Genomic DNA, 43,959 nt, shown 5'->3' with positions numbered 1-43,959 from the left:
AAAAAACCCCCCCCCCCGCCACCCCCGGGCCCCTGCTTTTTCATTTGCTCTGATTTAACCGGCTATTCCATCAACTGAAAATCGTACCCGCTTAAGTCTTCTTCGGCCTCAAGTTCCACACCTGTGTAAGTTGTATCGGAACCGGAGTATCCTTCAGCCTCAGCGGATAAATCATACGTCCCTTCCGGTAGTGTCAACATATAGGCGCCGGTTGAATCGGTGACGGTAGCGGTGGTATCTTCACCTTCGACTGCATAGACTGACGCATTTTGGATTGCGGCGTCTGCCGAATCAACCACTGCACCGGAAATTGTCCCCGAGACATCCCGCTTAAACGCCTTGAACGTCGGTCGGAGCATGTAACCTACACCCGGGGCCATATGGACCGATTTCGCGGCGTTGAAGTCAAGATAGATTTCCACAACCTCATTCGCCTCGATGGTGAAATCTAAATTCAGCTTTACGCCGGTTTGCATACTGCTCGGAATAGTGAGTGCATGCATCTCGTTACCGATTTCAATGGTATTATCGCCGGATAACATTAACCGCATCTGGGTATAGTGACCGGTTTCCAGCGCCGTATCGACCAGCGTAGCTCTGACGCCGTTGACCAGGTCAAGAAAGTTGATCGTAGTATCGGGATGCGCCACGGTGATCCACCCCTCAGCTGAGTCTCCGTCCGCCTTATGGACTGCAACTGATTCAATGTCTAAATAGATACCTTCAGCATCCATATCCAACGGGGCGTCATAGGCTTGTACCCGCATCTGACCGGTCGTTCCCTTATTGCTATCCGTTGGCGAATCGCTACATGAAATTAAAAAGACCGCACTTAATACCATGATCGATATTGTTTTTAGAATTTTCATCGTTTCCTCCCTTTTTTGCTTCTTCTCATCATCGTCTGAGTTTCTTCCTCAACAAATTCTGCGATCATTGTACGGGCCGTATATTGGAATGTCCGTGAGTAGTCTCACACGGCGTGATACGCATCAAGTTGTTGTGTTTTATGTATTTATGCCGCGTGTATTTTTTGTAGTGATCGGAAAGATTTGGGGTAATGTCGGCTCAGGAGATCTTCAAAATTGTATCCCAGCGATTTACACAGACGCTGCATTCCGTCATATGAACCTCTTCGGTGCAGAAATACCACCTGCTTTGTTCTGTAATGGTAGACACGAACACGATCTCCTTCAATGGTAATTGAGAAATAGCCGATAGAATATCCACCGGAGTCTAATAAATGTTCCCAAATTGCTTTTGTTTTATTGTGCGATGTTATGTTCTTCATGGTTCATCCCTCCTAACCTCTGACAGATGAAAAAATGGAAAAATTTTACTGAGTTGAACGGTATTCCCGGGGCACCGTACCCCACGGGTCTCGAATATCTCCTGCATCATCCGGGAGAATCACGTCGCATGCTCCAGGATTATACCGGAACCGCGATTCATACACCACATCCTGCTGCCCAGTGTCCATAATCATCCTCACATCTTCGATAAACGAAATTTCCTGCCCGTCTTTTGAAAGGAGCATCACCGGGATGCCCTGTATCTGGTGAAAGTGCCGGACTGCCGATTTGATATCGTGGCGGGGATACCGCTTGAATATTGGTAATTCGCCAAGATTTTTCCCCTGGAATACAGTGCGCTCAGGATACCCTAACATCCGTTTGAAGTCTGTGTTTACGGTCAGGATTACTCCGTTTTCATCAGTCCGATAGGTTCCTGTTTTCATGGTTTATATTCCCCGGTTTTAATTTAAGAACCGATAGGATTCCATATCTTCGGTGACGAACTGCGTCCTGGTCGTATAATGATCTATCCGGATCCAGTGTTTGCCCGTCCAGACTTTTTGGTGGCTATCCCACATCACAAACATCAGCCACAATCTTCGGTATTGCGCCTTCAATGAGGCGTTTTGGGTCGTCATCTTTGAATAGAACTCCCGAAACCGATCAAACATGGCATCCGGATTTTTTCTGGTGTAATCCTGGAGCTGATCCACACGGGGCAGCCAGACGTAATACTGTCTGGTAAGCTGCCTGTTACAGATAGCGCCGTAGAAAATCTTTCCGAACCTGTCTGTCTTTTGTGCTGTGAAATTGTTGTCGTTTGTCCGGATCAGCGTGCCCTGGAACTCGTCACTTTCAATAGTCGAGACCGGATCACCAACCTCCGGAAACCAGTGCCCTTGTATTTCGTCTGCATCTTTACTCATTCGAATAAAATCTCGTGTTGGTTCCATTGTTTCCTCCCTTGTCCATACCGTATCCGGCAGAAGCCGGCAATTATTCAAAATAATTTTCTATACCGTTGTATCAGCAATAATAAATATGTCTGCCATCAAGTTGGCATCTGTGCCCACTCCCAGCGAGGTCCTGCTTAATACCCTGGATTCAATGGCGGTATAATAATCCTGATATGCTTCAATGATCGCCTCCGTTGAAATCGACAGAGCCAGTGATTCTGAAAGAGCGGCGCGTAAACCGTTCTCCCCCTCGATTTCCCCCTGAATATCTGCCATCATCGCTTCATCCACATCCAGGGTAAGCCGCAGCAGATCGATGACCGAGCTGTGATACGTGTTGAACGCCGACCGGATCTCTGCCAATGATGTTGCTGCGTCTATGGACGCATTCAGTTCCGTCTCCATAGCAGCCAGATCTGCCTCTACTGAATCCGACGTTTCCAATGTCGCAAATCGCGCTTCAACAGCCCGAGTCATAACCTCAGCCCTAAATTCCGCCAGAGCCTGGAGGTAGTCGAAGCGTAGGTTCGTGTTCATGCTGCCGGTACTCTGTATCATCGCGGAAAACGCCATAGCACGGCTACGGGCATAGTTACTGATGTCGATCCCGGCGTCACTATAAGCCCGGAGATAATTCCGGACAAATGTCCGGTGGCTTCCGGATGCAGAAGCTTCGGTTCCTGATTCGTACAATTTCTGGTCTAACTCTGCCTGCGCTTCGGATTTTGCCTGAGTAATCGCTCCAATTAATGCATCCGATTCCGAGGCAAAAAAGAGTTCGTGCTCTACCTTGAGTTCGGACTCTATGGCAGACGCCAGCTGGCTGACGGCCATTGCATCACCGTAAGCATGGGCAGCCACATCTGCATCAATCCGGTTCTGGATATCTGCGTAGGTCATCGCTTCTAGCTGATCGTACATTTTCATACGAAGGTATACATCCGTCTCCACGGTGGTTTCGCGGGTCAGCGGGGCTACATATGTTGTATGTTTATGTTCCACCGTTCCACTGACCACGGCGCGCCATTCCGCTGATCCTCTGGTCGCGACCACAACCAGATGTGGCTCATTTTCGATTTTCGTACGCAGGGTAAAATGACCATTTACGTCGGTATGGACCGTTTCACTGGAAACTGTTTCCAGCGATCCATCAGCGGTCACGCGAGCCAATATCACTGCCGTATCTTTGTCACCCGTTGCGGATTTGTTCAGCGTAGGGTCGGCCTCATCTGCAGCGACACGACCTTGAATTATTGAATAGTCCCCCTGGGAGACATTACTCGGATTGTTACACCCGGCTAATAATCCGACAACGACCATTCCCAGAATTCCAAACATCGCCAACTTTGTATATCTGTTTATTCCCTTCATCGTGATTCCCTCCGTTTGGGTTGACTGCGTTCTGCTATTAACAGAATCAACATTCATTCCAGAAAAACGGACAGGGTTTATATCAACATAAGTAGAATTATTACAGATACTTATAACAATTATAAATAAATAGCGTGTTTGGGCAGGTATTAAATGAAGTGTGTCAGTTGCTACACTGCAGCCGGTAACCCCTGAAGCTATCGCCGTTCCGGTACGTGTCACACATGACACATCTGTGTGAAGGCAGATACACAATTGCCGCATTTAAATCGATTGATTTATTTGTCGGGGTTTGAGTTGTGACTTGCGTCACCGGTTTATGAGAAAACGAGGAAATACAGAGCAGGAAGGGCTTCAGTTCCTCCGACTTTTACGAAAGAATATCCAGCAGTTGCACCTGAACAATTACGGTTTCTTCTGCATACGGGTGGTTCATGTCCAGCAGTACGTGATCGTCTTTCAAACCGACAATTCGATGGGGAGACATTTTGCCATCAGGCGCCCGGAACCAAACGACTCTGTCCTTCTCTATAGTGGTTCCTTCGGGCAATGCTTCTTTTGAAAACGGGATCACCAGGTTTTCACTCCGTGATCCGAATATCTTATCTCCGGACAACCGAATCTGCGCCTTATCACCAACCTGCATCCTCCGGATCACCTTATCAAACTCCCGCAGGTAATGTTCTTCGCCAACCGTAAACTGGAGTTTACGGTCTTTGGTCAACACATAATCCATCTGGGTTGGTGGGTGGACCGAATAGCTTATCATGACCTGATCACCCTCGGAAACTTCCGGTAATTTCGGGCTATCCGTTTGGACAGGATGTGCGTAGCTCCATTCGCTCTTCAATATATTATTCATGGGTTGGTCACTGCACTGGAGTAAAAAAACTGTTCCAAACAGCAATACACCTGTTATTATTAATCGTATTGCCAGCTGCTTCATTCTATGTCTCTCTTGCATAGGTTAAAATGGTTTTGATAAGTATACGGAGGCATTGCTGGTCGGCACCTGATGTGGTAACCGACCAGCAATGAGTCAACAGTTCGCAGACGTTACCTCCGGATCGAAGGTTCGTTCAGGTCGCTCTCCGGATTTTGGGCCTCCGGAAAGCTCCTCAGTTCATAATGCAACATATTATGCCCGTTCAAAGTATATCCTGTCTGCCCTCCGTGATTAATCCTGATACTTTGGGCCCGCGCCAGAGCATTTAAAAATCTATTTTGATCCATCGGGATCAGTGCCGGCGACAATTTTGTGTACCTTTCCGTCGGTAATCCTGACAGAATATAGGCCTGCTCGGTTGATTGATCGGTCGCCTCCGACTGGGTAACCCTCGTACTCAAGAGCGGTGGTGCATCAGACCGACCATCAATGGCTTCAGTTGTTGAACCCGAATGTGCCAGTATCAGCAATCCCAATCCCAGTGAGTACATCAACACAGATACGAGCACTTTTTTCATAGATTACCTCTGATTTGCAGTGACAAGAGTCATTGTTTCCGGAATAGTTGTAATATCTATTGTGTCATCGTTCAGGTTTCGAATAGGGGAGGTTTCCTGCGGCTCTCCTGAATACTGGTCTGCCAGTTGCCGGATTTCATCCATATCTTGCTGCATATTGCTATGCTGCACATTGCTAGTCACATCCGATTTGGCGGCTGGTTCCGTGGCCCGGGCTTCTCTGGAATTATCAGGTATTCCGGCAAGTGTCAAATCCCGGACCGTTTCGGGGATCACTGGCGCAACCTCCGCTTCGGTTCGGATATTTTCTAACACTTGCGCAAAGGTCACTGCCGACTGTCCCCCATATTTTCGCTTCAGGTATATATCTGTCGCAATTGTCGTTTGTTTAGTTATCGGACCAGTGGTATGGATTGTACCGGGTTCGAGTGTTACCGGGATTACCGTTTTCCAATCGCGGCCGTTCTTTTCCCCCCACACCACGAGTCCGGAAATCCCGGTTGAATTTGTTTTCACGCGAAAAGTGCCATCCCGGGCAGTCAAAATGCGATCGGCTTCCCCGCGATGGATATTTCCCTGGGCATCATACCGGAGCAAAACGATTTCCACTTCGGCAACGCCGGAGTGAGAAACGCCTCCTTCGCTAGTACTGATAATTTGTCCCTGGATCACGGCTGGCATAAAATCTGACGGGACCGGAACTCCTGAACACCCAGCTAATAGCCCCACACAGAGAATACTGCTCACCATCAGATATTGACTCAGCCGTGCATTGCCCATTTAAATTCTCGTTTCGATCGCTTTTGTATTGACTGTATCGTTACCTACACTTATTCTTTCAATAACTGTACCAGCAATTCTTGGAAGGACGTAAATTGTTTATTATTAACGCTTTAACTGTTTTCAGTGGGGTTGCAATTATAGACAACAATACTTTACAATGTGTAATCCCGTACACACCAGAAACGCGGAACCCTGTAAACCGGGTAACTGGCTGGCTGTGTTTTTCATCACACGAAGATGTGTCCAAAAGTATACATTATACCCTATGAACGTCCCTTGGATAAATAAACGGATCATCCCGGTTCTGCTTATTCTGCTGGTTGGATTGAGCGGATGTACGTTTTGGCAGCCAGCGGGAGAACGCTCGCCGGCTGAAGACTATCGCACTCGACTCCAGATGGAAAAACGGAAAGCCCTCAGCCAAGCCACCGACAGCCTCTTAGCCCTCTCCCCCCAAGAGTCGCCGGCGCTATATACTGAGCAACGGCAACAATTCCGACAGGCACTCATCGAATACTTACAGGTCGCGGACTCAACCGAACGGGAGATGGTCTTACTGAACCATGATGGGAGCATCGTTGTGCTCCCGGTGGATACCAGAGAATTTGCCAGCGCCGGGGATTCGCTCCGTACGCCGCAAACGCCCTTACAGGTCTGGAAAACTGTGGGGCCGGGGGTACGGGGCAAGGTCCTCGATCTTGTATGGTTGGGAGACCGAATCCGGGATTCAGGTATGTTGGTGACTCTTTTTGCCGATTCCGTGGACATATATCGGATAGATGCCGATATCAAACGCTTGTATCACCACGAGTTTCCCAGCGAAACATTTCACAGTCTGCGTTCTGCCGGGGCTGCCACGTGGGTTTTGTCTAAAGATTCCGCAATCACCGATATTAGTGTTATTACCTCAACGCTCGAATCGGCAAATATTATATCTATTCAATCCTCGGACATCAGAATCCGCCCGGCGGAAAATGCAGGGCAAGCCCCCTGGTCAGTGGCCTCGTGGCATTCGGTTTCCGGGCAGGATCTTTTTGCAAATGATCATTTTACACCAGGTGAATTCAGAAGTCTCCGCCGGTTTCCGTCTGTAAATCGCACGGTCCTCCTCGATGCTGCCGGATACCTGCATCTGCTGGACTCAAACGGACAAACCCATCTCTGGAAAAGTGAGCGGGCGTGGGGTATACGTATTTATCGGTTGGGTAATCGTCAACTCGGCGTGCTGACTGAAGATGCCCGTTCGTTTGTAATGTTCAACGTCGAGGAGCGGGCGCTGAGCCTTCGGGGACAATCGCCGGAGTTTCCTGCACCGGTTACCGCCCTGACCGGAGCCCGGCTCTGGGATACGAAGGGCTTTATTGTGAGTCTGGCGTCTCAGAACCGGGTATCCCAAAGGGGGCAGTTTCAGTTCATTCCGGCGGACAAGATTCGCTGGAGTGCATCGGTGAACTACAAGGCGCCAGTACTGCCGGACTATTCCTCTCGGATAGCGCTGGTCACACCCGAAGAAATTACCGAGGAGCCGGCCGGCCGGATCTCGGCGAACCTTGCCCGGAACATTTCGGAGACGTTATTTACCATCGGAGATGACCGGCGAGTGCGGCCTTTAGTGGCGAGAGATTCGGAACATCTGGGTGGCTGGACTGCCTGGGATATCCATCTCCGGCGGGACGTTCGGTTCTCTGAGGGAACGCCACTCACAGCGGGCGACATCAAACGAAGTTGGGAAAGACGGTGGCAAGAGTGCCGAACCGGCAAGTGTTCAGACCAATGGCTGTGGCAGATGATTGCCGGCGTACCGGAATTCCTGAGCGGGGAAACCGATACCATCTCCGGGATAGAAGTTGTCGACCAACATACACTGCGTATCCGACTCAGTGAACCCCAACCGTACTTTATCGAACATTTGACTCATCATACGTTCCGAATCAATAAAACGGTAGAGTCCGGCATTCCAGTCGGGACAGGCCCGTTTCGTATCACCGACTTTCCGGAGCAGGCAGCAGAGGCGACCGGACAAAACCTTCCCATGGAAACCGACGGATGGAATCTTTTTTCAGTCCTTCGGGCTCAGGAACCTGGTGCACGAGAAACAACTCCGGTCACACTGGCACGAAATCCTTATTATTATAGAGGGTACCCATATATAGAACAATTGCAAATCTATCCCCGCTCACTGGAAGTCAGCGATTCTCTTCTTCAGGAGCGTAATATCCTCAGTCAGGTACAGCACCAGCAGGACGTAATATACTATCAGAAATTACCGCAGGTTTCGGTACGTCCATTCCCGGTCAATCCCGTATATTTTCTGGCAATGAACCCGGATTCACCGCTTTTGGGCTCTGCTGGTGTTCGCCGGATTATTTCCGGAGCACTGGATAAAAGCGTAACCGCCAATATCATTGACGAGGCAGAATGTACTGTAACTTCCCGCTTTTTTGGCAATCGGCAGATTGAACCGTCATCAGCTGAACTCTCCGATTCCGCTGCGATCAGCGAACCGGTTTCTATCGCCTATCGCTCAGGCGATCCGGTCGGCAGGCAAATAGCTGAACGCCTCGCAGCGAGGCTTTCCCAGCAGAATATTCCCCGGGAAATCCCCCAGGGAGTTCCCGGAGATCAGTTTGAAGAAATGCGTTCGCGCGGAGACTACGGTATTTTGGTAGATACTTATTCCCCGGCATTCGGAACCCCGATTTATAATCTAGTTGACCTCTTGAATCGGGGATATGCTATCAACCAGGACATGAAAAATGCGCTCCACGCCAGGCTGAGTTCCGCGCCACAAAATTATCCCTCTGCTATTGAGGAGCACCTGATCAATGAGGGCATTCTGGTGCCCGTCTTTCGGGTTACAAAATACAGCGTACTTCCCACTGAACTGCGCGGCATTCAATTGCTCGGAACTCAGGAATACGGTTTTTCGAAGGCCTGGATGCCGATACGATGAATTGGTTGCAGCAGATCATAGAAAAAATCCGCAAGATACAAATTCCGCTCTCGGCAAAGTTCGCCGGGACATTTGCAGTCCTGTTCTTTATTACCATTTTGGTGGTGGTTCTGGCTGTGCGGATGACCGTCGTGCGGCAGTTCACCACACAATACCGGGAACAGGTCAACGCATCCCTTCAATCAGTGCAACAGGAATTACAAACCCGGCATACCGGCATCAGTGAACAGTTGCACCAATTTGCACAAAAGCTCCAGGGTGACTATGAATTCCGGCTGCAGGCCGCTATTCTGAAAAATATCCATCAGCAATTTATCGTGGATTACGCCAAAAATTACATGTCTGCAATGGGTCTCCAGGCGCTGGCCATTACTGATGCCGGCGGTACGGTATTGAGTTCCGGACACTATCGGAACGCGTTCGGAGGGCAGTCGAACTGGCTTATCAATGGTATCCGTATGTCACCGGATTCATTGGTGCTTGCTGAATTGTCCCGTCCGACCGGAGATTTTATCAGCCTGGTGGCACTGGATTCGGTGACTATGAGCGGGCAACGATTTTACCTGATTGGCGGCGTTGAAATCAGCAACAAATTCCTTCAGGAGCTCCAGCCGGCTCCCAATACGTCACTGGTCTTGAGCCAGGGGGATTCAATCGCTATAGCGAGTAATGATAGCGTAGGCCACGTCCAAATTGAACCGACTGATCTATTGGAATCCCAGGAAACTGTGCAATATGTCTCGCACCGGCAGTACACAGTTGGGGGTTTTCGGCTCCCGCTTTTTACCAAAGATGGCTACTCTCCGGTAACAATGCAAATGCACTATCCGACCACGGAATTGAATCGGTTATTGGTCGGACTAAATCGCCGAATGTACCTCATCGCCGGGATAGGCATATTGTTAGCTATTGCTACAGTAATCTGGCGGACAAAACAGGTGACCCAGCCGCTGGAACGGCTGGCCTCCACCGCATCCGATTTATCGCTGGAAACGCTGAACGTCAATTTTACCGAGCGCACCAACGACGAGATCGGCATCCTGAATGATGCCCTGCAAAATATGGTGCAACGCCTGCGGCAAAACCGGATTAAACTTGCCTCGGCGGAACAAAAAGCTGCCCTGGCCGACATTGCCCGTCAGGTGAATCACGATATTAAAAACGGCTTCATCCCAATCCGCAACGTCATGAATCACTGGGCGGAAGTTGAGGAGCAGGAACCCGAAGATCTCTCCCGGGTGTTCCGTGACCGAAAGAATACGGTCTTCGAAAGCCTGGATTATCTGGAGGACCTGACCCGCAATTACGCCAAACTCCGGCCTGATATTGACCGGAAACCGGTGTCGGTCAATACTCTTCTCCGGAATCTGGCCGGAAGTTATCAGCATATCTCTGGACAGTCTGTGGATATCGATATGCAGCTAACCGAAGAGGAGCCGAGAGTCATGGCCGACGAAGTGCAGCTCCGCCGGGCGTTTGAGAATATCCTGAAAAATGCCGTCGAAGCGTTTGAAGAATCCGGTCGAATCCGGATTACCTCAGCGGTGGAAGGCACCAAAGTCCGACTCACCTGGGAGGATAACGGCGTGGGTATCCCGGAAGAAATTCAGGATCAGCTGTTTCGGACGGCAGTCACAACCAAAGAGGATGGTTCCGGGCTGGGCCTGGCGAACGTCAAACGCATAATCGGGGACTTTGACGGAAATGTCAAAATCCGGAGTGATGAGGGCGAAGGCACGACCGTCACCGTTACGCTCCCGCTCCAAACATGATTTTTCTGATGTACATTCTACCAAACTCAACGATTTACAGGAGAAATAATATATGAGTACGTTGCTTGTCGTGGACGATATGAAAACTATCCGGGAGCAGTATGCCTATGACCTGGAGCGCAAAACCGAACACGAAGTGTTAACTGCGGAAAATGGTAAGGATGCGCTCGGGAAGCTGGACGACGAAGCCATCGATTTGGTGATCCTGGATCTGGAGATGCCGGTGATGGATGGTCTGGAGATGCTGGAAACCATGGAGAAAAATGGACCCAGTGATGTGCCGGTGATTGTATATACTGCCCAGGGAAATTTTCAGCGGTGCGTCCGTGCAGTAAATCTTGGCGCGTATAACTTCTTTGATAAAAATGAAGTAAATCTGGATCAGTTGATCCAGGTGATCGAAAACGCCCTGGAAAAGCGCCGGTTGATGGTGGAAAATAAGCAGCTGAAGAACGCTTCGGGGCAAGATTCCTATCTCATCGGGATTAGCGACAAAACCAAGGAGTTGCGGGAAACTATTAACAAAATTGCCCGGGTTCCGAGCAATGTGGTAGTCTCGGGGGAAAGCGGTACCGGCAAAGAATTAGTTGCCAAAGAGCTCCATGACAAAAGTGACAGAGCAAAAAAGCCGTTTGTGGCGCTGAATTGCGCAGCCCTTCCAGAGAACCTGGTGGAGAGCGAGCTGTTCGGTTTTGAAAAAGGGGCCTTTTCCGGCGCAGAAAAGACCACCAAAGGAAAATTCGAGGTCGCGAATGGCGGAACACTATTTTTGGACGAGATCGGCGACATGCCCTTAAATATCCAGGCCAAGCTGCTCCGGGTCCTGCAGGAAAATCAGGTGTCACGACTGGGAAGCGAGGGCAGAGAGATTGATGTGGATGTCCGGGTGATCGCCGCCACCAATCAGGATCTTGAAGAGCAGATCGAGAACGATCAATTCCGGGAGGACTTGTATTACAGAATTTGTACCCATGTAATTCAGGTACCACCTCTCCGGGAGCGACTGGATGACGTAAAGCCGCTTACGCTCCATTTTGTTGAACGGACGTGCGACAAATTCGGCATTCCGGAAAAAACCGTGAATCCCGGGACATTTGAACAGTTGCGGCAGTATGACTGGTCCCGGAACAACGTCCGCGAATTGGAAAATATCGTTGAACGAATGATCATCCAGTGCAACCGGAACGAAATTTTACCTGAACATATTCCCGGCGACATCCGAAAGAAAGAAGCCGTGCCCAGCTATGAGAGCGGGAAGAGTTTTCAGGATCTGAAATATCAGGCCGAGCGCCAAATCATCATCAGCGCCCTGGAAGAGCACGATTGGCATATCACGAATACCGCCAAGTCCCTGGATATCGCTAACCACTCTAATTTATTAAAAATTATGCGCCGCCTGGACATCGAGCGTCCGGAATAGCCTGTTTCAGTGTATGACTTCTCCGGGGGTACTCCGCTCTCGGAGTAATTTATTGTCATCGAAAGTATCCCCCCTGCAATCTCGAATTTTCCTCAACCGGTATTGGCGAATTACAACGTCGAAAATGCGGTCATTTCTGTAGATTAATGTCCCTCACGTCTGTATAATTCATATTAATAGTCCCTTGGCTTGAGTTTACACCTTGTGTCCTACAGTACACACTGTGAGTAATAGTGGACACAGCTTTCAGCAATATCTGACATTTTCTGCTTAAATATATTTTAGCGTAAATATTTGTTATTAAACGGTTTTCCGTGTTTTCAACCACCCGTTATAGAACTTTGGATCGATTGTTGAAAGTATATATAGCAGCATGAAAAGAAATCACCAGGAGGCAGCCATGGAAACCAGATCAAAATTTGAGGTACTTTCGATCATTCTTCTGGGAATTCTCATGGCATTGTTACAGGCACAAATTCTCAAAGGAAATGAACTGAATTCCGAATCGGCTACACATACCAAAACTGTCCGGACCACTGATGCATCAGTCACCGACCTATACACAAAGGGCGTCCACTTTTTAAAAAATGACAATCCGGACAGTGCCGCCAAATATTTTGAAATTACATTAAGCAAAAACCCTGAAATGATTCCGGCTTTCGTCAACCTGGGCCGAGCGTACATTGAAACCGAACAGTATGACAAAGCGAACGAAGTCCTGACCCACGCGATGACTCTTGATTCTATGCATAGTGACTTGTGGAAGGTATACGGGCGGTTGCTCTATAACACGGAAAATACCGACGACGCTATCCGGGCCTATCAACAATCAATTGAATTGTCTGATTATAATCCGTATGCCAGGAATAATCTGGCCCTTATCTATATCAACGAAGGCCGCTATCAAGAGGCCGTGGAACTGCTGAAAGCAGCTATCCGACAGAAGGAAAATGTAGCATATTTCCACAATAATCTGGGGATTGCCCTTGAAAACATGACGAGCTATCAGCAGGCTGAAACGGCTTATCAAAAAGCATTAGAAGTCCAGGCAAATTATACAAAGGCAGAAACAAACGTCCAGAGAATTCAAGAACACATACAGAATGTCTCCAGCGTCTACCAGGAATAGATGTTGTGCTGGGACATTACAATGGACCCCTGGTCAAACACGCCCCGGCCAGGGGTTTCAATTTCTTTTGAGAAAATGGAGGACTAATGCAATTGACTTCCTTTTTAAAATGTTTGGTTCTTCTTAACCAAAGTATGATGGCCGGGATAAATCGGACCATTCTTTTTCCGCAATATCGGCCGCAATTTTTACTCCATCAGAAAATAAACTACGAGGACAATAATGAACTATCCTAAGTCCGTCGGATTCCGTGATTGTGCCGTCGATTTTGAACAGCAACAGTCACTGAAGTTAGAGCAAAAAGGAACTAAACCGGTACTGATCCTGAAATCATCCGGCCATATTTATTATGGTAACTCGATGTTTTCATCTCTGCTCGGCTACAACACGCAAACGATTTATACCGAGCATGTTTTTGAAATCCTTTACCCTGATGATATTCAAACATTTGTGGATGGATTTTTACGACTGCTGAAAAATCCGGCCGTGACAAAGACGAACACGGCGCTGCGAATTTATTCTTCCGAAGGACTTGTCTGGACGAAAGTCGTTATGAAGATTCTAAAGTCTCAATCGGAAGAGATCGGGATTAAAATCACTATCCTGGATCAATCACCAGTACCGATACGTTAACAGACGGTTCCCCTACCAACCATAAGCCGGGAGCGGCGCTGTACCTACAGGTCGCTCCCGGCTTTGGCATTTTCCAGTCTTCACTTATCTGACATCCCGCCGAAGATTGTTTCGTAGAATTCCCGAAAATATAGTCGCCGGGATACGTATTGGTGATCAGAATACCGCTAAAATCCTCTCCCAGACAAGATCGGTCAACGACGAATCGCACCCAAAATCACAATCCGAAAAAAAACTTCAATAAGTAAACTTTTTTACATAGCTCACCCAAATAATCTCAACCTATCATCCCAATTTCATGCTACCGAATAAAGATGACATACTTACTCATATATTTAAGTGAATATCCATTTATATTTGTATATATGGTCATTTTTACACTATATAGGCAGAAAATTTTGGTAAATACACGAAATTAGTTTTATTTAGTACTTTTTGTTCATATTTTAAAAATTGAATTTTATACAGTATCAATTCATTATTACACACAAAAGGGGTAACACATGAGTCTCAGTCAGGTTGCACGGTCTATTGGAGCGTCCCCGACTCTCTCGCTGAATGAGAAGGCGGCGGTCCTCCGGGATAAAGGGGATCCGGTTATTCATCTGGGTGGCGGACAACCAACAAACAAGTCGCCCATGGATGCTATCATGGCTGCGGCATCCCATCTAAACACCGGTGAAGTGCGATATGCTCCGGTGGACGGAACACCGGCACTCAAGCAGGCCATTATCCGGTACACTGAGGAGCACTACGGTAGGCACGTCAGTCCGGATAATGTCATCGCATCCAGTGGCGCCAAGCAGGCGATTATGGTGGCCATGCAAACGATTCTAGATCCACAGGATGAGATTGTTTATCCCGCACCATATTGGGTGAGCTATCCGGAAATGGCTAAACTCTGCGGGGCCCGTGGGGTAGCAGCCGCGCCGGAGGACGGTTCCTTTTATCCGACCATCAAAGATATCGAGGAGAAGGTGGGGTCAAACACCAAAGCAGTGCTCATCAACAGTCCGAACAATCCCTCCGGTGCCATGTACTCCGAAGAATTCATTGCGGACATTGTAAATTTCTGTGAAAAGAACGATCTGTACCTAATCATGGATGACATCTACCATCGGTTGGTATTCGATGACAAACAGTTCGTAAACTGTTACGAATATGCCTCGGATCTCACGGAGAACTCTAAACTTATCCTGATTAACGGTGTATCGAAACAGTATGCCATGACCGGTTTTCGCATTGGCTGGGCTATTGCCAACAAGAGGATTGTGGAAACCATGGCCAACATCCAGGGGAATCAGACATCCGGGCCATCTATCGTGCTGCAGAAAGCGGCTATTGGCGCACTAAACGGAATTCAGTCCGGCGTGGAAAACCTGCGACAGGATCTTGAAAATAATCGAAATATAATGCTGGATCGATTGAACGCTTTTAATGGAGTGAAGGTCACCAAGCCGGACGGTACCTTTTATTGCTTCGCCGATTTCAGCGCCTACGAGAAGGATTCGTTTAAACTCTCGAACTTCCTGATTGACAAAGTCCTCGTATTGGCTGTTCCCGGTGCGGCTTTTGGAGTTGACGGCCACCTGCGGTTAAGCTTTTGTGGCACTGTCAAAAGCATCACGGACGGCCTGGGTCGTATCAAGTGGGCTCTCGATCCTGAAGCCCCCAACGAACTGTATATCGGAGATAGAAAACTTGTGAGGGACTGGACATGAAAAACTTTTTAAATATACAAACGCCAGCGGCCAAAGAAGCGAAGGCGCTGGCATCGGACTACAAACTGAGTCAGCAGGGTTTTATGAACCTGGGTAATGTGTACTGGAATCTTCCGGAAGCGGCATTGTACGAAGAGTCAATTTTTCGCGGGGAATCCAATCTTGCGAAGGGCGGTCCGCTGCTGGTCAAAACGCCTCCCCATACCGCCCGCGCTGCAGGGGATAAGTATGTAGTGCGTGAGGAATCAACCGAAGACAAAATTTGGTGGGGCGAGAACAACCGGCCTATTACACCGGAGAAGTTCGCGGGTGTTTTCTCCCGGGTACAGGCGTACGTCCAGAATCAGGATCTGTTCGTACAGGACTGCTTCGCAGGCGCCGATCCCGATTACCGGATGCCGGTTCGTGTTATCACCGAACGAGCATGGCACAGCCTGTTCGCACGGAATATGTTCAACCTCACGGAAAACCAGGACGTGCTAAAAAAATTCATGCCGGAGTTCACCGTTATTTCCCTTCCGGAGTTCGAACTTGATCCCCGAATTGACGGGACGCGCACCAGTACCGGCATCATCATCAACTTCGCCGAACGGATGGTCATCATCGCCAACAGTTTGTACGGGGGCGAAATCAAGAAGTCTATCTTCACGGCGCTGAACTTCCTGCTAACTTTCAAAGATGTCCTCCCGATGCACTGTTCCATTAACGTGGGGGATGATAACGATCCGGCAATCTTTTTTGGACTGAGCGGTACCGGGAAGACCACCCTTTCTGCCGATCCGGAGCGACACTTAATCGGCGATGACGAACACGGCTGGAGCGCCAATGGGGTGTTCAATTTCGAGGGTGGCTGTTATGCCAAGGTGATACGTCTTTCTGCCGAGAATGAACCGGAAATCCACTCCACAACCCGACGGTACGGCACCATCCTGGAAAATGTGATTTTCGATCCTGTGAGCCGGCACATCGACCTGGATGACGATATGATTACGGAGAACACCCGGGCATCCTATCCGCTGGATTACATCCCCAACGCGGTGCCGGAAAAGATGGTAAACGCCCATCCGGATAACGTCATTTTCCTCACCTGTGATGCCTCCGGAGTGCTTCCGCCGATCGCCAGACTGGATCCCGAACAGGCTCAATACCACTTTATCAGCGGCTATACATCAAAAATCGCCGGGACTGAAATCGGATTGGGAACCGAGCCTCAGATCACCTTCAGCGCCTGCTTCGGCGCGCCGTTTATGGTGCGGCATCCGTTCAAATACTCCGAGATGCTGAAGCAGCGCATGCTGAAACACGGCGCCACCTGCTGGCTGGTGAACACCGGCTGGGTCGGTGGGCAATTCGGCATCGGGAAACGAATTAGTATCAAGTATACCCGTGGTCTGCTGAATGCAGCTCTGCGCGGCGATCTCAATGAGGTTGATTTCCGGAAGGACAAGGTTTTCGGCTTCGAGATACCACAAACCTGTCCCGGTATCCCGGGAGATGTTCTCGATCCGTCTACCTCCTGGGGCGATGAAGAGGAATACTGGAAGAAATACGACGCCCTGGCCGCCCGGTTCATCGAGAACTTTAAACTGTTCGAAAAAGGCGTTTCCAAGGAAGTAAAAGCAGCAGGACCGAAAAGACTCTAACGGCAGTGTTGATGTGTTCAGGTGTTCGAGTGTTCAAGTAAGCGTTTCCAAGAACTAAAACCGGTACCAAAACTCTCCAAATATGAATAGCCCCGGGCTTTAGCCCGGGGTTCAGGAATCTGAAATAAACTGAATCCCTCCAGGCTTTTACTCCTGAATACTAGCCCAAAAATAACGGTCGGCGATCCCTCCATAGCGGGGATCACCGGCCGTTTTGTGTATCTTAACTGTCGTTAACAACTACTTCAACAGTACCATCCGTTTCATATCCGAAAAATCACCAGCGTCGATATAGTAGAAATAGACGCCGGCGCTTGCTTGCTCGCCGTGAATGTTTGTTCCGTCCCACTGGACAGAATACGTGCCAGCAGTCTGTCGGCGCTCAACCAAAGTTGTCACCCGGTGTCCCTGAATATCGTATACCGTAATGGTGACCTGGCTGGTTTTCGGCAAAGCATACTGGATAGTGGTCGACGGATTAAACGGGTTCGGATAATTCTGGTTGAGCGTAAACTGCTTCGGTAATCCGGGTTCATCCATGGTTCCTACCGTTTGTCGATACACCGTAAAATCCCACGGATAATTACCATTGATCGATCCGAGACTAAACAAGTCTTCTGAATCGACGGAGATCACCGTCCAATCATATCTTCCAGTATCAACATTCGTCTGAACTGTTGTATCACTTCCGATGTGCATCATATTTAATCCGGATTGTTGTATTTCACTGAATGTGAGCGTATCCAGTCCGTCCAGGTTCCCGGGATCGTCATACACCAGATAATACTCCAGGGAATCCCAGAAGTCCGGATCTTCATTCTGCTGCCAGCGGAACGTCACGGTAGCTGTACCGGTACTCGTATCCACCGCAATACTATCCCCCTGGGGAGGCGAAACCAAACTGAAATTCTCCGGTGCACGATTCTCAAATGCCGCGAGGTCAATCTGGAGCACCGCGCCGTTGGCTGTCCAGACAGGTGCGTCGGGTCCCTGAGTCATCGCCTGCATTCCGTTCACGGAAAATCGGAGGGTATCGCCAGGTTCTGCCCCCTCATCGACACCTGGAGTGGCACTATCGTCCCGGTAGATTGACATCGTTCCATAGGAACCGGAACTGTCCACCACCCACGTACCGCAGTGGACATCATCCGGATCAAAGACGTCGACAACGTCACCTGGCTGGAGCGGACTGTCATTAAACCGGGAATTTTCGCTATACGCGGCCACCCATTCGTTCGTGGCAGTTACATCGGTTTGAATATTTGCCGAAACCGGCACAGGCAGGGTACTGGTCCATGGGTCGTTACTTTGCAGTAATAGTTTATCGGTTATCTGCCCTTTTCCCAGCGATGACGTGAAAAGTACAGTCACATTGGCGGAGGAATTGGCTCCGATTGTTTGAGGCATACCGGTAACGAACATCGTCTGCTGGCGTCCTAACAATCCGCCGTCTCCGTCCCACTGGTAACCACTGATGGTTAACGGTTCCTGTCCCATATTTTCAACCTGGAGCGTCATGGAAGAGGAGTCTTCCAGAGCGACTGTTCCATGGTTGATGCTGGCCGGGCTGACTCCGATTTCCGGAGTTTGTACCTGGAATTCCAGCTGGATTACGTCACCGTTGCCACTCCATATCCCGTATTCATCCACGGGATAACCATCAATGGTGAAAGTGATGGTATCTCCCGGAGAGGCACCTTCATCGACATTCGACGTGTAGCTATCATCCCGGTATACCGGCATCAAACCATAGGAGCCGGCGGTGTCGACCGTGTCGACACCGCATAAGACTCCATCGGAATCAAATGCCTTAATTACCCTGCCCTGGGCAATGGGATCACCATTGATTGTGCTCCCGTTCCCGTAAAAGTTGACCCACTCATTGGTAGGTGAAACCTGTGAATGGAGCAAAACAGGCAGGAGCATGAGTATCCAGATGAATAGCCATTTTCTTGTCACTATTCGTGTTACCATTTTGAGTGTCCTTCCCTGGCTTAAAACCAAATGCTTTAAATCAATTGTCAACGAGAATCGCATTATATTTCCCATTGAGTCAATTATTTCAGAAACAGCATTTTCCGGGTCTTCTGAAAATCCCCGGCTCGTATCTGATAGAAGTACACTCCACTTGAGAGTTTTTGACCCCTGTCATTGGTTCCGTTCCACTTCACGGAGTAGTATCCTGCTTTTTGATTGCCGTTCTTTAGCGTGGCAACTTTTTGCCCAAGCAGGTCATAGACAGCGATGGTCACATTACTCTCTTCCGGCAGCTGGTAATCAATCTGGGTTTCGGGATTGAACGGATTCGGGTAGTTCTGGGTGATATCGTACTTATCGGGCAGTGACCGCAATTCTTTCCCGGTAGAAGTTACGACCTGATTGTAATCCATGATATCACCGAACTCGCTCCATTCAACCGTCACAGGCGACTTATAGTCACCGAACCTGATAGTTACCGCTTCACCTGGTTCTGCTCCTTCGTCAACCTTGGTTGCGGGATCATCCTTATAGATTGGCATAATGCCAAACGTTCCCTTTCGTTTTACGGTTGTTTCGCCACAGATTACGCCATCCTTATCAATGGCATGGACCTGTGTACCAACGGCAATCGGTTGCCCGTCAACGGTCATATCCTTGGCGTAGAGCCCCATCCAGCTGTTCGTCGGTGTTACCTGGCTCTTTTCCGAAACCGAGACCGACTGATCCGCCAGCAACTGCGGTCCTGTTGCTGCTTGATTCTGTGGATAGACCAGGGTATCGGCGGTATCCAGTTTCACCCAGTATCCGGATTGTGGCTTCACGGTATTGAGTGTATTCAGATAATCCGGCAATGATGGGTCAAAGGTGAGTCCACCACCGTTATACCCTAACGCTACCACAAGATTGTCCATGATACTCTGGAACCCGTTCCGGAGGGAATCGGCATTTGTCGGCAGGTAACTGACCGTATTCCATCCCTTATCAAGTGGCAACGCCGTCTGCGGTGAGACCGGAGGTCCTTCTACCGTGAGTGTATCTTCGGAATCAATCCGCAGCCAATATCCATGACGGTGATCCACCGAATCGAGCGTATTGGTTGATGTGGAGAGAGCCGGATCAAAGGTCAGTCCACCGTTATCAAATCCAAGGGCGACGTCAAGATTGCCCAGGATCGGGTCGAGAACCTTCCTTGTCGAATCCTGTTCGGAGTCGACATTCCAGCTGACCAGATTCCACGTGGAGTTCAGCGGAATCTCCGTCACCACTTTCCGGCTGAGTACGATTGATCCGTAGGATTCGGGAGCCGCCCAGATATGACCCTGCGGCCAGTCAGCAGCAAAACCGTAATGGTAATTGTTCTGGTGATCGGCATCGATCTCAAACAGCATGATACCAAGAGAATCGCCTGCATCCACCAAGTAGGAGGAATTCAGATCCAGCGCGATCTCATATTGGAGGTGTCCGCTGGATTGCGACAAAGCCGCATCGATCCCGGACGGACTCTCGACAACGTCGGTAAATCTGAGACTGTCGGGATGATTTCCGTACAATCCACGGAATCTCACCCTTGTGGATAGTTTGTCCTCATCAATCCAGAAGTTACCCTCATCTGTCAAGCTGTCCGGATCCCAGGTTCGGTTATGGTCGCTGTCGAAATACAGCCCTATTTCGTCAGTACCTGATGTATCCGAATTGTTCGGATTATCGATGGCCAGGTAGAGATAATCCTGATCATTTTTCACATACAGGTCAACGGACTGGGAGGCACCCGGCGTTGCGATATCCATTTGGGTAGCATTGGTGTACTCACTACTGTTGATAACGCCATCCAGTGTTGGTGGTCCGCTCGAATAAGCCGAATTAATGACATGACCCGTTTGCGATGGTGTGGCCATGACTTCTTTGGAATAGTCGGTCTCACCATCTGCATAAACCGCTGTCACTACATAGTAATACGTTTGCCCGTTTGTTACACCGGTATCGACGTAATCCTGGTTATCGGCATAATTCCGTGTTCTCGGATTCAGGCTGTCCACCAGCGTATATGGTCCGCCGGATGTCGTCGACCGGTAGACTTTATAACGCTCAAAAGTCAGGCTAACCGTTTCCGAACTCTGTGTACCGGCATTATTGCCGTCACTGCTTACACCGGATTTGGATGGTGCACTCGCCGGCGAGGAGATGACCTCCGGATTTTCATCCCAGGTTAACGGAACGATTCCGCTGTATCCGTCACCAGCCACGACGTTCACCGGCGTTGGCAGCGTGACGCCAAACGGCTTCGTTACAATATCTTCCTGGAGATAAGAGAGTGAATCGTACACAATCACCTGCAGCGTGTATTCACCCAATTCAGCGTCCGTCGGCACCATCAATGACTCGGTAAACGGATCGTCTTCCGAGCCGTTCAGACTCCGATACCGCACTTTTCCGGCCAGATTTACGCCGGAGGGATTCAGCAGATTGGTCTCAATCCGAACGGACTGTGAGCTCAGGTCCGTATCGATTTCCTCCTGGACTTTCACCGAATCGCCCGGCATATAGGAATTGGTATCCAGCTGGGCATACCGGATGCTGGCGTTGGTTGAATCTCCACCATTCAGCACAACCTGCCCCCAGTCCACCGTGGTCGCCCAATTGCTCGAGACCGGATTGTCGATATCGATATAGATCTGGACCAGGTTTGCGCCTTCCTGCACAAGGGACGGATCGAGATTAAATACGCTGGTACTCCAGATGTCATCCGCACCGGTTAGCATTCCGACATGTGTACCATTAAATAATACGCTATCCACCTCACCGGAGGTTTCATCAATGTCATATGCCAGCAAGTTGAGTTGTGCGGTGTCCACCGAATCGGTATCAGCCACAAAGATATTAAATTCAATCGGTGCGATGGGGTCATCATTATACAGGTACGTATCCATGTCCCCGTCCGGAATACCTTCTAACTGGTTGTTCTCGTTATCTTCGGTGGTGAAGTTTTCGCGCTGGATATTCATCTTCGCTTTCACATTAATCTCCGGATTCCCGGGATCGTTTGTGCTCACCAATATTGAGCCTTCATAGGTACCAGGCTGATTACCACCGGCAGAAAATTGTGCGTTAATAACAGCGCTATCGCCTGGAGCAACACTTCCGCTCTGTGGCGAAATTGTCAGCCAATCAAGCGACGAGGTTGCACCGTTTCTGTCCCGCTGGAAAGATTCCGGAGATTTTGCGTCTTCTGCAGACGTCTCCTGATTACTCAATTTACCTGACAAGGTCCTATCTCCCTGCTTGAGGGCGGAATTCTGCGAAGATTGCAGGCCTCCGGATGGCTCCTGGCTGCTACCATTCGTGGAGTTATCATCGTCATCAATTGACCCGGGAGAAAATTGTGCCGGGATAGAAAGCGTCGTATCGGTGACGGTATAGTCTAAGGTTCTGTTTCCGTCATTCTTGATGACGAATGTCTGCGTGACCGTATCGCCACTTGCCAACGATGCAACTAACTGATCCGGATATACATTCGCACGCGGACCGTTGACATTCAGATCGACAGGAACATTTAGTGGGTTCTCATCGGGATCATTACTGTTGACTGAAAGCTCACCCTCATGCAATCCACCACTCAGTCCGGTCGCGTCAATTTTCACGGTGACGTTCTGACTGCCCGAAGAAGCCACAGTCCCGGTATCCGGCACTGCCGTAAGCCAACTTGTTTGGGCCGCACCACCGGTGAATTTCAGTGCGTTCTCCCACAGGAGATAAAAATCGCCAGTCACCGTTCCATTAGCCGGATGGGTCGGATAAATGGTTACAGCTGTAATAAGCCCACCTGGCTTGTTATAGGCAAGCAGCGGATCGCCGTCTTGCCACCAGGCAACTGCTGTAGCGTTGGAACGAAGCTGTGTCGGTCCGCCCTGAAAATCGGATGCGGTGAGACTGGTTAATCCGGTAGTTAGCGGATGCGACACTATATTGGTAGTATCCATTTCACCGGAGATATAATCTGCGCTACCGCCAAACAGGGGATCAATATTCTCTAACTGACCCCAGTCGCTGCTGTATCCACCGTCACTTCTCCCCTGCCAATAGAAAGTACCGAGCACCACATTACCTCCTGCCATCACGTAATCGTATATCCGATCTCCTACTGCAGTGGAATTCGAGAATGTCACGTTCTCGAATAACAATACCGCATCAAAGGAATGGAGATAGGAGAGAGACGGTACATTGGATGAGACGTTATATGTCTGGATAGAAATCCCAGAGATGTAATTGGGGAAGTTAGACTTAATCCAGTTATTGTCGACATCATCGTTGGACAAGACTAATATCTGGATGTTCTGATGCGTCTTGTCAGGACCAGACGTTTCGGAGGTACGATAGTTTAGCTGCGATGTACCAGCCGCAGGGGTTCCCTCAGTTATTCCACCCTGACCAGTCTGATCAGATGAGCGATCTGTCTCCTGATAGACCGTCCGGATTTCTCCCGGGTACATCGAGGAGGGCAAAATTCCCTGGGCAATTATTTCCCAAAAGAGATCGCCCCCGCCGAGATTATCGATGGTCAGCGTTTTTTCTGTGCTGTCACCGACGTCCAGTGTGACATCGAAGCTATCCGGAGTCACCGCGATATCAGGTGCATTCACGGTGAGATCAACCGGCACATCGATGGTTGCTTCATTCGTATCATTGGAATTGACATGGATGGTGGCCGAATAGTTCCCGGCGGTGAGGCCTTCGGCATCCGTTATTACATCCAGATTTTCACTGCTGGATGGAACAACTGTACCGGAAGTCGGGCTAACACTCAACCAGCCCGGACCGCCAATATCAATCTGATATAACCGGCCGGCATCATCATCTGCGACTAACATATATTTCCCGTCAAAAGCGAGTCCATCCGTCAAAGAAAAGCTAAACGATATCTGATTCTGGACATTCCCAGTTGCCGGATCAACTTCTGCCGCCGCACCATTGGTTGCAACCCACAGGGATCCGTTAATCCATGCTAAACCATCTTCGTATCCGGTATTATTTCCAAACTGTTGTACTGTCATTCCCGTCGTATCCATCTTGTAGAAATCGCCGGAATCCACGAACCAAAGATGGCTGCCGTCCCAGGTGAGTCCTTCAGCCACGGCTGGCATAGAAAACTGGGAGACCACGGAACCTGTTGATGGATCAATCCGATAAATTTCTTCAGTGCCAAAATCGGCATGCCAGAGATACTGCCCATCCCAGGCCAGTTCACTTGGACTACCGGCTCCAGGTACACCAAAACTCTGTAAAATGGTCCCGTTATCGGGATCCAGCTTATGAATCTGGTCATTATTAAAATCGGTAATCCATACATTGCTTCCGTCCCAGGCCAGCCCGTTTTCTTCTACGCCGGATGGGAGTGGAATACTGTTGATGGTATCACCAACTGTGAACGAAATTTTTGAATAAAGTGATGGGGTATTGGAGTCCTCCGCACCTCCTGTGGTATGTTCAACACTGGAGAGTGGGATGTGATTTTCGGACACGGGACTACTACTGGAAGTAAGAGAGATATTATAGGACAAGTCCCCGTCTCCGCTATTATCAATTGTCATCGTGTTGGTTGTGCTAAGGCCCGAAGTAAGGGTTACGTCAAAACTGTCAGGTGATACCGCTATTTCGGGCTCGGTCACAGGGATATTAACCTCAACCAGTGCGCTCATAGATGAGGAAGAGCTGCTGATCTGGGACACAGAAATAATGTTTGAAATCCCGCTGTAATCATCTGTATTCGGATTACTGTTGGCGTCAAAGACGGTGTTAGCGGTGCTTCCGGGGAATGGATCGCCCAGGTCTCCACGGTTAACCTCCTGATCCATGTCTTCCGCACCGTCTGCTGCTTCCACGTCCACGCCTTTGTGTGTTTCATCGGCATTCACGTCATTGGATCCGGGATAAAGAGACGTCTTGTCCGTATCGATATGCCATATTAACATTCCATCCCCGGGAAGGTAGTCATCAAACATGGAATTCTGCCGGTTTTCCAACAGGAAGTATTCCGATTTATCGGTAGGTATGTCAACTTTATAAAAGGCACTTGAATCGCTTTCAACTGCATTGAAGGTATAGGTATTATTGGAAGTAATCTCCTGGGGATTCACCCATCCGAGATGCTCTTTGGACCACGGGGACAAGTGTGAAGGGGTCAGGCCGGAATTTAACCAGCCGCCGCTTCCCATTACTCCCCATTCTCCGATACCTTCGGAACCTCCGTTCGTGTCATACAGATCCGGAAGTCCGATTGCGTGGCCGTACTCGTGGCAATACACGCCAATTCCGGTATGACGGCCGAACTGTTTTTCCGGTTGGATGGTATAGGAGTCAATGAGCACTCCATCATAATTTCGGGTGCTGCCTGAGGCCGCCAGGTTCCATTTATGAGACCAGATATAATCTGTATTTCCGGACTCCTCAGCGCCCGGACCGGAGTGGACTATGAAAAGTCCGTCAACTTCGCCGTCGCCATCGTTGTCATACTGAGAGAAATCGACTCCGGCGTTTTCGGCAGCGTCAACGGCTTCACGTACTAATTCTGCAGCGCGTGCGGAACCATTTTTATCGCCATAATATGTATAGTTGTTTGCCGCCTGATACCACCCGTTGGCACTACCATTTATTCCGAACTGACCGTACGATACTTCTTCGAAATAGTCGTTGAAACTCCCGGTCGCTCCATATCCACCGGTATACCCTGACTGATTCATCATATCGTCGAATGATTGAACTGTCTCCGTACTGGCCAGATCAGGGTATTCGATGAGCAAAAGAAGAACATCGTTGGTGGTCTGAACAGCAGGCTCATCCCCCGCACGGGAGGTAAGTGACCTGACCTCCTGTCGCGAGACCTGTTTTAACGAATAGCGGGCCCGCTTCTGTTCCACCACGTCCTGGTTGGCCCGGATATGTTTTTGGGTGTTGGAAAGATAATTCTGCTCACTCGCAGACCGCTGTCCGACTGGATGGACATTTACTGAAGTTGAAACCAATTCTCCCGCGCTGTTTTTCGACGCGTAGTTCCACCATCCGTCGTTGTTTCTGACGATGGTGTATCCATCAGTCGTTTCGGCATAGTGATGCCACTCATCACCAAATAACCTGATGGTAATTTCAGTTTGGTCTGGTTGAGTGACTTTCACCGGCTCCGGGTTTGCGGACACCGCAAGGAGCCCGGCCGGAATCATTGTAATTACAATTGCTAATAGAACACTAATACTACCTGTTCTTACACGCCCCATATTGATCTCCGGTTTGTTGTTTAACTATTGCATGACGCCAACTCGCTCTGCTTTAACACAGGAGTCAATAAATCAGCTCACTATCACCAGTTTCCACAGGTCATATTGAGCTTTTACACAATCGCTAAATTGTAATGTTTATTTATTTGTAAATTGGCCTGATGGCCAACGATAAGTTGTTAATGATTTGTAGTTCAATTTGGTACAAGGCTAAAAACAGAAGATTTTTTAATCAAGACAAAATTGGTCACCTTTGATCTAACTCACAGGGTAAATTAACTATGCGGGGAACTGATCCCTGGTAAATCCGACGTCAATCATACAAATCAATTCAAGAAAAAATTACAACAGGACGACCGATGCACCCAGGGCAGGAAACACCGGCCGTTCAATGTAAACTTTGATACGAAAGAGTGACTATTTAAGCAAAATCATCTTCTTCAAATCCCGGAATGCATCAGTCTGAATTTGATAAAAGTAGACTCCTGCACTGACTTTCACTCCACTGTTATTCAGTGCGTTCCACTTGATAGTATGCCAACCAGAGGTCTGTTTAGCATCCACCAGTGTTCGGATCTTCCGGCCCTGTAGATCATACACCGCTATCGTTACATGATCCGCAGCAGGCAGGGCATAGTGAATCGTCGTGGTGGGATTGAACGGGTTGGGATAATTCTGGAGCAGCTGGTATTCCGTAATCACAGGTGCTTCAGAGTTAACTCCAACAGTCGGACTCCAGACCGTCAGATGCTGCAAAATATCTCCGTCTGCATTGGTACCGAACGTCCAGAGGGTGTCCGTATCAAGTGCGATGACCACCCAGGAATAAAAACCTGTATCCAGAGAGGTTGTATAAGCTGTGTCAGAACCGAGCGGCATGACCGTTACAAAATCCATCAGATCATCCCAGGTCAATTCGTCAGGTATCGTGGCGGGATCTTCGTTTGTATATGCCACGAAATACTGGACAATGTCATTCAGATCCGGATCCCCGGAGGCCGTCCACTGGAAGGTCACTTCCGCCTGGAAATTCGTTGAGTCCGCCACTGCTGAATCTCCGGTTGCGGGTGCCTGCACCAGAAACTCCAGCGGTGGATCGAGAGCGGTGTTGATCAGGAACTCTTGTACCACTGACCATTTAGATTTCAGCCCCTCATCGTCCATAGTCTTCACCCTATAGGCAGCCAGGCTGTTATCTTTCAGCACTCCGATACTTTCCACCGATGTCTGTCCCGGATCGGTGGTTACATCGTACAGCGTATCCACAAATGCCGTGGAGCTACTCACCTGTAGTTGATAAGCCAGGGTTTCTGCGCCGTCGCTCAGATCAGGATCAAAAGCTGCGTTCCAGGAGATAGTTGGTGCAAGGCTGCTTACACTCACGCTGTCTGCCGGATTAAATCCCTGAGTTGGGGCCTTAGGTGCGGTATTCGATTTGTTGAAGAAAAACTGATGTTCACCCTCCGACCACTCAGATTCGCCCTCGTTGACATCTATGGAACGAACCCGCCAGGTATAATGTGTATCGTCCGTTAGATTTCCGTACTGAGACAATACATCCAGAGAAATGACATACGCACTGTCGCTCACTTGAGTTTGCGGATTGTACATAAGAGCAGGACGTCTGGCGAGCACCGGACCCTCGATGGAGATCACTTCATCAACTTCCGGATCACTGAATTGTCCATTATCGTCCACCTGAATTCGATACCCTGTGATAGCATCCTCTTCCGGGTCGGATGCGAGAGTCCAAACCAGCAGCCCGTCACTGACCAACTCGGCGCCTGACTCCGGCAGGAGAACTACGGGTATGGACGGATTATCATTCACCGAAGTGACGGTGATAAGCACTGTATCCGTCGTTGTGAGTTCACCATCAGAAGCAATCAGATAGATCTCGCCGGTACCATACCAGTCCACCGGTATGGAGAGAGTGCAGATATTTTCCAGTGAGAGATTCACGGAAAGGTTCGAATTATCGGAATTCACTGACATCGTGAGTTCCTGAGATTCAGGGTCTAAAAACACAGTATCCAGATCAGCAATAGCCGTATCAGGGGCATCCTCCAGCAGAGATATATCGGGTACCGGGTGCTCAATAACCGGCGGCTGATTGGTTACCCCGATCAGGGACACAGCGGCCGTTCCCTGCGAAACGAATGTTTCATCCCCTTGTACTACTTCCACCGTTACTGAGGTCAATTCTACTCCCGTACTGGAATCCCAGATCCGAAACAGCATGGGATTTCCGTCTTTAAATCCATCAACTACATCGGTTGTGGTCGGATCGTCGGAAGAGGCCTCGAAATCAAGCGTGTTGGTCATGCTGATCGGACCGGTGACCGCCGCCGCGCCAACACATATATCCCCATCAAAGAGACCAATTTCGTCTCCGGCCTCCGCTCCAACGCCATCAATCGTGGCGCCCGAAACATAAATATTCATGGCATTATACGGATTGCCGGAATATGCCACCGTAAAGTGCGTTTGCGCCTGTATTGCGCCTCCAAGTCCGAGGAGTGCCACCAAGACAAGTAACCGTTTCATACTATCTCCTTTGTTCCATTTTCGCTATTGTTATTGTATTGTGACATCCTCTTTATTTCATAAAGACAACTTTCTTGGTCATCACCTTGGCACCAGTTCGCATCTGGTAAAAGTACACACCCGTCGCAACTGGCTGGCCTAAATAATTCTGCCCGTTCCATACGATTGTGTAGTAGCCAGGATGCAACCGTTCCTGAACCAGCGTGGCTACGCGTTGTCCCATCATGTTGTACACCTGGATAGAAACGTCGGTAAGTTCCGGCACCCCATACCGGATGGTCGTCGATGGGTTAAACGGATTGGGATAAGCGTTAGCGAGTTCATAATCCGTCGGTATTCCCATTTCCGGATCGATTGCAGTCTGTTGCCAACCGTTAACAGCCAGCACCGCTGTGCCACGAGCCTCGAAGGCTACCAATTGGTCAGCGTCCGGTTCGACGCCGAGAGGTCTGACTGCACCGTATAGTATCTCGTTCCCGTTCCAAAGTCGCAGAGAGAGGGGCGCTCCCGATCGGAAACCGTCATATTCCTCGGTGGTGGGATCGTCCATCCCGGCGATGAGGCTGAGGTATTGCCTGCTCTGGAATTGTTCCGGTATCATGACTGAACCGACGCACACCTCTCCGTCGAATACTCCAATTTCGTATCCGGCTTCAAGGCTATTCTTTTGTACGTCATCCAGATTGACGTACACATTCATCGGATTGTACGGATTGCCGGCAAATGCCGAGACGAATTGTTCCGGTGCTACCATATCCGGCTGTGTTGCACTTTCCGCAATCGCTTCCGGTCCCTCCATAGTTTGGCGGTCAATGCGCAGACTGGCGTCGGCAAGGACCTTCAGGTAATAGCCTTCACCCGGTACAAAGGTTTCGATGTTGTCCTTCCACGTTCCCAGGATCTGCTCGATGGCTTTGCCTGATTCATTCTGAATCTTGATCAGGGCACCTTCATCAATAAGGGGCTGGACCATATTTAACGCCGCTTGCGGCGAATTGACCGGATAGCCAATGATGTTCCAACCGGCCTGCAACGGAACGTCGAACGGCAGCGGGATCGGAAATCCCTGTACTTCCAGCTCGGTATCTTCCGACACCTTCAGGTAGTACCCTTCTGACCCTGCCCAGGACCCGATGTTATTCTTCCAGGTCCCCAGAATCTGCTCGATAGCTTTGCCGCGTTCATCCTGCACCTTAATGAGCTGGGCGGCATCCACCAACGGCTGAGCAATATTCATCATATCCTGATTTACCGGTTCAATGGCAAACGACATGATATTCCAGCCTGATTGCAGACCAACGATCTGTGGCATAATGCTGAAGAACTCTAGCTCGGTTACTGCAGATTCATTGGAGGTGTATATTTCGTTACCCTGGACTACTGAAATATTCGGACTTGAGTATTCTGCTTGTTCTGCTGCTCTCCAGAGCCGGAATTGCAGCGGATTACCCGGAGTAAAGCCATCTTTTTCCGGTGTGCCCGGGTCGTCGGTGGCCGCCTCCATGTCCAGAGATTCCATCAAGGTGATCGGTCCCTGTACTACCCCGGCCCCTATACAGACTCCTTCGTCGAAAATCCCAATCTCGTCGCCAGCGGTTAGGTCAAGGCTATCGAAGGTGGCCTTGGTTACATAAATATTCATGGCTTTATATGGATTGCCTTCGTAAGCCGGAGTAAAGTGCCGTTCGACGCCAGTCGTAGTCAGCCATTTCACCGCCAGCGCCTGTTCCGGCTGACTGTCGTCAATGGCGAAGTGGTGATATACTCCCGGAGGCGCCTCATTGTCCATGGGATACGGATTACTGAAATCCAGGTTGGCCGGATCGTACGCCGCATATTTATACTGTTGATTGCGATACGTACCCGGAACGAAGGTCACCTGATTGGACCAGATGTTGTCACCGGCGACAGCATCGCCGCCATTGATACCGTCGTCGAATGTTCTCAGCATCGCACTCGTATCTTCCACCGCAAAACCGGGTGACCACTTAAATGCATGCATAAACACCGATTGCACATTGGACAGCGGTTTTCCGTTCTGAGCGTTGATCGCATTGTTCAGATCTACAGTAAAAGTATACTGGACCTGTTGAGTCACCACTTCAGCGAATGCGATTGCCGGAACCATTGGCTCCAATACCATGCTGCCCGTTTCGAGCGTAAAGATCCGGTTTTCCCCTGTTTCCAATCCACTGTTCACAAATTGTCCCCCGGGAGCGGCATAGAACTTCCATTCTATCACCGTACCGCCAGGTACCCGAATTTCCACCATCCGTGAATACAGGCTATCATCAGTTTCGGAGGGGAACAGTTGGTATCCAACCCGCCAGTCCTGAAATGACCCGAACACCGCGATCCGATTCGAATCCGGGTCAAATCCATTACGGAGCAACTGTCGCATATCCGCCTGGAAGGTAACCGTGGTTGCATTTTCAAAGATATCCGTTCGCTTGCGTGGCAGGATCTGATAACCATCATCATACGGTGCTTCCTGATCGAACTGGGTAATGATACCGATGACGTCAAAGGAATCGGTTGGAGCCTCCGAACCATCCACATTTGTCTCTTTATCGATGCGCATGGTCAGAATGGCGCCGGCTTGGTCCGTGATAGACAGGTTAGCATCGTATCCTTCGAGAGGCCAATCACCTGAAAATGCTACACGTTCAATCCGCACCAGCTCGGATTCAAAACTCTCGGGCGCAGCAAGGATTTCATCAATCGTCAGCGGCTGAGTTTCCGGGAGCGGTACCCCTGCATTCAGAACAACAACGGCTTCGCCCAGCAGGCTCCTATCATAGATTTCAGGCTGGATTTCCAGTTTTCCGTTATACTCCATAATACGACCGGTGACCTGAATCAAATTCCGCGCATCCAGGTCGTATTCGAAATCCCGGTGAAACAGGATAAGACCGCCGGTGCTATCCTGGATTGCGTACTCCGAATATCCTTCACCGAAGTTGGTACTGGTTACCGTTGCTATTGACCGGACCACGCGACCAACACCGAGTGCCCGGGCTTCAGCCAGTGTCTTCCGCTCTGTATAAATATTTGGAAATTCCGGAGCCAGGGTCGTATCGGATTTCGGGAAGGTGAAGGAACGATCCCCACCCAGCTCCCAACCGCCATCCAGAAACATATCCCCGGGACTTACGGCAAATTTCCAGGGGACGTCCCAGCCGGGTACACCGGCAACTTCAATAGTCACGGCATACTGGTTTCCCTCAATCTGCACGAGTTCCGGTCCCGGCTGCCAATTCGAAAACCCGCCACGGACTTCCAGTACCTGATTTGTCGGGTCGAATCCTTCGCTTAGCAGATCCGTGATATCCGCCTGGAAGGTGACCTGCGTCGTATCTGTCGCCGTGATTCTCTGGAATTCCGCGGTACCCATTACGGACGGATTCTCCCAGACATTCCCTTCCGACCACCAGAGTAATTGGTGATCCCTGACGCCGGTATCGTTGTCTTCGTAATAGATTTCGAAACCGAATTGGTGGCCGGAGTACTGCTCCATCCCCAATGCCTGCAATGGGATGGCCATTTCCAGATCCCAGCCATCATCGGTATTCTGCAGAGCCGCCGTTATCACTTCCGGATCAAACCACGCCGTTTGCCAACCAACGGATACGTTCGGTGCCTCCGGGCCATATGTTACTATAATTTGGAAATCATTCGATCCGTCATACGCAAATCCCTTGCTGTTGTCCCCATCGAAAAATATTTCGAATCCATCGTTTTCCCAGGACTCTGCACCATCCGTACGTAGAATATCGTCGCGAACAGAGGCAAACAAGTTCAGATTCGTTTGATCCCAGCTCAGACGAAAATCGCCGGAGAGATCGGCGGGACTATCAATCGGTTCACCGTAATTAATTTGGTGCACGATTTCAGTCATCGGAACGCTTTCCCATGCCGGGTCCGCAATGCCATCGATAACCGGAGCGTTAACCATGGGGACAGGTAGCACGTACTCCTCTTCGAAAGTAGTCACACACCAGTCCTGACGTTTCGCATCAGAGCCGCCGGGGCCATCGACCGTCAAAGTCACAGTGTATGATCCAAATTCGAGATAGGTGTGGGATGGATTTTGCTCGGGACTTGTGGTACTATCGCCGAATTCCCAGTACCAGCTATTAATATCTCCGGTCGACATATCGGTAAACTGCACTGTGAGTGGATAGGACCCCACTGATGGATAAACGTTGAAATCGGCAACCAGAGCAGCTCCACTCTGTTTGAGTACAATCGCCTTATCGATGTAAAACGGTGAAACTGTGTCTGGTTCACGACCTAAAACCTCGACGCCAAATATGTTTAGTGGTGCGCCATAATTCCAAGGGACTACAACTTCGATTAAATTCCAGGCACCAACTTTAAGATCCCCTGGATTATACCAGTTATGGAACCAGGTGAAACCTTCGCCGAACTGAATGAATACCTGAACTCCCTGTAGACCGGTGGTATCATCCAGCCAGACATGAAGCTGGATCCTGTCGTTTGGCACTAAATTCCGGTATTCATTATTGATCAACATAATGCCGGTTGTTGAGGTATCCGGATTATCGACCATCCGGACCGAATAGTTGCCGCTGAACGGGTGAGTATCATCGAGTTGACCGATACCGGACGGCGACTGCCACCCCTGTAAGTCATCTTCGAAATCCCAGATCATGACTTCCGTTAATCCGTCTTCGATATCTGCCCGGTCACGTGGTTTAACAACGTAGTTCCCGTAAGTAAAGTCCACGATGCCGGTGATAGATGGGATAACGGTCTCCATCGACGGGGACATATACTTTAGATGGCTTACACCGATCACACACGGACCGCTCCCGTCATCGATCTCCCATTCCCAATTCCCCAGATTGGGATTCGAAACCACAGGATTATTCAATCGCACCGGCACAGATTCAAATTGCTCGGCAAATTCAGGATTCCTCAGGTCACCGGTACGAAGATTGATCGGTTCGGGCAGCGAAAAATTAACGTCAAGCAGCTCGATTTCGTCAACCACTATCTCTGTCATATCGTAATATTCATCAACCGTGCCACTCACGGCTATCAGATCACCCTCGTTCGTCTGGATGGTTGCTGTATTGTCGTAAATCAGGATACCGCTCCAGGGCCCGCCGCCTTCAGCCTGAATAAATGTCCGTGTTTGATTATAGACACCGGTGGCTGCGGTCACGATTCCTCGTACCAGCACTTTTCGCCCAATCATCGCTGGATCCTGCTGAGCCACAGAAATGGGCACTTCTAAGTATTCACCACTGGCTGTCGTTGTTTTCCACATATCGACTGGCAGAACTTGCAACGGTTCGGTATCACTAATCGTCAACCCGTGATCGTCCCCGAAACCGGACTCGTTATCCAGCGCATCCGGACGGGACATATCCATATTGGTGTTGTCGTAAATACCGTATTTGTAACCCCAGTCGAATTTTGATCCGGCGGGGAACAGTACTTCGGCCGTCCAGATGTTATCTCCGGCGATGCCATCTCCCTGCGTAGTACCATCATTGGACATATGGAGCGCTCCGGTAGTATCCGGGATCGCTCCCCAGGGAGCCCATCCCCATTGGGCCACGGAGATAATACCGTTAAGCAGTACTTCCTGCACATTGGTAAACGGCTCGCCGGTCTGGAAGTTGACCGCATCGGTCACGTCGACGGAAAAGCGTACGGTAACGTCCTGCGAAAGGCCAACAGGCGCGACCTCTGTGTCGAGTTTGATACCGTCAACATAAACCGTTGGAGTATACTCTTCGGATTCCCTGAATATCTGTAAACCGACAGCCTTGAGAGGCCTGACGTATTCCGCCGGAACCTCAACGATCACTTCGTTCCAGGCTCCGGGCGTTAGTGTAAAATTTTCGCTGTCGTACCATCCACTGTACCATACCCAATCGCCGTATTGGATATAGGGTTGCAGTGCACTTATACCCTCAACATTATCAATCCATACCTGAAACCGGAATTGATTTCCCGGTTCAACATTGGGACAAATCTCATTCTTGATTTCCAGAGGAACAGAACTTTGCCACGCGGTAATCCCGAGTGCATTAATCCCATCGAATACTGGAGAATTAACGGTGTTCGCATTTCCGTAAAAAGCATACCAATTGCCCGGGCCTTCCTCGAAGTCCCATGCACTCTGCTGTACAGCAGATCGGATAATATCCTCATGCGTCCGTGGCAGGACCTGGTAATCGTCAAAAAATTGAGAGACCACCCCGATGACATCAAACGGACCTTCCGGCTGTGGTGTCTCATCGATATTCGTCTCCTTATCGATACGCATAACGAAGGGCAACCCACCAGCATCCGTGATATCCATGTTTGCATCCTGTCCGGGTGTCGGCCAAGCACCACCAATGGTGGCCACCTGATCCAGGCGGACCAATTTCCCCTCGTACATCTCCGGACTTTCAAGAATGTCCCCGATTGTGACCAAGATTGGAGAAGGCGGTGTAACATTACTTTCCAGAACAACTATGGCATTCTCCGGGATATTATCGTGGGTCTCCGGGACAATCTCCAATTTACCGTTGTATTCGACGACCCGGCCGGTTACCTGGACGCGATCCCGAAATGTGACCGGTAACTCAACGCCACCGTGATAGAGAAAGATTCCCGCGTTGGCATCCTGCAGTGTAAGGTCTGAAAACCCCGTCCCGAAATTGTGGGATGTGACGATACCTTGCACACGAATCACCCTATCGAGACCAACAGTTCGGGCATCAGTAATGGTCTTTACAGAAGTGTACAGATTCGGTGATTCTACCGGCAGGGTCGTTGCTGTTTCTCCAAGGACGAACGACCGGTTCGCACCGAGTTCATATTCACCCCCTAAAAATTCGTCGCCTGGAGTTACACAAAACTTCCAGAAGACTTCAGTTCCGGCAGACATGTCCACTGGCAATGTAATTGAATAAATATTTTCACCATTAGAGGTTAGATTTAATCCTGTTCTCCAGGTGTTGAATTCACCCCGGACTTCCAGATTATGGGTTCCAGGATCAAACCCTTCATTGAGTAACTCTGAGATATCCGCCTGAAAAGTCACGTCCACCGCAAAAAGCGGTACAGTTAAAACCAAACTGAACAGGACAGTCAATAGAATCCCTAACTTCATCGTCTTCATAACACGTTCTCCTGGTATTTCTTTGTTGAGGGTATGGATAAATGAAATGGCGTGGCAAGAAAATTTCGGATAGACAAAGTGCACCTTTTACTCTATTCCCATCGTCACAAACATCTATTCCCAAATGCAGAAGCAATTATCAGATAGGTACAACTGGTACATCATATGGAAAGGCAAAACAGGCGTAGAAGAGTTCTACCTTTCTTTATGAATTCGGAGGACTTTTTCGACTACAGTGAACAGGATGCAGCGATTATCGGGATGTCAAAATTGTCCGTCACGTTGCTAGCAAGTTCATATCATTGTCGTCGAAAAGCAATAAGTAATTAAGTTTTATAAAATATTACATGATGAATTAAGTCACATTAAGGTATTAGGTTTCATAGAATAAAGGTGTATATTATTTTTTTTAGATCACATTTACCAATTTTGGGAGAGCTCTCCGTAATAAACTATCGGCCATGCAGAAAACTATAACGTGCTCATTTGTCCGTTTTATTTACTGTCCGACCATAGAACGTTCTATTTCAGTTTGACCGTCCTCTCCCTAATCTGTAGTATAATGTATTCTCTGTTAACCTAATTTCACGAGGTGACTATGGATGTAAAATACGCTCGTAAAGATGTTGTTATCATTGGCGGGGGCCCCGGCGGCGTCACCGCGGCTAAAGAGGCAGGCAAACTTGGCGCTTCCGTTGCGCTGATTGAACAGGATAAGCCGGGCGGTCGGGCACTCTGGCATAGTCTGGTTCCCAGCAAGGTCTGGCTGGATGCAGCGGATACCGGTGACGAGGTTGTTCACGCGCAGGAGATGAGCTATCCCATGGGCGGCTATATTATCCAGCCAGAGAAAGTCTTGGAGCGGCTACAAACCGTAAAAGATCGGGAACACACACGGGACAAAAAAACTTTTGAAGATCTGAATGTTGAGGTTTTCAACGGGAAAGGCCACTTCCTGGATGATTATACGATTCAAGTTACCAGAGATGGCGAAGAGGTCGCCCGGGTCCATGGGGAACAGATTATTATCGCCTCGGGATCCGTCCCGATATTTCCGGATGATTTGAAACCGGATGGAAAACGCATTTTAGCGCCACGGTTTATGAGCCATCGAAAATCCATCCCGGAGAGTATCATCGTGGTTGGAGGCGGCGTGACCGGCTCGGAAACAATCTACCTTTTTAATCGCCTGGGAAGCGAGGTTACGGCGCTAACAGATATTGACACATTGCTCCCCCGGAGCGATGCTGACATTTCAAATACACTGGAATCTGTCCTTTCGAGACGTGGCGTTGAATTTCATAAGGGCCAGGCCGTACAGTCAATCGTAAATCATGGCGATCACGTTGAGGCGACTCTCACCTCGGGCAATTCGTTCGAGGCGGAACTGGCGTTTGTCGCTATCGGCCGGGTCCCGGACACGTCCAGGCTGAACCTGGGAAAAACGGGAGTGACCTACGATAAACACAAGGGGATTACCGTCGATGGGCAACTTCGCACTAAGGTACAGCATATTTTTGCTATCGGAGATGTAACCGGTCCGCCCATGCTGGCAAACAAGGCCATCGCCCAGGCCCGGTTTGCCGTGAGCAATGCGCTGAAAAAGACCAATTATTCCTACCAGCCGGATTGGGCAGTTGAGGCGATTTATACCGTTCCTGAAGTGGCTCAGATTGGAATGACGGAAACCGAAGCATTTAAAAAAAACCGGAACGTCAGAGTACTCAAAACCGATTACGGGAAAGTCCTGAAATCAAATATTATTGAGCATCAGGAGGGGTTTTTAAAGATGCTTGTGAACCAGGACAATGATCGGATTTTAGGGGCATCGGCCGTTGGTGATCATGCCGCAGATCTCCTGGCCCCGGTAGCCGTTGCGTTGAAGGCTGAAATGACCTTTCACTCGTTTCAGCAGATAGCCCCGGCGAATCCTACCATCTCTGAACTTCTGGTGGCTTTGGAGTGAGATCCGGAGAAGTAAATATCGGATATCAAAAACAAGAAATTCGCTTTCCCTAATACGGAACGAGGAAAAAGTATCGAGTATTGTGTATAACGGAAAGGACCTTCCCGAATCTTTTCCATGCAATACGCAGTTCGGACTTGTGTGGACTTGTATGGAACACTTGGACATCAATACTTGGACACAAATACTCTATAATATCCTGCCTTCACCAGCCCAAAGATATCATACTTGAACACACGCCTCGGAGGTATCCCTTTGGGAAACACCCGAACACTTGAACACTATTGTTAACTCCCGTCCCGGAGCCGGCGGCAGGTTTGGATATCAAAGGAGACCCGTCCAATTTTCCCCGTGGTTTGATCCCGGAACGTCTTGAGAAATTCGACCAGATGGTACGCGTCTTTAAAATTCGATACCAGTCCGAAAGACACCCGGACTGCTCCGGCACTCTTGCCTTCCTGGTGTTCTAATACAGACAAGAAGTGCGGATAATTGACCTTGTCACGATTTGCGAATCCGGCCTCCATTTCTTTAGCAGTCAATCCTTCGGCCACCTCGATGACGCCGGGGTTACAAAAGCAACCTGTGCGCAGAGAAATTTGTCGCGTATTGGCCAGCTCCTCCACTCGCCGAAAATCGATCAGACTCCCGTCCGGATCGTAAATGTTAAACGCAACGTTACCGCCCCGGGCTTCAGTAGTCGTTGGGCCATAGACGCGCACCATGGGATTTCCGTTAGAGTGGCGCAATTCCATCAACGTCGCAAGCAGCCAACCGGTGAGACTTTGGACCCGGCGATGTATCGATTCGATGGAAACAGATTCCAACAGATCCAGGCCGAACTTTACTGCGGGGATATTCAGATAATCTACTGTCCCGTCTTCAAATCCAGCCTCGTCGTCAGCCAATTGATGATTCATTGAATGCACGGAAGCGAGCGCTATAGTACCGCCGGCAAACCAGGGTCGCCGAAGTATCCCAAGTGCCTTTTTCTTGGCGATAAGACAACCGATTCCGGTAGGGTATCCGAACATCTTGTAAAACGAGAGTGCCACGAAATCCGGTTGAACTGCCGATAAATCCAGCGTATTCGTCGGCACATAAGCCGCCGCATCCAACAGCACATGGCATCCGGCATCCTGCGCCTGTGGGATCCAATCCATGGAATGCTGGACTCCGGTGAAGTTGGACTGTGCCGGGTAGGCCAGCAGGTTCGGCACAGATCTATCACAGTTGTCCAGGGAATCCTCGAGCCCCTCATCATCCATGCGCAAATCCGGCATTGCTACCGGAATATATTTCACCTCGGCCCCCTTATCTCTGGCGAACACCCGGATGCCATTCACCGAATTGTGGTTATCGACGGTGAGCAGAAACCGGCTTTCACGCTGGAATGGAAACGCTTCACCAACCAGCTTTAATGCCCCGCTGGCGTTGAGCGTAAAAATCGCAGTGTATTCATCCGGAGAAGCGCAGAAGTATTCCAACACCCTGGCCCGCGCTTCCTCAACGACGTCTGTCATTTGACGGGAAGTCGGGTTGTTGGAATGCGGATTCCCAAAGACGTTATCCGTAAGCAATTCGGTATGAGAATTCAGCTGAGATTTGGCGTACAGGCTTCCACCTGTATAATCAAGGTAGATTTGACCGTTTTGATCCAGGCGCTGAAACTCCTGCTCCCGGAGATCATCAAGTTCGGCCGTATTCCCGTAATCCGGAAACCGGGATACGAATTCCCTGTATAGTTGATCATAGCCGCTCATAGATACTCCCGAAATCTCACGACGATTGCTATTTTTTTCCAATGAAGGGATTACGATACACCGACGCAGGATTGATCACAAGGATTTTTCTCCAGTTGAGAAACCGCCAGCTACATGAGAAATTATATTTTGATAAGAACAGTTATGAGATGGAGGGAGACTAACATGAAACATCTGGAAGTGAAGGGGGTAACAATCCCCGCGCTCGGCTTTGGCACATACCTATTGCGCGGGACGGCCTGTACGGACAGCGTACTCACCGCATTGAAGTTGGGCTACCGGCACATCGATACCGCCCAAATGTACCGGAACGAATCAGCAGTCGGCAAAGCCGTCCGTGAATCGGGCATTCCCAGAGATCAAATATTTTTAACGACGAAAATCCTCGCCTCGAATCTGGCGCCGGAGGACGTTTTATCGTCCACACATGCCAGCCAGGAAAAACTCGATTGCGAATATATCGACTTACTGCTCATCCACTGGCCAAGTGCCACCGTCCCAATCGACGAGACAATCGATGCAATGAACGACTTGCAGGAAGAAGGTATCGTCAAACACATCGGCGTCAGCAATTTTTCCGTCCCGGAGATGGAAAAAGCTGTCGACGCCTCGGAGACGCCGATTCTTACAAATCAAGTCGAGTACTATCCCGGCCGGGGGCAGGATGCGATGCTGGAATATTGCCAAAAGAACAATTTGATGCTTACCGCCTACAGCCCGCTGGGGAAAGGACGCGTAATCGATGATAAGACATTGGATGAGATTGGCGCTCGCCACAACAAAACCAGCGCACAGGTTGCACTCCGGTGGTTGATTCAGCAGGAGAACGTGGTGACCATCCCGAAAGCAGGACAGGAGAGTCACATCCGTGACAATTTTGATATATTTGATTTTGAACTGAGTGCCGGGGAGATGGAGACAATTCAGAATTTATAAAATAGCGTAAATGTCTTCGATTGGTCGAGTTGTTTCATAATCTTACTCGTCCCACAGGGTTTCCTTTAGGATAATCATAATCTTAATCATCATTCGATGTATTGTAGTGTTTATGTATTCGGGTATTCCAGTATTTTCTGTCAGTGATCGCTCCCAGCGTCTCCGACAGTTTGCTTTGAATATCTGACAATAGGTTGACAGTGGAGCGATAGTGTTCAGGTTATAAACGGTGAGATGTAAGACAAAAGGACCTGTATAAGGTATTGGGTTAAGGAAAGGGGAAATCTGTTGGTAGTCGCGGCTTCAGCCGCGAAAAATTCAATCACCTTTCAAAGCAGACCGATTTCAAAAGCGGTACTGAAACCACATCATTGGAAATCAGGTTACGATAACTCTCACTTCGATATTCGTCTACCACGTCGAATTGACAATTCTTCATTTGACCTCCCCAGGTTTACTGTATTGGTTCAACCCCTCCGGGGTTATGGTTTCAGCACTGATTCCATTTCCCCAGGTTCCACCGGGGGGTTATTTATATTGAAGCCCCTTGGGCTTCTTTCAACATATTCAAATGCGGCAACCGAGAACAATCTCAGGAATTGAATAATAATAGCCCTGGATGTCCCATAGGAATCCCGTTGGGGGAAACCCGGGGTTCCAATCGAATAATACGTACGATCCCAAAGGGATCGAATATGTCGGAGGTGGAGAATAGCCCCGGATGAAATCCGGGGTTCCAGATATCAACCCCAAGGCAAGGAGGTTGAACAAAATTGTATTGCGCAAGATATTATCTTGCGTTACATCAAAACGACTACTTTTTCCCTTCGTGATTCTTCGCATATCTTAGTTCTGGGAGGAGCCTTTTCCGGGGCGGCTGCTATGGTTTATTGGTTTCTCCGCAGGAATGCATGGATCAGGGAATTCAAACAATCTTCAAGTCCCCACGGGACGACTGAATATTACATATTACGTGGCTGCAACTGTCCAGGAGAGTTACGAACAATTACAGATCATTATGAATCGAGCTGACAATAAAATATCTTTTTTAGCTGACAATAGGTTGACAATAGGACAACTGTGTTAGAGTGTTAATGTGTTCAGGTGTTCAAGTGACAACGTTTTATAAAGTTACCGGGTTACCGTTGAAAACGGTCCCGGGTTTTGTTGGTTGTTGGTTGTTCGTTGTTTTACTTCGTTCAACTTCTTTGAATTCTGTCCTTCGCTGAAAAGCCGTGGAAGTTTTCACAACGAACAAAGTACAACGAACGACAAACAGTTTTTTTTCTTTCTTCCTCAGAACAGAAACAATTACGATTAGGATAAAGAGTAAGATTAGGATTAGGAAACAGCGTCAACAGTAATACAATAACACCGTAACACGTTAACACTGTTTTTCCTCTATACCCGTTTTTTACGTAATACGCAATACGTAACACTCACCTTCTCAACGACGCCTTCGTAAAAATATACTCCGGTATATCCGCGTTGAACTCAATGGATTCGATGATGTATTCCGTTCCCTCGCCCTGGGAGAGCGCATCTTTGAAGGTCATTCTCTTCGGATACCACCGACTGTCTTCCCGCATAACCTCGTGGATTTCGGCGGTTTTCAACAACTTGCCGCTCTTGGCGTAGCGGTTTTCCTTAAGCGGCAACATCCGTTCTTTGTCCACCCATATTTTGCGGCTGTGATAGGCGATATCCTCTTTCGTGGCCGTCAGTTCCAGCACCCAGCAGTCGCGATCATTGAACATCTCCTCACCGACCACTTCCGCGGTGTACATGTTCTCCAGCTTCGGATCTTCCATCATATCCTCGTAGGAGAGATCCGAGCCCATGACCGACTGCCGGAGCATGTGTCCGGCGATGCGGATGGTGCGGTCGGTCTGCGGTGAGTACATCCAGAGCTCGTCCTCCAGCTTCAGCATCTTGGTGCCCGCCTCCCTGGGCGGCGACAGATATTCGGTGAACGACTTCTCCGTCCCCTGGATCCAGGATTTGGCGGTAACCGACCGGCTGGCGCGCCGCCCGTGGATGACCATAGTCGAGGTCGCGATCATGTTCTCCGCAGACTGATTTTCATCGATCTGCCGGAGGATGTCATTTCCGTCAGGCATCTGCGCCAAACCCATCGCTGGGAATATTAATAACAGTGATAGTGCAAGTATCAGATATCTCATTGGACTTCCAGTTCTTTAAAGAGTGAAGCGGTTTCACGTTTATAGATGCCGAGTCCGGCAATCATGGACCCGAGTGTTGTCGCCAGAAATCCCGGGAAAAACCCGATGTAATAGCTGGTCACCGTCACCCTGGCTCTGATAACGTTCGGCATGAGCATGTTGGAGCTGCTCATCATCTCCTCTATGTTGACTCCGTGGGCCTGCATATAATACGAAGCCGCCAGTCCCAGGGCGGTGCCGATGACCGAACCGACGAAGCCTATCATCACCGATTCGGCGATCATGGTGCGGTAAATGTGCCCCTTGTCCTCGCCGATAGCCAGGCGAACACCGTATTCGCCGTACCGGCGTAGCGTCCCCATCAGGCCGGTATTCCAGAGAACGATGGACATAACGAACACAAAAATTCCAACGATGACACCGGAGATATAATCCATCATCTGGAGCATCGTGCCCAGGTCATTCTGTTCGCTGAGTTTCATAATTGTCGGGGCGAACTCGCCATCGCCGGAAACCGGAAGTGATTCAAATTTTTGTACCACGGCATCGGCACGTTTTTCCTCGTATCTGCCGTCCTTGAAAAATCCCAGGATCTCCCCGGCGCCGTCATCCATGTTCAAGGCCGCCTGAATGCCACTGATATCGGCGATTAATCCGCCGCGATCCATAGCCTGCACGCCGAAATGGACCGTGCCCACTACCTCGAAATTCTGCATAGCCATACCTCCGTACATGCCGGAGCTGATGAGCGTCGCCTGGTTGCCGAGATTGATTTCCAGCTTCCGGGCAAAATTCTCACTCACCAGGATCTCGAACGGCTCCTCCGGAAGACGTCCCTGCACCAGTGAATTGCGGATATCCAAACGCTCAACCTCTCCGCTGGACGGATTCAACAGATCCACCGCCATGCCTGCCGCAGGCCCCTGGGAGCGGGTTTCGCCATTCTCGTCCGGAATATCGATGAGCCCGCCAAACGTGATCCGTGGCGTCCACCGGATCTCCGGAAACTCATTTCCGAGCTGTTCCTGCAAA

The 43,959-nt window shown here is 49.5% G+C and carries 24 protein-coding genes; 9 read left to right on the top strand and 15 right to left on the bottom strand.

The features are described from left to right. Nucleotides 1-62 precede the first annotated feature (62 nt). The 8 genes from K9N57_16865 to K9N57_16830 form a co-directional block, all read right to left on the bottom strand. Nucleotides 63-869 (bottom strand): DUF4382 domain-containing protein, encoded by an 807-nt coding sequence (locus K9N57_16865; GenBank protein ID MCF7805854.1) that lies wholly within the window; start codon nucleotides 867-869, stop codon nucleotides 63-65. 146 nt (nucleotides 870-1,015) lie between these two features. Continuing rightward, the gene (locus K9N57_16860; protein MCF7805853.1) at nucleotides 1,016-1,291 is read right to left on the bottom strand and encodes a hypothetical protein; all 276 of its coding nucleotides are present in this window, start codon (nucleotides 1,289-1,291) and stop codon (nucleotides 1,016-1,018) included. A gap of 45 nt (nucleotides 1,292-1,336) precedes the next feature. Continuing rightward, on the bottom strand, nucleotides 1,337-1,738 hold the full coding sequence (locus tag K9N57_16855) for a PAS domain-containing protein (GenBank protein MCF7805852.1): 402 nt from the start codon (nucleotides 1,736-1,738) through the stop codon (nucleotides 1,337-1,339). Between the two features lie 18 nt (nucleotides 1,739-1,756). Further along, a complete protein-coding gene (locus K9N57_16850) occupies nucleotides 1,757-2,248 on the bottom strand; it encodes a hypothetical protein (GenBank protein MCF7805851.1) in 492 nt (163 codons plus the stop codon). Nucleotides 2,249-2,308: 60 nt separating this feature from the next. Then, on the bottom strand, nucleotides 2,309-3,622 hold the full coding sequence (locus K9N57_16845; protein MCF7805850.1) for a hypothetical protein: 1,314 nt from the start codon (nucleotides 3,620-3,622) through the stop codon (nucleotides 2,309-2,311). A 370-nt stretch (nucleotides 3,623-3,992) separates the two neighbouring features. Beyond that, a complete protein-coding gene (locus K9N57_16840) occupies nucleotides 3,993-4,484 on the bottom strand; it encodes an FKBP-type peptidyl-prolyl cis-trans isomerase (protein MCF7805849.1) in 492 nt (163 codons plus the stop codon). Nucleotides 4,485-4,678: 194 nt separating this feature from the next. Continuing rightward, entirely contained in the window at nucleotides 4,679-5,086 is a 408-nt protein-coding gene (locus tag K9N57_16835) for a hypothetical protein (GenBank protein MCF7805848.1), read from the bottom strand. Between the two features lie 3 nt (nucleotides 5,087-5,089). Next, complete coding sequence (locus K9N57_16830; GenBank protein ID MCF7805847.1) at nucleotides 5,090-5,866, bottom strand: hypothetical protein; 777 nt, start codon at nucleotides 5,864-5,866, stop codon at nucleotides 5,090-5,092. 268 nt (nucleotides 5,867-6,134) lie between these two features. On the opposite strand from K9N57_16830, the gene K9N57_16825 reads away from it, so the two are divergent. The 7 genes from K9N57_16825 to pckA all read left to right on the top strand — a co-directional run bounded on the left by K9N57_16825 (nucleotide 6,135) and on the right by pckA (nucleotide 17,140). After that, nucleotides 6,135-8,822 carry a hypothetical protein gene (locus K9N57_16825; protein MCF7805846.1) on the top strand — a complete coding sequence of 896 codons (2,688 nt, stop codon included), beginning with the start codon at nucleotides 6,135-6,137 and terminating at the stop codon, nucleotides 8,820-8,822. After that, entirely contained in the window at nucleotides 8,819-10,594 is a 1,776-nt protein-coding gene (locus K9N57_16820; GenBank protein MCF7805845.1) for a HAMP domain-containing protein, read from the top strand. Before K9N57_16825 ends, K9N57_16820 begins: the two co-directional genes overlap by 4 nt. A 52-nt stretch (nucleotides 10,595-10,646) precedes the next feature. After that, nucleotides 10,647-12,014, top strand: coding sequence for a sigma-54 dependent transcriptional regulator (locus K9N57_16815; protein ID MCF7805844.1), 1,368 nt, complete (start codon nucleotides 10,647-10,649; stop codon nucleotides 12,012-12,014). Between the two features lie 400 nt (nucleotides 12,015-12,414). Next, nucleotides 12,415-13,143, top strand: a complete 729-nt coding sequence (locus tag K9N57_16810) for a tetratricopeptide repeat protein (protein ID MCF7805843.1) — start codon at nucleotides 12,415-12,417, stop codon at nucleotides 13,141-13,143. A gap of 222 nt (nucleotides 13,144-13,365) precedes the next feature. Continuing rightward, nucleotides 13,366-13,776: a PAS domain-containing protein gene (locus K9N57_16805; GenBank protein ID MCF7805842.1), complete on the top strand. Its 411-nt coding sequence runs from the start codon at nucleotides 13,366-13,368 to the stop codon at nucleotides 13,774-13,776. A 503-nt stretch (nucleotides 13,777-14,279) separates the two neighbouring features. Then, the gene (locus K9N57_16800; protein ID MCF7805841.1) at nucleotides 14,280-15,497 is read left to right on the top strand and encodes a pyridoxal phosphate-dependent aminotransferase; all 1,218 of its coding nucleotides are present in this window, start codon (nucleotides 14,280-14,282) and stop codon (nucleotides 15,495-15,497) included. After that, nucleotides 15,494-17,140 carry a phosphoenolpyruvate carboxykinase (ATP) gene (gene pckA, locus K9N57_16795; protein MCF7805840.1) on the top strand — a complete coding sequence of 549 codons (1,647 nt, stop codon included), beginning with the start codon at nucleotides 15,494-15,496 and terminating at the stop codon, nucleotides 17,138-17,140. Before K9N57_16800 ends, pckA begins: the two co-directional genes overlap by 4 nt. A 240-nt stretch (nucleotides 17,141-17,380) precedes the next feature. Here pckA and K9N57_16790 read toward each other — a convergent pair whose 3' ends face one another. From K9N57_16790 to K9N57_16775, 4 genes are all read right to left on the bottom strand, one after another. After that, entirely contained in the window at nucleotides 17,381-19,114 is a 1,734-nt protein-coding gene (locus K9N57_16790) for a T9SS type A sorting domain-containing protein (protein ID MCF7805839.1), read from the bottom strand. 83 nt (nucleotides 19,115-19,197) lie between these two features. Next, nucleotides 19,198-26,385: a M6 family metalloprotease domain-containing protein gene (locus K9N57_16785; protein ID MCF7805838.1), complete on the bottom strand. Its 7,188-nt coding sequence runs from the start codon at nucleotides 26,383-26,385 to the stop codon at nucleotides 19,198-19,200. A gap of 417 nt (nucleotides 26,386-26,802) precedes the next feature. After that, nucleotides 26,803-28,932, bottom strand: coding sequence for a T9SS type A sorting domain-containing protein (locus tag K9N57_16780; protein MCF7805837.1), 2,130 nt, complete (start codon nucleotides 28,930-28,932; stop codon nucleotides 26,803-26,805). A gap of 52 nt (nucleotides 28,933-28,984) precedes the next feature. Next, the gene (locus K9N57_16775; GenBank protein MCF7805836.1) at nucleotides 28,985-36,079 is read right to left on the bottom strand and encodes a DUF5689 domain-containing protein; all 7,095 of its coding nucleotides are present in this window, start codon (nucleotides 36,077-36,079) and stop codon (nucleotides 28,985-28,987) included. 598 nt (nucleotides 36,080-36,677) lie between these two features. On the opposite strand from K9N57_16775, the gene K9N57_16770 reads away from it, so the two are divergent. Beyond that, nucleotides 36,678-38,045, top strand: coding sequence for an NAD(P)/FAD-dependent oxidoreductase (locus K9N57_16770; protein MCF7805835.1), 1,368 nt, complete (start codon nucleotides 36,678-36,680; stop codon nucleotides 38,043-38,045). Between the two features lie 287 nt (nucleotides 38,046-38,332). Here the strand turns inward: K9N57_16770 and K9N57_16765 are convergent, their stop codons facing one another. Beyond that, on the bottom strand, nucleotides 38,333-39,808 hold the full coding sequence (locus tag K9N57_16765; protein ID MCF7805834.1) for an aminotransferase class V-fold PLP-dependent enzyme: 1,476 nt from the start codon (nucleotides 39,806-39,808) through the stop codon (nucleotides 38,333-38,335). A 165-nt stretch (nucleotides 39,809-39,973) separates the two neighbouring features. Here K9N57_16765 and K9N57_16760 point away from each other — a divergent pair, with 165 nt between their 5' ends. Continuing rightward, complete coding sequence (locus K9N57_16760; GenBank protein ID MCF7805833.1) at nucleotides 39,974-40,744, top strand: aldo/keto reductase; 771 nt, start codon at nucleotides 39,974-39,976, stop codon at nucleotides 40,742-40,744. Between the two features lie 1,439 nt (nucleotides 40,745-42,183). Here the strand turns inward: K9N57_16760 and K9N57_16755 are convergent. Together K9N57_16755 and K9N57_16750 are read right to left on the bottom strand one after the other, a co-directional pair. Then, nucleotides 42,184-42,927, bottom strand: a complete 744-nt coding sequence (locus tag K9N57_16755; protein MCF7805832.1) for an outer membrane lipoprotein-sorting protein — start codon at nucleotides 42,925-42,927, stop codon at nucleotides 42,184-42,186. Further along, nucleotides 42,924-43,959: FtsX-like permease family protein (locus tag K9N57_16750; protein ID MCF7805831.1), on the bottom strand; the 1,036-nt coding region annotated here is incomplete at its 5' end. The genes K9N57_16755 and K9N57_16750, both read right to left, overlap by 4 nt.

It is taken from the genome of Candidatus Neomarinimicrobiota bacterium (genome assembly GCA_021734025.1).
In the GTDB taxonomy this organism is placed as follows: Bacteria; Fidelibacterota; JAANXI01; order JAANXI01; family JAANXI01; genus JAANXI01.
Note: the sequence above shows the minus strand (reverse complement) of the source record. Positions and strands in the feature narration are given on the sequence as shown.

Bases quoted from the DNA above. Each gene is read 5' to 3' on its own strand.
- K9N57_16825 (MCF7805846.1), top strand. From the start codon at position 6,135: ATGAACGTCCCTTGGATAAATAAACGGATCATCCCGGTTCTGCTTATT.
- K9N57_16790 (MCF7805839.1), bottom strand. From the start codon at position 19,114: ATGGTAACACGAATAGTGACAAGAAAATGGCTATTCATCTGGATACTC.
- K9N57_16785 (MCF7805838.1), bottom strand. From the start codon at position 26,385: ATGGGGCGTGTAAGAACAGGTAGTATTAGTGTTCTATTAGCAATTGTA.
- K9N57_16820 (MCF7805845.1), top strand. From the start codon at position 8,819: ATGAATTGGTTGCAGCAGATCATAGAAAAAATCCGCAAGATACAAATT.
- K9N57_16840 (MCF7805849.1), bottom strand. From the start codon at position 4,484: ATGAATAATATATTGAAGAGCGAATGGAGCTACGCACATCCTGTCCAA.
- K9N57_16770 (MCF7805835.1), top strand. From the start codon at position 36,678: ATGGATGTAAAATACGCTCGTAAAGATGTTGTTATCATTGGCGGGGGC.
- K9N57_16780 (MCF7805837.1), bottom strand. From the start codon at position 28,932: ATGAAACGGTTACTTGTCTTGGTGGCACTCCTCGGACTTGGAGGCGCA.
- K9N57_16810 (MCF7805843.1), top strand. From the start codon at position 12,415: ATGGAAACCAGATCAAAATTTGAGGTACTTTCGATCATTCTTCTGGGA.
- K9N57_16835 (MCF7805848.1), bottom strand. From the start codon at position 5,086: ATGAAAAAAGTGCTCGTATCTGTGTTGATGTACTCACTGGGATTGGGA.
- K9N57_16860 (MCF7805853.1), bottom strand. From the start codon at position 1,291: ATGAAGAACATAACATCGCACAATAAAACAAAAGCAATTTGGGAACAT.
- K9N57_16845 (MCF7805850.1), bottom strand. From the start codon at position 3,622: ATGAAGGGAATAAACAGATATACAAAGTTGGCGATGTTTGGAATTCTG.
- K9N57_16815 (MCF7805844.1), top strand. From the start codon at position 10,647: ATGAGTACGTTGCTTGTCGTGGACGATATGAAAACTATCCGGGAGCAG.
- K9N57_16765 (MCF7805834.1), bottom strand. From the start codon at position 39,808: ATGAGCGGCTATGATCAACTATACAGGGAATTCGTATCCCGGTTTCCG.
- K9N57_16755 (MCF7805832.1), bottom strand. From the start codon at position 42,927: ATGAGATATCTGATACTTGCACTATCACTGTTATTAATATTCCCAGCG.
- K9N57_16850 (MCF7805851.1), bottom strand. From the start codon at position 2,248: ATGGAACCAACACGAGATTTTATTCGAATGAGTAAAGATGCAGACGAA.
- K9N57_16800 (MCF7805841.1), top strand. From the start codon at position 14,280: ATGAGTCTCAGTCAGGTTGCACGGTCTATTGGAGCGTCCCCGACTCTC.
- pckA (MCF7805840.1), top strand. From the start codon at position 15,494: ATGAAAAACTTTTTAAATATACAAACGCCAGCGGCCAAAGAAGCGAAG.
- K9N57_16855 (MCF7805852.1), bottom strand. From the start codon at position 1,738: ATGAAAACAGGAACCTATCGGACTGATGAAAACGGAGTAATCCTGACC.
- K9N57_16865 (MCF7805854.1), bottom strand. From the start codon at position 869: ATGAAAATTCTAAAAACAATATCGATCATGGTATTAAGTGCGGTCTTT.
- K9N57_16775 (MCF7805836.1), bottom strand. From the start codon at position 36,079: ATGAAGACGATGAAGTTAGGGATTCTATTGACTGTCCTGTTCAGTTTG.
- K9N57_16830 (MCF7805847.1), bottom strand. From the start codon at position 5,866: ATGGGCAATGCACGGCTGAGTCAATATCTGATGGTGAGCAGTATTCTC.
- K9N57_16805 (MCF7805842.1), top strand. From the start codon at position 13,366: ATGAACTATCCTAAGTCCGTCGGATTCCGTGATTGTGCCGTCGATTTT.
- K9N57_16760 (MCF7805833.1), top strand. From the start codon at position 39,974: ATGAAACATCTGGAAGTGAAGGGGGTAACAATCCCCGCGCTCGGCTTT.